Source organism: Rheinheimera muenzenbergensis (genome assembly GCF_036984005.1).
In the GTDB taxonomy this organism is placed as follows: Bacteria; Pseudomonadota; Gammaproteobacteria; order Enterobacterales; family Alteromonadaceae; genus Alishewanella; species Alishewanella muenzenbergensis.
The window spans coordinates 1-57,671 of the sequence record NZ_JALAAR010000021.1 but is presented as its reverse complement, the minus strand read 5'-3'; the positions used below and the strand labels follow the sequence as shown (position 1 = coordinate 57,671).

The 57,671-nt window shown below is 52.7% G+C and carries 38 protein-coding genes and 1 pseudogene (1 of these 39 running past the window's edge); 21 read left to right on the top strand and 18 right to left on the bottom strand.

From position 1 onward, the window contains the following. The 5 genes from MN202_RS18445 to MN202_RS18425 all read left to right on the top strand — a co-directional run. Nucleotides 1-996, top strand: partial view of a sensor histidine kinase gene (locus tag MN202_RS18445; protein WP_335737617.1) — the 3' portion only. It extends 81 nt beyond the left edge of the window; 996 of the gene's 1,077 nt are visible here — the last part of the coding sequence; its start codon lies off the left edge, out of view; its stop codon occupies nucleotides 994-996. After that, on the top strand, nucleotides 993-1,589 hold the full coding sequence (locus tag MN202_RS18440; RefSeq protein WP_335737616.1) for a response regulator transcription factor: 597 nt from the start codon (nucleotides 993-995) through the stop codon (nucleotides 1,587-1,589). Before MN202_RS18445 ends, MN202_RS18440 begins: the two co-directional genes overlap by 4 nt. A 238-nt stretch (nucleotides 1,590-1,827) precedes the next feature. Further along, nucleotides 1,828-2,490 (top strand): hexitol phosphatase HxpB, encoded by a 663-nt coding sequence (gene hxpB / locus MN202_RS18435; protein ID WP_335737615.1) that lies wholly within the window; start codon nucleotides 1,828-1,830, stop codon nucleotides 2,488-2,490. A gap of 20 nt (nucleotides 2,491-2,510) precedes the next feature. Next, entirely contained in the window at nucleotides 2,511-3,968 is a 1,458-nt protein-coding gene (gene dgt, locus MN202_RS18430) for a dGTPase (protein ID WP_335737614.1), read from the top strand. Nucleotides 3,969-4,029: 61 nt separating this feature from the next. After that, the gene (locus MN202_RS18425) at nucleotides 4,030-4,539 is read left to right on the top strand and encodes a DUF3617 domain-containing protein (protein ID WP_335737613.1); all 510 of its coding nucleotides are present in this window, start codon (nucleotides 4,030-4,032) and stop codon (nucleotides 4,537-4,539) included. Between the two features lie 40 nt (nucleotides 4,540-4,579). Here MN202_RS18425 and MN202_RS18420 read toward each other — a convergent pair whose 3' ends face one another. Then, nucleotides 4,580-6,388 carry an alpha/beta fold hydrolase gene (locus MN202_RS18420; RefSeq protein WP_335737612.1) on the bottom strand — a complete coding sequence of 603 codons (1,809 nt, stop codon included), beginning with the start codon at nucleotides 6,386-6,388 and terminating at the stop codon, nucleotides 4,580-4,582. A 106-nt stretch (nucleotides 6,389-6,494) separates the two neighbouring features. On the opposite strand from MN202_RS18420, the gene MN202_RS18415 reads away from it, so the two are divergent. Together MN202_RS18415 and MN202_RS18410 are read left to right on the top strand one after the other, a co-directional pair. Next, entirely contained in the window at nucleotides 6,495-8,552 is a 2,058-nt protein-coding gene (locus MN202_RS18415; RefSeq protein WP_335737611.1) for a winged helix-turn-helix domain-containing protein, read from the top strand. Nucleotides 8,553-8,651: 99 nt separating this feature from the next. Beyond that, nucleotides 8,652-8,993: a DUF418 domain-containing protein gene (locus MN202_RS18410; RefSeq protein WP_335737610.1), complete on the top strand. Its 342-nt coding sequence runs from the start codon at nucleotides 8,652-8,654 to the stop codon at nucleotides 8,991-8,993. Here MN202_RS18410 and MN202_RS18405 read toward each other — a convergent pair. The 5 genes and pseudogenes from MN202_RS18405 to MN202_RS18385 form a co-directional block, all read right to left on the bottom strand. Further along, complete coding sequence (locus MN202_RS18405) at nucleotides 8,930-9,634, bottom strand: TetR/AcrR family transcriptional regulator (RefSeq protein WP_335737609.1); 705 nt, start codon at nucleotides 9,632-9,634, stop codon at nucleotides 8,930-8,932. The genes MN202_RS18410 and MN202_RS18405 overlap by 64 nt on opposite strands. 2 nt (nucleotides 9,635-9,636) lie before the next feature. Beyond that, a complete protein-coding gene (locus MN202_RS18400) occupies nucleotides 9,637-11,097 on the bottom strand; it encodes a coniferyl aldehyde dehydrogenase (protein WP_335737608.1) in 1,461 nt (486 codons plus the stop codon). Between the two features lie 104 nt (nucleotides 11,098-11,201). Continuing rightward, nucleotides 11,202-12,151 (bottom strand): annotated as a pseudogene (locus tag MN202_RS18395) (LacI family DNA-binding transcriptional regulator). Between the two features lie 96 nt (nucleotides 12,152-12,247). Then, a complete protein-coding gene (locus MN202_RS18390) occupies nucleotides 12,248-13,603 on the bottom strand; it encodes a glycoside-pentoside-hexuronide (GPH):cation symporter (protein ID WP_335737607.1) in 1,356 nt (451 codons plus the stop codon). Between the two features lie 24 nt (nucleotides 13,604-13,627). Continuing rightward, entirely contained in the window at nucleotides 13,628-15,019 is a 1,392-nt protein-coding gene (locus tag MN202_RS18385) for a GH1 family beta-glucosidase (protein ID WP_335737606.1), read from the bottom strand. Between the two features lie 95 nt (nucleotides 15,020-15,114). Between MN202_RS18385 and MN202_RS18380 the strand changes: the two genes are divergently transcribed. The 4 genes from MN202_RS18380 to MN202_RS18365 all read left to right on the top strand — a co-directional run bounded on the left by MN202_RS18380 (nucleotide 15,115) and on the right by MN202_RS18365 (nucleotide 20,500). Further along, nucleotides 15,115-16,437, top strand: coding sequence for a sugar MFS transporter (locus MN202_RS18380; protein WP_335737605.1), 1,323 nt, complete (start codon nucleotides 15,115-15,117; stop codon nucleotides 16,435-16,437). Beyond that, nucleotides 16,434-18,956 (top strand): glycoside hydrolase family 3 protein, encoded by a 2,523-nt coding sequence (locus MN202_RS18375; protein ID WP_335737604.1) that lies wholly within the window; start codon nucleotides 16,434-16,436, stop codon nucleotides 18,954-18,956. The genes MN202_RS18380 and MN202_RS18375 overlap by 4 nt, the downstream gene beginning before the upstream one ends. Before the next feature lie 144 nt (nucleotides 18,957-19,100). Beyond that, the gene (locus MN202_RS18370) at nucleotides 19,101-20,105 is read left to right on the top strand and encodes a DNA/RNA non-specific endonuclease (protein WP_335737603.1); all 1,005 of its coding nucleotides are present in this window, start codon (nucleotides 19,101-19,103) and stop codon (nucleotides 20,103-20,105) included. A 2-nt stretch (nucleotides 20,106-20,107) separates the two neighbouring features. Next, a complete protein-coding gene (locus MN202_RS18365) occupies nucleotides 20,108-20,500 on the top strand; it encodes a hypothetical protein (RefSeq protein WP_335737602.1) in 393 nt (130 codons plus the stop codon). A gap of 158 nt (nucleotides 20,501-20,658) precedes the next feature. Here the strand turns inward: MN202_RS18365 and MN202_RS18360 are convergent, their stop codons facing one another. The 9 genes from MN202_RS18360 to MN202_RS18320 form a co-directional block, all read right to left on the bottom strand. Further along, nucleotides 20,659-22,149, bottom strand: a complete 1,491-nt coding sequence (locus MN202_RS18360) for a tryptophan halogenase family protein (protein WP_335737601.1) — start codon at nucleotides 22,147-22,149, stop codon at nucleotides 20,659-20,661. Nucleotides 22,150-22,198: 49 nt separating this feature from the next. Then, nucleotides 22,199-23,197, bottom strand: a complete 999-nt coding sequence (locus MN202_RS18355; protein WP_335737600.1) for a cupin-like domain-containing protein — start codon at nucleotides 23,195-23,197, stop codon at nucleotides 22,199-22,201. Between the two features lies 1 nt (nucleotide 23,198). Further along, nucleotides 23,199-23,906, bottom strand: a complete 708-nt coding sequence (locus MN202_RS18350; RefSeq protein ID WP_335737599.1) for a SapC family protein — start codon at nucleotides 23,904-23,906, stop codon at nucleotides 23,199-23,201. Between the two features lie 10 nt (nucleotides 23,907-23,916). Continuing rightward, nucleotides 23,917-25,521 (bottom strand): tryptophan halogenase family protein, encoded by a 1,605-nt coding sequence (locus MN202_RS18345; protein WP_335737598.1) that lies wholly within the window; start codon nucleotides 25,519-25,521, stop codon nucleotides 23,917-23,919. Nucleotides 25,522-25,584: 63 nt separating this feature from the next. Next, a complete protein-coding gene (locus MN202_RS18340) occupies nucleotides 25,585-28,545 on the bottom strand; it encodes a TonB-dependent receptor (protein WP_335737597.1) in 2,961 nt (986 codons plus the stop codon). Nucleotides 28,546-28,847: 302 nt separating this feature from the next. Further along, on the bottom strand, nucleotides 28,848-30,986 hold the full coding sequence (gene malQ, locus MN202_RS18335) for a 4-alpha-glucanotransferase (protein ID WP_335737596.1): 2,139 nt from the start codon (nucleotides 30,984-30,986) through the stop codon (nucleotides 28,848-28,850). Beyond that, the gene (locus MN202_RS18330) at nucleotides 30,977-31,381 is read right to left on the bottom strand and encodes a helix-turn-helix transcriptional regulator (protein WP_335737595.1); all 405 of its coding nucleotides are present in this window, start codon (nucleotides 31,379-31,381) and stop codon (nucleotides 30,977-30,979) included. The genes malQ and MN202_RS18330 overlap by 10 nt, the downstream gene beginning before the upstream one ends. A 176-nt stretch (nucleotides 31,382-31,557) precedes the next feature. Then, nucleotides 31,558-35,739 carry an alpha-1,6-glucosidase domain-containing protein gene (locus tag MN202_RS18325; RefSeq protein WP_335737594.1) on the bottom strand — a complete coding sequence of 1,394 codons (4,182 nt, stop codon included), beginning with the start codon at nucleotides 35,737-35,739 and terminating at the stop codon, nucleotides 31,558-31,560. A 280-nt stretch (nucleotides 35,740-36,019) separates the two neighbouring features. Next, nucleotides 36,020-38,590: a hypothetical protein gene (locus tag MN202_RS18320; protein WP_335737593.1), complete on the bottom strand. Its 2,571-nt coding sequence runs from the start codon at nucleotides 38,588-38,590 to the stop codon at nucleotides 36,020-36,022. 447 nt (nucleotides 38,591-39,037) lie between these two features. On the opposite strand from MN202_RS18320, the gene MN202_RS18315 reads away from it, so the two are divergent. Together MN202_RS18315 and MN202_RS18310 are read left to right on the top strand one after the other, a co-directional pair. After that, nucleotides 39,038-42,055: a TonB-dependent receptor gene (locus MN202_RS18315; RefSeq protein ID WP_335737592.1), complete on the top strand. Its 3,018-nt coding sequence runs from the start codon at nucleotides 39,038-39,040 to the stop codon at nucleotides 42,053-42,055. Nucleotides 42,056-42,114: 59 nt separating this feature from the next. Continuing rightward, nucleotides 42,115-43,623 carry a tryptophan halogenase family protein gene (locus tag MN202_RS18310; RefSeq protein ID WP_335737591.1) on the top strand — a complete coding sequence of 503 codons (1,509 nt, stop codon included), beginning with the start codon at nucleotides 42,115-42,117 and terminating at the stop codon, nucleotides 43,621-43,623. Here the strand turns inward: MN202_RS18310 and MN202_RS18305 are convergent. Further along, nucleotides 43,620-45,338: an SGNH/GDSL hydrolase family protein gene (locus tag MN202_RS18305; protein ID WP_335737590.1), complete on the bottom strand. Its 1,719-nt coding sequence runs from the start codon at nucleotides 45,336-45,338 to the stop codon at nucleotides 43,620-43,622. The two genes, MN202_RS18310 and MN202_RS18305, sit on opposite strands and share 4 nt — an antisense overlap. Before the next feature lie 100 nt (nucleotides 45,339-45,438). Between MN202_RS18305 and MN202_RS18300 the strand changes: the two genes are divergently transcribed. From MN202_RS18300 to MN202_RS18290, 3 genes are read left to right on the top strand one after another with little or no spacing between them, the layout of a single operon-like run. Further along, a complete protein-coding gene (locus MN202_RS18300) occupies nucleotides 45,439-47,274 on the top strand; it encodes a carbamoyltransferase family protein (protein ID WP_335737589.1) in 1,836 nt (611 codons plus the stop codon). 9 nt (nucleotides 47,275-47,283) lie between these two features. Then, complete coding sequence (locus MN202_RS18295) at nucleotides 47,284-47,682, top strand: SxtJ family membrane protein (RefSeq protein WP_335737588.1); 399 nt, start codon at nucleotides 47,284-47,286, stop codon at nucleotides 47,680-47,682. Next, entirely contained in the window at nucleotides 47,682-47,834 is a 153-nt protein-coding gene (locus MN202_RS18290) for a DUF5989 family protein (protein WP_335737587.1), read from the top strand. The genes MN202_RS18295 and MN202_RS18290 overlap by 1 nt, the downstream gene beginning before the upstream one ends. Before the next feature lie 14 nt (nucleotides 47,835-47,848). Here MN202_RS18290 and MN202_RS18285 read toward each other — a convergent pair whose 3' ends face one another. Then, nucleotides 47,849-49,186 (bottom strand): hypothetical protein, encoded by a 1,338-nt coding sequence (locus tag MN202_RS18285; RefSeq protein WP_335737586.1) that lies wholly within the window; start codon nucleotides 49,184-49,186, stop codon nucleotides 47,849-47,851. A 217-nt stretch (nucleotides 49,187-49,403) separates the two neighbouring features. Here MN202_RS18285 and MN202_RS18280 point away from each other — a divergent pair, with 217 nt between their 5' ends. From MN202_RS18280 to MN202_RS18265, 4 genes are all read left to right on the top strand, one after another. Further along, complete coding sequence (locus tag MN202_RS18280; RefSeq protein WP_335737585.1) at nucleotides 49,404-50,675, top strand: DEAD/DEAH box helicase; 1,272 nt, start codon at nucleotides 49,404-49,406, stop codon at nucleotides 50,673-50,675. Nucleotides 50,676-50,833: 158 nt separating this feature from the next. Next, nucleotides 50,834-51,238, top strand: coding sequence for a type 2 periplasmic-binding domain-containing protein (locus MN202_RS18275; protein ID WP_335737584.1), 405 nt, complete (start codon nucleotides 50,834-50,836; stop codon nucleotides 51,236-51,238). Beyond that, nucleotides 51,231-52,418, top strand: a complete 1,188-nt coding sequence (locus MN202_RS18270; protein ID WP_335737583.1) for a hypothetical protein — start codon at nucleotides 51,231-51,233, stop codon at nucleotides 52,416-52,418. Before MN202_RS18275 ends, MN202_RS18270 begins: the two co-directional genes overlap by 8 nt. A 2-nt stretch (nucleotides 52,419-52,420) precedes the next feature. Further along, nucleotides 52,421-54,865 carry an EAL domain-containing protein gene (locus MN202_RS18265; RefSeq protein WP_335737582.1) on the top strand — a complete coding sequence of 815 codons (2,445 nt, stop codon included), beginning with the start codon at nucleotides 52,421-52,423 and terminating at the stop codon, nucleotides 54,863-54,865. 16 nt (nucleotides 54,866-54,881) lie between these two features. On the opposite strand, the gene MN202_RS18260 is transcribed toward MN202_RS18265, so the two are convergent. Next, complete coding sequence (locus MN202_RS18260; protein ID WP_335737581.1) at nucleotides 54,882-56,891, bottom strand: PhoX family protein; 2,010 nt, start codon at nucleotides 56,889-56,891, stop codon at nucleotides 54,882-54,884. A gap of 193 nt (nucleotides 56,892-57,084) precedes the next feature. On the opposite strand from MN202_RS18260, the gene MN202_RS18255 reads away from it, so the two are divergent. Further along, nucleotides 57,085-57,558 (top strand): GNAT family N-acetyltransferase, encoded by a 474-nt coding sequence (locus tag MN202_RS18255; protein WP_335737580.1) that lies wholly within the window; start codon nucleotides 57,085-57,087, stop codon nucleotides 57,556-57,558. Nucleotides 57,559-57,671 lie beyond the last annotated feature (113 nt).

The following is a 57,671-nucleotide window of genomic DNA, read 5'->3' as shown; positions in this document are numbered from 1 at the left end:
AACGTGCGCTTTGCGCTGTGGCAGTACCTCAGCATGGCAGCCGCTTTACTGTTATTTCTGGTGTGCTACTTTTGGGCCTATCGTTGCAGTCGTAGCGAGATGCACTGGCCGATAGCCGGTATCGTGCTGGTGGCGGCGCTGATCACCCCGGTTAATCCCGGTTCTATTGCTATGTTTGCCTATGCCGGCTTTTTTATTGGCTTTGCTTATACGCTAAAACGCTATCTGCTGCTGATGCTGCTACTGGTTGCCTTATTTGTCGTATTGAAGCTGACGCTGACTATTCACTGGAACCTGTTTTTAGAGATGGGCGTGCCGATAGTGCTGGGCGTCAGCTTATTAGGCCGTGCCGAGCAGGCTAAATTGCGCCACCGTCTGGCGGAAAAACAAAGTGAAGATGAAATAAAACAACTGGCTACCACGGTAGAGCGCGAGCGTATCGCCCGTGATTTACACGATATTTTGGGCCACACCTTATCCAGCATTATTTTAAAGGCCGATTTGGCAGAAAAACTGCTGGCGCGCCAGCATGGCGAAGCGGCGCAGCAACAACTTAGTGAATTAAGCCAGATTGCCCGCGATGCGTTAAGCCAGGTGCGGCAAAGTGTGTCGGGTTACAAGCATCAGGGTCTGGCGGCCGAAGTGCATAAGCTGCTTGGCCGGCTGCGTGATGCCGGCTTTCAGGCTGAACTTAAAGGCGAAGTGCCGGCACTGAATAGCCGTTGCGAGACAGCTATCATACTGGCACTGACCGAATTGACCACCAATGTGATGCGCCACAGTAAGGGCGACAGCTGTCAGTTAAGCTTTGTGCAGCAGGACAAACATCTGCTGATCTGTGTCGCTGATAATGGCAACAGCAGCGATATCACAGAGGGCAATGGTCTGGCTGGCTTGCGCGAGCGGCTGGCGGCAATAGGTGCTTCATTGGCGCTACAACATCATAATGGTGTGGCAGCCAGCATTCAATTATCGCTGCAGGAGAGCACGGAATGAATATTTTACTGGCTGAAGATCAGGCCATGGTGCGTACGGCATTGGCCAGCTTGTTACGGTTAGAGGCCAACTATCAGGTAACCGAAGCCGCTGACGGCAAGGCGGCACTGACGCTGTTAAAACAGCAGGCCTTCGATTTGCTGCTAAGCGATATTGAAATGCCATCTTGCACCGGTATCGAGCTGGCGCAGTATATCCAACAGTACAAACTGCCGACTAAAGTGGTCATTATCACCACCTTTGGCCGGGCCGGTTATGTAAAACGGGCGATGGATGCCGGCGTCGGCGGCTTTTTATTAAAAGATGCGCCGGTAGAGCAACTGGTGCAGGCGATACAGCAGGTGATGGCCGGTAAACGGGTGGTAGACAGCGAGCTGCTGTTAAATTCACTGGGTGATCAGGACCCGCTTAGCGACAAAGAACGCCAGGCGCTGCGGCTGGCTGCCGACGGCCAGAGTACCAGCGAGATTGCCGCTGCGCTGTATATAGCCGAAGGTACAGCACGTAACTATTTATCTGATGCCATCAGCAAACTTAACGCCGCCAACCGTATAGACGCTGCCCGCATCGCCCGGCAAAAAGGCTGGTTGTAGCTGATCAGCCCAGATTCCGGCTTCCATCGGTTTGCCCACGCCAACACGCCGTAAACCCATCCCTGGGGGCTCGTCTCAGCCCATCCGGGGCTTCAACGGTTGGCTTAGGGCAAACCGATTCCGCTTTCAAGATCGGTTGAAACTTAAAGTACATTTGCTAACTAGCCTGCCCAATTTGCTCAAAAGTCAGTTTTGCCATGTTATGCTGTTGTAAAAGCACAGCCAGCGGATAAACAGCGTGACATTTCAGGCAGTTATTTTTGATATGGACGGCGTACTGATAGACTCAGAGCCGTTATGGCATCAGGCCGAGCAGCATATTTTAGGCGGGCTGGGCGTCGACTTTAGCAAGCCGCCGCTATTGCAAAGCACCGGCTTAACCACTGCCAGCGTGATCGCGCACTGGTATCAGCACCAACCCTGGCCCGGGCCGTTACCGGCACAGGTGTATCAGCGTATTATCGACTTTGTCGCCAGCGGTATTACCAACTCTGGCAGCGCGAAAGCCGGTTTGCCTGCCTTACTGGATGTTATCGCCGCCGCCCCGCTGAAAATGGCGGTTGCCACTAATTCTCCGCAATTGCTGCTGGATACCACCTTAGCGCGGCTGAACATTGCACATTATTTTACTGCCTGCTGCCATGTCGATCTGGTAAAGCACGGTAAGCCGGCGCCGGATATTTACCTGCTGGCAGCGGAAAAACTCGGTGTCGCGCCGCAGCATTGTCTGGTATTTGAAGACTCATTCGCCGGTGTAACTGCCGCCAAAGCCGCCGGTATGACAGTGGTGGCCATACCGGCGGCGCACGAATGGCAACACAGCAAATTTGATATTGCTGATCATAAAATACGCTGCTTTACCGAGGTCGACTTCCGGCAGCTGGCGGCTTTAATCAACTGAGCACAAGCTGAGGCATAGCTATGGATTTTCGCAATAAAATCAAAGCAGACCGCGTACTACAAAGCCGCGTTGGCGATTTGCACAGTGCATTGGAAAGCGATCGTGGCCGCATTATTAATTCGGCAGCGGTGCGCCGGTTACAGCAAAAAACCCAGGTATTTCCGCTGGAGCGCAATGCGGCAGTGCGCAGCCGGTTAACCCATTCGCTGGAAGTGCAGCAAACCGGCCGTTTTATTGTACAAACGATATATCGTTTGTTATCACCGGCTGAGCAAGCAAAATATGGTTTAACCGAGTTGGAGCGGCCGTTCGAATCGCTGGTAGAAATGGCCTGCCTGTTGCACGATGTCGGCAACCCACCCTTTGGCCACAGTGGTGAAAGTGCCATTAATGCCTGGTTTAGCCAGACGCTGCCAGCGCTAAGTGCGCAACATCAGTTGCAGGATAATGTGTTATGGCAAACGCTGAGCACCGAACTGGCCCAGTTTGAAGGCAATGCCCAGGCGATACGGCTGGTGCACAGCCTGCAGCGGATGAACCTGACTTACTCGCAACTGGCCTGTATTTTAAAATATACCCGGCTGGCGACAGCGGTTAAGCCTGCTAAAGAGCAAGCGTTAAGTTATCTGCAAAAAAAGCCCGGCTATTATTTTGCCGAGCAGCAACTGGTGCAACAGTTGTGGCAACAGCTGGATACCGCACCGGGCTGTCGTCACCCGCTGACCTATATTATGGAAGCCGCCGACGATATTTCGTATTGCCTGGCCGATCTTGAAGATGCGGTAGAAAAAGGCTTACTCAGCCTGCCGCAGCTGGCTAATGAGCTAAATGCGGCCTTTACTGCCATTGAACCTCAGGGCCGGTTGATCAGCACCCAAGGCGGTGCTAGCGAAAGTTTTGCCGCACTGATAAAAGCCGCCATCGATAGCGCGGCAGACGAACCGATTAACAAAACGTCGGCATTTTTTATTAAACTGCGGGTTAATATGATCCACCCGCTGGTTCGCCATGCGGCGGCGCAGTTTATCGACCAGCTGGACGCGGTTTACCATGGCCATTTAAACCGTGCGCTGCTGGAAGATGACAGCCAGTACCATGCCATTACCGCCACCTTTAAACAGGTAGCGCGCCGTTTGGTATTTAACCAGGCCGAAGTAGAAACGCTGGAATTACAAGGCTTTCGTATTATTGCCGGTTTGCTCGGCAGCTATCTGCCGCTATTACAGCTGTCTGCTGCCGACTTTAGCGACGTGCTACAAAACCAGGCCTATCATCTGCCGCAGCAGCAACGGTTGGCACACCGGCTACCCAATAAGCACCTGGCCGCCTATCAACTGGCCCTGGCTGATATAGCCGGGCACGACAGCGCTTTAGAGCTGTATTACCGCTGCCGGTTATTGCAGGATTACATCAGCGGTATGACCGATCATTTTGCCTTAGACGAGTACCAGACACTGGTTAATTGTGTCAGGTGCTGACTGGCAAATAGCCGACCCGCCAGCTATGGTTAGCAGCACAGCGTCTGATCAGGATTATGCAATGAAAACAGGGCTAATGGTTTTTATGCTCAGCGTTAGTACCGGCAGTCTGGCCGGGCCCCAGCTGCAGATGGAACCGGGAAAATGGCAACACAGTTTTACACTGCAAAGTAGCAATGGTGAACTGGAGCGTGCCATGGCGCAAATGCAACAGCAACTGGCCAGTATGCCGGCACAGCAACGGCAAATGATGGAAGCCATGATGAAAAGCCAGGGTATGGCGGTTAATTTGCAAAACGGCAGTGTCGAAGTTTGCCTGACGGCGGCCGATATCGCGGCAGGTAAATTGCCGCAACAAGACGGTTGTCAGCAGCAAGTAACGCAAAAAGACGGTGGTTATCACATTAGTTTTCAGTGTGATACCAAGCCGCAAAGCAAAGGTAGTGGCGAGTTTCGCCTGTTAAGCCCGAAAGCGTACCAGGGCACACTGCAGGTAGAAACTGAGATAGAGGGTAAGCCACAGCAACTGCTCATGCAGCAGCAGGGCAAATGGCTTGGGGCTTGCCAGTAAGCCGGTTGCAGCCGGCTGTTTTACCGGCTGCGTTGTTGGTTCAGGGCAATTGTGCCTGGTTAAACAACCAGTCCAGCGCCTGCTTTACACTGTGCGGCTGCTGTAACGGCACCAGATGATCGCTATTGGGCAAAGCAATGTACTGGCCGTTTGACAGCGACGCCTGCTCGGCGCTCCAGGCACTGCCTTCCTGCTGCCACTGTTGCAAGGCTGCAACCAGTTCAGGTTCGTTGGCAGCCTGCTCGATTTGCTGTTGTTCAAAATCACTGTCAATAACACTCACTGGTATGCCGCTGACCATCGGCAAGCTGGCATAGCTGTCCAAATCGGCAGTATAGGCGGCAATTTCTCTGGCTCTGGTCTGCTGCTGCGGAATAAGTAAGCGTAATTGCATTATTTGCTCAAAGTAACTCCAGTCCAGTTGTACATTGTTTTGGCCAACCAACTGCTGTACTTCCTGGTATTCGATATTCAGCTTATCCTGCGTTCTGGCGGTCCAGTTACCGGCACCGAGGTGTGGTATTAAGGCCGGCAAATTCGCCAGATACCAGTCGGCCGGGTAGCCCTGATACAGGCTTAGTGAATGGGCTAATGGGATATCCGGGTCGATATACAGCATGGCGTTAATAGTAAACTGTTGCTGATATTGCTGATAAAACCAGCGCGCGCTAATACTGCTGCTGGCAAAGGCCACCAGCGTAACCTGCGTTTCCTGCAATTGCTGTAACACCAGCGCCAGATCATCGGCAAAGCGCCGGTACGACAGGTCATCGCTGGTGCTGCTGTAGGCATTGCCAAGCCGGTCAATACTGTATACCCGGTATTGCTGCGCCAGTAGTGGCTGCAAAGCCGCAAACCAGGCGCTGTCGCTGTGGTAGTTATAGTTAGGCCCGGCTAACAGTACTACGGCTGGCCCGGGATTATTCAACCCCATGGCGCGGACGTGAAACTGTCCCCGTTCGGTGCTGACCAGCTGCGAGTGCTCGGGCAGTTCAGGCTGCCCGGTGCTGGCAAAAAATTTCAGGATCTCGCGGCTACTGTCAAAACCGGCGTATTGCCAGTTATGGCCGCCGTCTTTCATGCTGAACAGCTGAAATTTCTGTTTGCCATTGTGATAACTGCTCAGGCTGACGTTGGCGCTGAGCGTTTTTTGCAGCGCATAGGGTAAACCGCTGTTTTTCTCCGCCAGCAGGGCAATGGCGTCCGGCGAGCTGATCAAACCAAAGTTACTGTGCACCAGGCCGTTGTATGGCAACACCGGATCGGCGGTACCATGCACCATCATGATTGACACCGGCTGCTGCGGCGCGCAACTGGACGCTAGTTGAATTGACATCGGAGCGGCCACCACCGCTACTGCTTTAAAGGTATCGCTGAGGTTGCAGGCCAGGTTTTGCACAAACAAGCCGCCCTGCGAAAAGCCGGCGGCGTAAATTTCGCCTTCGGTAATGCTATGCCGCTGGCGGATATCGTTAATGACATTTTGCGTAAAGCCCAGGTCGTCCGCGCCAAGCCGGTGGGCAATATTGCAATCGCAGCCTTCATTCCATTCTACCTGCTCTGATTTGGGATAGGCGACGATATAGTCGCTGCTTAGCTTGTCAAACTGACTAAGCGAGCGCATTTCCTGCGACGTGCCACCCGACGGATGAAATGCCAGCAGTAATTTGTAACTGTTGCTGCTGTGGTAATTTTGCGGCAGCGACAGCAAATAACTGCGTCCGCCGAGCTGAATTTGTTGCGTGCTGTCGTCAACTTTGGGCGGTTCATTCTTGCTGTCAGACGACTGACAGCCGGCCAGAGTCAGCAGCAGTATGATTGCGGCTATTGTGTTTATAGGCTGTTTCATATTAGTTTCCTGTTAACCGATTGCAGGCTAAGCCTAAGCCGTTGTTGTGCTTTTGCCGTGGCCCTGACCATGATGATTTTGTGATGAAAAGCTTACCGGACACTATATGACAACACTTTTAGCCGCTGCAGGCCTGTGGCAGCTGGGGCCGCTACACTATGACGCCAAACAGCGCCAGCTTAGCAGTAACGCTCAGCAGCTGTATCTGGAGCCACGCCAGCATCAACTGTTGCTGTGCTTGTTGCAGGCAGCGGGCCAGGTAGTAAGCCGCGAAACGCTGATTGCCCAGGTGTGGCAGGGTCGTATTGTCAGTGACAGCGCCATTAACCGCGCCGTGTCGATGCTGCGTAAAGCTTTTGCCAACCTGGATCAAAGCCGCGACTATATCGAAACCCTGCCCAAGCTGGGCTATCGCTTATTAGTGGACGCTACCGCTGTGACGACTGTAGCCGCAGCGGTAGCCAAGCCACCGCCGTTAGCGCAACTACAACCTGGCCGCAAATGGCAGGCAGTGTTGTACGGGGCAATGCTGGCGCTGCTGGTTGCCGTGCTGCTGTGGTTTATTAGTCTGACGCCACAGCAACGCCTTAGCGCCGGCACCTTGGTGCCACACAGCAGCTTTAACGGTGTAGAAAGCCAGCTTAGTATTGACGGGGCCGCTGGCAATTTGTTGTACCAGCGCCAGACCGGGCAAGGCCGGTCGCAGATTTGGCTAAATAACCTGAGCGAAGGCAGCCACCATGCGCTGACACCGGCCAGTCAGCATAGTGCTTATGCGGCCATCAGTCCGGACGGCAGTCAGTTTGCTTTTGTGCAATTGGACGCTGAAGGCTGCCGCTTAATGCTGCAGTCAACCAGGCTGCCAGAGACAGATCCAGAACAGAGTGCAAGCCGGCTGCTGCACCAGTGTCCGGCCGACAATATACCGCTGCTAAGCTGGCAGCCGGATGGCACAAGCTTGTATTTTCGTCAGCGGGCAGATAAAACCCAGCCGTATCAGATCTATCAGCTGAATATCGCCAGTACGGCACTGCGCCAGCTAACCTTGCTGCCACGCGATTACTCCGGCCTGGGCGATATTGCTGTAGCGGCGTCAGCTGGCCAGCTGGCAGTGTTACGGTACTTAACCGCTGACACGACTGAGCTGTTATTGCTAAGCCCTGACAACGGCGCTATCAGCACAGCGCAGTCACTGCCGCTGCGGGCGACAGCGCTAACCTGGTACAGCGAACAGCTGCTGCTAATCAGTGCCGGCCACATGCTGTACCAGTATCATTTGCCAACGGCTAAGTTGCTGCCGTTGTATCAGGCTGCCGATCCGGTCAACTCGCTGGTTGCCGCCGCTGGCGGGCTGTATTTCAGCAGCACTGAGGTCAATACCGACATCTGGCATAGCAACACTGGCGACGAGGCGGTATTGCGTATCAACAGTTCAAGAGCCGATCTTATGCCGCGGTTGGCGCATCACTCCCGCCAGCTGGCATTTCTGACTAACCGTTCCGGCCGGCATCAATTGTGGTTGCAACAGGACGACGGTGCAGAGCGTTTGCTGGCCGAATTACCCGGCGCGCCCGGCTTTGTGCGGTTAGAATGGTCGGCAGATGACAGCCAACTGTTGTTTAGTAAAGACGACGCCGCCTATAGCGTTGAGGTTGCCACCGGTAAATTAAACCAGCTGTTACCGCCCGGGCATAAGGTGGGCGTCGTAAATTGGGGCCAGCATGCCAACCAGCTGCTGTACAGCAGTTGGCGCGACGGTGACTGGCAACTGTGGCTGCATGACTTAAAGCATAATACTGAACAACAACTGACTACGCAGGGCGGCTATAGCGGGCGGCTGTGGCAGGGCAGCTTGTATTTTAGCAAGTATCATCAGGATGGCCTGTGGCGCAAAGATCTGACAGGTGCAGACGAGACGCTGCTGCTGGCGCAGTTTGATAAAATAAACTGGTTAAACTGGCATATCGATCACAACAAGTTGTATTACTATCAGCCAGATCAGGGCATTTATAGCCTGGATCTGGCCAGTTTAACCACCAGTCTGCATCAGGCCGAACCAGCACGGTTTATCCGCCATTTTAGTGTGCGTCAGCCTAATACCGTACTGGTGCGCCATGCAGAGTTACAGGGTGATATATACCACCTAAGCCTAAAATCAGAATGACGATCGGCTGCCTTGTTGTTGCAAAACAGCAAGGCAGGACACTTTTGCCGGGCATTTTTGCGCCACACTGCGCTCTTTAATGACCGGAGATTAGCCGTTATGGCTGCAACTGAGCGCAACAACACAGTGGATACTATCCGTAGCCTGGCGTTAGTGGCGATCTGTATAGTGAATGTGCCTTTTATCCTTTTGCCGCCAGAGCTGGCATTAATGCCGGGCTTAACCCTGGCCGATCAACTGGGGGTTTTTCTTAGCGAAAGCCTGTTACAGTTGAAATTTTATCTGCTGTTTGCCTTTATTTTTGGCTGGGGGCTGGCCACGCAGGCGACTGCCGCCAAAGAGAGCGGCGTAGCGTTTATTATTGAGCAACTGCTGAACTACGACGCTGACTCGATCACATTATTGTTGCAGCTGCCGGTGCAGCCAGTTGGGGTTAACTGACTGCTGGCACCCAGCCAGAGCTGTGTTATAGCGCTGAGCAACTCCGTATTAAAATCGCGTTGCAACTGGGTCAGGCCTTGCTGTTGCAGCAACAGCTGCACACTGGCCGGTAAATGGCTGCTTTGGTACAACCCCAGCGTCAGGGCATAAGTATGCAGCAGTAACTGGCTGGCGCGGTCGGCGGTAAGGCCGTTAAAGTGCACTGCCAGTTGTGCGCCTAACGTTTGCAGCGCCCGCGCCAGTTGCTGTTTAAAGGCCAGTAACTGCTGCTGCGGCAGGTTTTGTTCCAGCACCGCATTGAGCAGTGCCATTAGTGGTAGCAGGCTGTCTGATTGCTGCAACAGTGTCAGATAGCCCTTGGCAAAAGGCGCCGCTGCTTCGGACAGAGGCTGTGGCAGCCCGGCAATTACCTGTTCCAGCTGGCTAAACAAACTGGCAAAGTCTTCGCTTAACAGCGCGAGAAATATCTGCTCTTTGGTCTGAAAATAGCGGTACACCGTGCCTTTGGCTAAACCGGTGTCGGCTGCAATATCGGCCACTGCCGGCAATGTCTGACGCTGGATAAACAAACGCCGCGCAGCGGTGAGAAAATCAGCCCGCCGCTGTTGTTTTGCTGCCGCACTGATAGCGTTTTGTTTCATGCTTAGCCTTTTAGCTTAATCAGCCAGTCAGTCATTTTTTCCGCCAGCTTGCCATAAGGCGGCAGCAGCATGCTGACGCTGTTATAGGCGCCCTGATAAAACACCGGCCTAAGCTTACTAAAGGTTAAAAAGCCTTCGTAGCCATGGTAGTGGCCCATTCCGCTGTCGCCGACACCGCCAAAGGGCAGGTCGTGCTGGCCAACATGTAAAATGGCATGGTTAACGGTGACGCCGCCAGACATGATCTGGCTGATATAATGCTGCTGCAGCGCTTTGTCGTGGCTAAACGGATAAAACGCCAACGGTCGCGGTTTACTGTTTATGTAGCTGATAACATCAGCGCTTTGCTGATAGCTTTTTACCGGCAGCAGGGGACCAAATATTTCCCGCTGCATTACCAGCATATCGTCGCTGACATTAAATAGCAGTGTTAGAGGAAACTTGCGTAAAGCCGGATCTGCGATTTGGCCCGGCATCAGGTTTACTGCCGTAGCGCCTTTGGCGATTGCATCGTCCAGTGTGGCCTGTAAGCGCTGATAGGCGCGCTGGTCAATAATGGCGGTGTAATCATTGCTGTTAATATCCGGATAACGCTGTGCTACCAGTTTTAGCGCCAGTTCGGTGAATTGCTGCTCACTGCCCTGTGGTAAAAACAGGTAGTCGACGTTGGTGCAAATCTGGCCGGCATTAAAGGCTTTGGCCCACAAAATACGGTCGGCCGCTTTATCAAGCGGAAAGTCCGGTGCCACCACCGCCGGTGATTTACCTCCTAATTCCAGGGTAACCGGGGTTAAGTTTTGCGCAGCGCTGGCCATTACTGCCCGACCGGTTTGCGCAGAGCCGGTAAAGAACAGGTGATCAAAGGGTTGTGCCGAAAAGGCCGGGCCCGAGCCGGCGTCATCAGCAAATACCTGCAGTTTGGCCGGCGGGAAATACTGCGGCACTAATTTGATCAACAACTGCGCCAGCTGCTCAGAGTTTTCGGACATTTTTACCATGGCGTTGTTACCGGCGGCAAAGATAGCCACCAGCGGAGACAGCGACAGCATGATTGGGAAGTTCCACGGCACGATAACGCCCACCACACCTAATGGCTGCGGCAGCACTTTGCAGCCTGAGGTAGGAAATAACAGCCGGTCAATATGGCGTCGCTGCGGTTTCAGCCATTTTTTCAGCTGTTTTTTGGTGCGGGCGATATCTTCCAGCACCATAAGTATTTCAGAAAAACGGGTTTCGAACCGACAACGGCTGCCGTAATCGGCATTGACTGCTGCCACCAATGCCGCTTCGTTATCGCGGACCAAAGCTTTAAGGGCGTCCAGATCGGCCAGCCGCTGTGCCAGTGTTGGCACCGGGTTGGCATGGTAAGCCTGGCGCTGTATTGCCAGGCCCTGTGCAAAACGGGCAAAAGATGGATGCTGTGCGGCGGGGGTAGCCGGATTTGCAGCAGGTTGCTCAGACATAACACACCTCAAAAGTGACTATTGGTCATTCTTGTATTGAGATTAATGACCAGTGGTCATTTTGTCAACAAGCAGGAGCTAAGACTGTAGTTCAGGCGGCGTTGTTAAGCAGTCTGGTTGGCAGCGTCAAACTGGCAGGCGGATTCACGACAGATCAGCGCCGGTTCAAACACGTTTTTCAGCCGTATGGTTTGCTGCTGGTAAATATTTTTCAGCACCCAGCGTGCCGCCATCCGGCCCATTTCACCGATTGGGTAATCTATGGTGGTCAGTTTCGGATGAATGTAGCGCGCCAATATCAGGTTATCAAAGCCGACGATCGACAATTGCTGCGGCAAGTTCAGCCCGCGCTGCCGCGCTGTTTCAATAGCACCTGCGGCCATTTCGTCGTTGGCACACACCAGTGCGGTAAAGGCAAGGCCGCTATCGAGCAACTGCTGCATACAACGGCTGCCGCTGCTGTCCTGAAAGTCGCCTTCGGCAAACAGTGCCGGGTTAACTTTAACGCCGTATTCTGCCATAGCGCGTAAATGACCGGCGTAGCGATCTTTGGCATCGCTTTTCCACATCGGGCCGGCAATATAGGCCGGTGGCCTTGCTGCAATAGTTGCCGGGTCGCCAGATAGCCACCAAGCTCATTGTTCAGGCAAATGCAGTTTGCCGCCAGTTGCGGGATATAGCGGTTGATCAGCACTATGGGCAGCTTACCTTCGGCCAGTTTGATCAGGTAGTCATCCGATACGGCTTCTACATGCAGGATCAGCGCGTCACAGCTGCGGCTGATCAAAAACTCAATACCGTCGATTTCGCTGGCTTCTTCACTGTGGCCGGCGGCAATAATAACGTGTTTACCGGCGGCGCGGCATTCGTTCTCAATACCGCTGAGCATTTCACCGTAAAAGGGACCATGCAGTTCAGACACGAGTATGCCAACGCTGTTTGAGCGGTTCGACGCCAGGGACTGCGCTATGCTATTGGGCCGATAACCCAGTTGCTCCATAGCGGCTAACACCTTGGTGCGGGTGGTGTCACTGACCCGCGGGCTGTTATTCATCACCCGGGATACGGTAGCCAGTGACACACCGGCCAGTTCAGAAACCTGATAAATTGTTGCCATGGCTATCCTTTAGCGCTGTGTTCACTGTGGCGGTTATGCCGTTACTTTAGCATGAGCCGGCGTGGCTGAACCAGACTGCAATGCCTGATGGATTTGCAGTACCCGGGCGTTATCCAGCCGGTAGCGGCTCATGACCAGTGCGACCAGCACTGAACACAGCGCCGGCCACAGCGTAAAGCTGAGTAATAAGCCCTGCAGCGTGTCGGCAGTTTGTACCTGGCCGGCCTGATAGCCGTACCAGGCCAGCAGCCAGCCGGCCAGTGCACCGCCAACGGCCAGCCCTAACTTAATAAAAAATACCACCGACGAATACACCAGGCCCGGAATACGCAGGCCGGTTTTAAAGTGGCCATAGTCGACGGTGTCGGCCATCTTCGCCCATAACAGCGGCGTAGCCATTTGCAGGAAGAAACTCCAGAGAAAATGCAGCACAAAAGCCAGCAACAGCTGCTCGGCGCTGATAAAAAAGCCCAAAGCACAAATCAACGCTGATATTAGCTGCAGGCCGATATAGGCTTTTACTTTATCCACTTTTGTCGATAACCACTGCGCCAGTGCCACGCCAGCAATATTGCCGATCATGCCCAGAGTTACGAAGTAGGTCACCAGATCGTCACGCAGCAGATAGTATTTTACGTAGTAAATGGCCAGCGTATTGCGCAGTACCATGCCGGTTAACAGCAATAAGGCCGCTACGCATAAGATGCGCCATTGCTCGTTGCGCCACAGCGACAGTGTGGCTGTGCGCAGTGTCAGACGCTGGCCAACCGGGGCGCTAACCCGCTCGCGGGTGCCGGCAAAGCAAAGCAAAAACAGCCCCAGCCCGAGCAGACTCATGGCTGCGATAGTCCACTGATAGCCGCGGGCCTGATCGCCCTGGCCAAAATATTCTACCAATGGCAGGGTGCAGGCGGTAACCAGTAAGCCGCCAAGCATACCAAATACAAAACGGTAGCTTTGTACCGACACCCGCTCTGTTGGGTCGTTGGTTAACACGCCACCCAAGGCAGAGTACGGAATATTAATGGCGGTATAAGCCAGCATCAGTAAGGTGTAAGTGGCAAAGGCGTACCATTCTTTGCCGCTGGCGGAGAAATCCGGCGTGGTAAACGCCAGTACACTGCAAAAAGCAAAAGGTACTGCCAGCCACAGCAAATAAGGCCGGTATTTGCCATGACGGCTGTCGGTATTGTCGGCCAGAGCACCCATCAGCGGATCAGTGACCGCATCAATTACCCGCACCAGCAAAAACATAGTGCCGACCACGGCCGGTGAAATGCCAAAAATATCGGTGTAAAAAAACGTCAGAAACAGCATTACCGTCTGAAACACGATATTGCTGGCGGTGTCGCCAAGGCCATAGGCTATTTTTTCTTTTCTGCTCAGCATAACTGCTCCGCTTTTGGTGCCGGCTTAGCGCCGGTTGGCAAACAGATCGCGCAGTGCTAACGCGCTGAGTTTCAGCGTGCGTTGCTGCGTTTGATAATCGACATAGACTATACCAAAACGCTTGGCGTAACCTTCGGCCCATTCAAAATTATCCATCAGGCTCCAGGCAAAGTAACCATCTATCCGCACGCCGGCATTGATGGCATCTTCGGTCGCCTGCAAATGCTGTTGAAAATACGCCAGCCGTCGCGTGTCCTGTACAGCGCCATCTTGCAGCTGATCTGGCATTGCTGCGCCGTTTTCGGTGATATACAGCGGTGGCAGCGGGTAGCGCCGGTGCATTTGCAGCAGAATTTCGGTTAGGCCTTGCGGATAAATCTCCCAGCCCATGTCGGTAAGAGGCGGAGTATTAGGTGGCACGTCACTAAACCAGCCCTTGCTGTTAGCGCGGTACACAGTGCGGGTGTAGTAATTAATGCCCAGATAATCCAGTGGCTGGGCAATAATTGCCATGTCGCCGTCGGCGATGCTGGGTTGCTCGTCGGCAGGAAGCTGTTGTAGCAGGTCCGGGTAGCGGCCTTCAAACAGTGGCTGAATATACCAGTGGTTATGATACTGATCGGCCATCCGGGCGGCGCGCTGATCGGCGTCGCTGTTGGTTGCCGGGTAACAAGGGCTGAAATTCAGCACTATACCGTTTAGCGCCTGCGGTGCATTTTTTTGCAGCACCTGCATGGCTAAACCATGCGCCAGCAACAAATGATGGGCCACCTGGCGGCCCCATTGCCGGTTTTGTACACCAGGGGCATGAATACCGGCTTCGTAGCTTAAATAGGCACTGCAAAACGGCTCGTTTAAGGTGGCGTACGAATACACCCGATCGCCAAAAGCGCGGCTGACAATATCGGCATAGTCGGCAAACTTATAGGCAGTATCGCGATTTAGCCAGCCGCCGTTATCCTGCAAATACTGGGGTAAATCCCAGTGATACAGGGTAACAAAGGTTTTGATGTTTTTTGCCTTTAACGCATCAAGCAGGTTAAGGTAAAAATCCAGCCCGGCCTGATTAACGCTACCGTCACGGCGGATAATCCGGCCCCAGGCCAGCGACAGGCGATAGGCATCCACCCCCAGCGAGGCGATAAGCTCGACATCTTCGCGCCAGCGGTTCAGATGATCGCAGGCCACCAGGCCGTCAGAGCCATCTTTAATCCGCCCCGGCTCGGCACAAAAAGTATCCCAGATACAGGGCTCGCGGCTGTCGGCGGCGCCTTCAATCTGAAAGGCGGCCGTGGCTACACCAAATACAAAGTTTGGCTGCAACAGGGCTGAGTTATTCGCTAAGGTAATCTTCATCGTTTTTTTAGGGTTCCACTGTGCCAGTTTGCGGCTGACAGACAACAAAGTCGTTGCCATCAGCCGGATATATGCTATAAATGAAAGCGCTTACATCATACTAGACGGCGAAAAAGCGCGCGTCAATTAAAACCTAAAACATCCGGGGGGATACCATGGCCGTTACACCTACGCTGTCCGACACCACGCCGCAAGCGGGCTCAGGTAGTTCAGACAATTACCGCTTTGCTTTAACCAGCCTGACCTTTTTGTTTTTTATCTGGGGTTTTATTACTTGTCTGAACGACATCCTGATCCCGCATCTGAAAAACGTGTTCGATTTGACGTATTTTCAGGCCTCGCTGGTGCAGTTTTGCTTTTTTGGTGCCTATTTTATTGTCTCGGTGCCGGCTGGCGCTATGGTGCGCCGCCTCGGCTATCAGCAAGGTATCGTTGTCGGCATATTGGTGGCAGCGGCAGGTTGTGTGCTGTTTTATCCGGCGGCGGCGTTGCAAACGTATCCGCTGTTTCTTGCCGCGCTGTTTGTACTGGCCTCAGGTATTACCATTTTGCAGGTCGCGGCTAACCCCTATGTTACCGTTTTAGGCCGGCCGGACACTGCTTCCAGCCGTCTTACTATGACCCAGGCGTTTAACTCACTGGGTACGACGTTAGCGCCGCAATTTGGTGCCTTACTGATTTTTGGTGCCGCTACTGCCGCTGTTGGCAGTGCTGAATACAAGCTGCAGGAAGCGCAGTCGGTGCAACTGCCTTACCTGTTGCTGGCGGGCGTGCTGCTGTTGATGGCGGTCATTTTTGCCTGGTTAAAACTACCCAAGATGCACCAACAGGCAGCTGAGACTGCAGCACAACCGGCAACTCTGTCTATCTGGCAATACCGCCACCTGGTGTTGGGCGCTGTGGGTATTTTTGTTTATGTTGGCGCTGAAGTGTCGATAGGCAGCTATCTGGTTAACTTTATGCAGCAACCTGAGGTTGCGGGTATGACAGAAGTAGAAGCCGGACGCTACCTGAGTTATTACTGGGGCGGTGCTATGCTGGGCCGTTTTATTGGTGCCTTAGTGATGCAGAAAATCGCCGCCGGTAAGGTGTTAGCCTTTAATGCAGTACTGACAGTGGCGCTATTGGTTTTGGCCATTGCCAGCAGTGGCAGCCTGGCGATGTGGGCCCTGCTGCTGGTCGGTTTGTGTAACTCTATTATGTTTCCGACTATTTTCAGTCTGGCGCTAAACGGCCTTGGCCGCTACACCAGTAATGGCAGTGGCATTTTGTGCGCGGCCATTGTCGGCGGGGCGCTGGTGCCGGTGCTGCAGGGCATTCTGGCCGATACGCTGGGTTTGCAAATCAGCTTTATTGTGCCGCTTCTGTGTTATCTGTATATCGCTTTTTATGGTGCCATTGGCAGCAAGCCAACCGTTAACACTAAGCCGACCGTTAACACTAAGCCGACCGTTAACACTAAGCCGGAGGCACTATGACGTTGCAAACCAGGACGTTGCCACTGCTCTGTGCTGCCTTGGTGCTTAGCGGTTGTAACGATAACAGCCCTCAGCCGAAGGACACCGGGCCAGCAGACAAAGCCGCACAACACTGGCCGGTGTTGCAGTTACCGGTGTCACAGCAACCAGAGCTGGAGCAACGCATTAGCGACATGATGGCAAAGATGACGCTGGGGCAAAAAATTGCCCAGATGATGCAACCGGAAATTCGCGATATCAGCGTTGAAGATATGCGCCAGTACGGCTTTGGTTCGTTTTTAAACGGTGGCGGCGCTTTCCCCAATGATAATAAGCATGCCACGCCGCAAGACTGGATTGCGCTGGCCGAAGCCATGTATCAGGCGTCGGTTGACGCCAGCCTGGATGGCAGCAGTATTCCGGCCATCTGGGGTACTGATGCGGTACACGGCCATAACAATGTGATTGGTGCGACGTTATTTCCGCACAATATTGGCCTGGGTGCGGCACATAACCCGGCGCTGATTGAGCAAATTGCCCGGGTAACGGCGCGTGAAGTGATGGTAACCGGTATTGACTGGGTGTTTGCTCCCACGGTAGCCGTGGCACGCGACGACCGCTGGGGCCGTACTTATGAGAGTTACTCAGAAAACCCAGCCGTGGTGCATGATTACGCTGCTGCCATTGTTAAAGGCTTACAGGGCGCGCCGGATGCAGATTTTCTTGGCAGTGAGCGGGTCATTAGCACTGTTAAGCACTTTATCGGCGATGGCGGTACTGTTGCAGGCGATGATCAGGGCGACAATATTGCTACTGAGCAGCAACTGTTTGACATTCATGCTCAGGGCTATGTTGGTGGCTTGCAGGCTGGTGCGCAAACGGTGATGGCCTCTTTTAACAGCTGGCATGGCAGCAAAATACATGGCGATAAGTATCTGCTGACTGAGGTATTAAAAGACCGCATGGGTTTTGACGGCTTTGTGGTGGGTGACTGGAACGGTCATGGCCAGATCCCAGGCTGTACTAACGATAATTGCGCGCAGGCGGCGCTGGCCGGGTTGGACATGTACATGGTGCCGACACCGGCCTGGAAACCACTGTATCACAATCTGATTGCTCAGGCCGAAAGCGGTGAACTACCGCTTAGCCGCATTGATGATGCGGTACGGCGTATTTTACGGGTGAAGTTACGCGCTGGTTTGTTTGATAAACCCAGCCCGGCTAAACGGCCCTTGTCTGGCAAAACCGAACTGATAGGCTCGGCAGAGCACAGAGCGGTAGCCCATGATGCGGTGCAGCAATCGCTGGTGCTGCTGAAAAATAATGACAAACTGCTGCCGCTTGTACCGACACAGCGCATCCTGATCACCGGCGAAGGTGCGGATAATATCGGTATGCAATCCGGCGGCTGGAGTATCAGCTGGCAGGGCACGGGTAACAGCAACAGCGATTTCCCCGGCGGCAGCTCAATTTACGCCGGTATTAAGCAAGCGGTAGATGCCGCAGGCGGCCAGTTGGAATTAAGTACCGACGGCAGCTATCAACATAAACCGGATGTCGCGGTTGTAGTGTTCGGTGAGCAGCCCTATGCCGAGGGTAATGGCGATCTGGATAACCTGGAATTCCAGCGCGGCAATAAAACCGCTTTAGCGCTGCTGCATAAACTTAAAGCCGATGGCATTAAGGTGGTGTCACTGTTTATCAGTGGCCGGCCGTTATGGGTTAACCCGGAGCTTAATGCCTCTGATGCCTTTGTCGCGGTGTGGCTGCCAGGCAGTGAAGGCGTTGGTGTTGCCGATGTCATCATGGCCAAAGCAGATGGCAGTGTGAATGTCGATTTTCGCGGTAAATTATCTTTTAGCTGGCCAGCGACACCACAACAGCAGGCGAATGTGGGCGATAACGATTATCAGCCGCTGCTGCCCTATGGCTTTGGCCTGCGCTATGGTGAGCAAAGCACACTGAGCAACAAACTGAATGAGCAGGTTGCGCTGGATAATAGTCTGGCAGACTTAGTGTTGTTTGAGCGCGCCGTTAAACCGCCGTATCAGCTGGTGCTGCACAGTGATGGCCAAAGCCAGAACATGGACAGCAGCGTAGCGCAGCTGGGTAATATTGCCGTGCGCACCTTTGATAACAACGTACAGGAGGACGCCCGCCGTTTATCCTTTAGTGGTGAGGCTAAAGTTAGCTTAAGCAGCGCCTTTCCGGCTGATTTACGTACCTATCAGGAAACGCATAGCAGCCTGCAAATTACGTTGCAACACAGCGGCGAAATACCAGAGCTGGTGCTGCTGGGGATCGATTGTGCTGCAGAATGCGCGGCACAAGTGAACATTGCGCCGCAACTGCGTCAACTAGCTGCTGGCAAATGGCATGCTTTGAGCGTTGACTTGGGTTGTTTTGCCGGAGTGGATTTTGGCCGGGTATTTACGCCTATGTCGCTGGCAACAAAGACGCCGATGCAGTTAAGTTTTAGTGATGTGCGCCTGATCCCGCGCACTGCAGAGCAGGCGACAATCCGTTGTTCAGCTGGTTAACATAAGACAATAAACGGGCTGGCTGTTGTCAGCCCGGCAATGTCAATTGGCCGCATATGATAATTGACATTTACTTCACAAATATGGAAGATGCGCCATCAAATTCACATTAAATTATCATGATTTATTGGGACAAGGTGCAGGATGCATAACCAGCAATATGATGGCATAGTTCTGGAAGACAAATGGGGTAAAACCTATCTGTGCAGCAATTGCCTGTTTGCTTATACAGAATTAGGTGATAGTCATATCCGGGCGGTAAAAGACGTCATTTATGGCAGCTACTTTCTACACGACTTAGAACCACACTGGAACCTGCGCAACATTTGGCTTGATATTTACCGTTACGCCCGGCCGTGGGAATATGACCTCTCCATCTATTCTGATTTTCAGCTGCGTGACACCTTAATTCAAATGTTTGCCAACCAGGAACTGTGGGTATGGCAACTCACCGATGGCTGGGGCAAACCACCAGAAGGTAATAGCATAGGCGAAGGTGGCTTAGCACCAGCAGCCAGCAAAGCAGCCCCTGCACCCGCCCGCAAAAAAGCGCTTAAACCCGGTGGCGGTGTTACAACCGCAGATAGCGGCAACGCCACAACAGCAGCGCACAGCAATACCGATACGCCAGCGAATACCGTTGCTGCAACGCAAAGCGTAACCGAGCGTTTTGGCGATAATGAAGCCGTGTGGGTAATAGATGAGCAGGGGCGACCGGTATCCGTTACAGCGACGTTGAGCAGCAGTTACAGCGAAGCCCGTACGTCACAGGAAAAACAACATCAACGCACCGTAGGTGGCGATGCCCGTTTAAGCTCTGATGATGGTGGCCATATTATCGGCCACCGCTTTATGAGCGATCAGGGTTTAAAGAACCTGTTCCCGCAAGATGCTAACTTAAACCGCGGCGCTTATAAGTCGATGGAGAATGAGTGGGAAGACTGGACTAAAGAGGGTTATGAAGTAAAGCTTAGCGTCCGATTAGACCCGCCAGGTTCAGATAGGCCGGATAATATTGTTGCGAATTACAATGTTTACGATCCGAAGACAGGAAAAAGAGTTTTCAGACGACGACATAGCTTCGACAATAAGCGTGGCGAAGCATTTGAGCGTATCGCTCGTAGCGATATGCAAGACTATAGAGGTTAGAGATGAATGTTAATCCAAAGTATATTCGAGAAATAGGCGAGTTAGTTATGCGTTGTGACGACGTCATTGAAGAGCCAGCTTGGAAAGCGTTAGCTTTTGTATTTGATATCACTGAAGGTCATATGGCGAATTCAGGTTTTCTCTATGTTGATGATGAAATAATCCCGGCGGCAGCTGGCATCGAGGATGACCTTATGGCATTAGACAACAAAATTCTTGAATTCCGCGAAGCTATATTCGAAGCCTGTGGCCATAAGTTTGTGCAGCTACTGATTCAAATGAACTCGGCCGGTAAAATTCATATCGACTTTGAATTTGATAACCCCAAACGCTGGAATATGGGCCCGTCCAACTACCGCGCTATGCGCGAGCAACTGCGCCCCGCTTTTGACTGATAATACCTGTCCTAATGAAACATCTTAGCCCCGGTGCGGCCAAAGCCGCACTGGCGGCTTACGCTGAATTATTCGGCTTGCTGGCTGAAGAGATAAGCAGCACTGCCCTACCGCTAAACGCTTTAGCCTGGCCAAGTCTGATAAGTTGCTTACGGCTATTACTTAGTCGTCGCCGGGCAGTAACTTTGCAAGAAGGCCTGATGACTGGGTAATTGCGCTACCAGTCGCTGATTCTGTTGCTTAATTTGGCTAAGGAAATGGCTTAGCTCCTGCTCGCTCATCAGCTCGACTATAGGGTGATGTTGCTCTGGCATAATGCCCTGACCCAGCATCACCTGGGTCCAGGAGTTCTCACCAAATAACTCGTTCGGCACCTTAAATACCCGGCCGGTTTGCTTAAACAAGCGAATACGATGCGCCAGTGACTCAGGTATTGGCATACTTTGGCAATGGCGCCAAAATGCGCTGTCACGTCTGGCGGTAACCTGATAGTGCAGAATAATAAAATCACGGATATTCAGCACTTCGTGTTCAGTTTGCTGATTAAACTCGTCTATGTCAGCCTGGCTAATGCCTTTGAGTGGAAACATTTGCAGCAGGCGTACAATACTGCGCTGGATCAGGTGAATACTGGTCGACTCCAGTGGTTCAATAAAACCACTGGCTAAACCCAGTGCGATACAGTTTTTGTTCCAGTGTTTACGGCGCATGCCGGTGCGGAATTTAATTAAGCGCGGCTCGGTCAGTAAGTCGCCACTGATATTGGCCAGCAGCAGCGCTTTAGCCTGTTCATCTGAACAATACTTACTGCAATATACCAAGCCATTACCCACCCGGTGTTGCAGGGGTATTTGCCATTGCCAGCCGGCACCGTGGGCGATGGAACGGGTGTAGGGTACCGGCTCGCGTGTGGCGCGGCTTTGTACCGCAATTGCCGAATCGCAAGGTAACCAGTGGCTCCAGTCATCAAAACCGGTGTGCAGCGTTTGCTCAATTAACAGGGCGCGAAAGCCGGTGCAATCAATAAATATGTCGCCGGCGATACGCTCACCATTGGCCATTTGCAACGCTGTGATATCGCCGCTTAGCTCACAGGTTTCGACACTGGCTATTTTGCCCTCAATTCGCGTTGCGCCATGTTGTTCTGCCATAGCGCGCAAGAACTTGGCATACAAACCAGCATCAAAGTGAAAGGCGTAATTTAACGGCTGGTTCGGTAAATGGGCAAACTTGCCTGCCTTTGTTGCCAATAGCTCCGGGCAATAATCACCGTAGTCAGTGGCCAGTCCCAGTTGCTGGCCTTTCAGCCAAAAATGCTGAAAACCGGCCGCCCAGCAATCCTGGCCGGTGGTGCCAAAGGAGTGAATGTAGTCATGGCCCTGCTCGCGCCAGTTTTCAAATTGAATACCTAATTTAAAGGTGGCCTGGGTAGCTGCCATAAATTCAGCTTCGTTAATGCCCAGTAGCTTATGCAGGGTGAGTAACGGCGGAATGGTTGCTTCGCCGACGCCGACGGTGGCGATTTCATCACTCTCGATTAAACAAAGCTGTAAATGTTTACCCATTAATTTGCTGATAGCTGCGGCTGCCATCCAGCCGGCGGTACCACCACCGGCAATTACCACACGCTTGATTGCTTGCGACTGCATACAGGCCTCGTTGTTATCGATTGCGATATCAATTGCGTTTTCAATTGAGTCATCGGTTAAGTTTATTCAGCAGTTCGGCGCGGACTTGCCGGGCCTCAGTCTCAGTCAGGGGGCCTTGCAAACCACGCAGATGCTGCGGAATGTGTCCGGCATTACCGTCGCCAAACACGTAATGCTCAAAATGGGCTCGCCAGGCGGCTTTTTGCTCAGGCGGCAAGGCATTAATGCTCAGCATGGCTAACTTTAACGCCTGCTCTGGGCTGGGCGCGTAAGCCGGGCTATCGCGCCACCAAAAATTCATCAGCACATTAAGCGGGCTAAGCGCCTCAACATGATGCCACCACATGCTGGGAATAATCAGCGCGTCACCCGGTGCCAGTTCTACCACTTGCGCATGCCGCATTGCTTGCGCGAATTTAGGAAATTGGACTAAATCAGGCTTGGCAAAGTCTACCAGGCTGATCGCCCGGCCAGCAGGTGAGGCATCCAGTGGGCCTATGTACAAATTGGCCAACTGATCTGGCGGAAATAAGGTAAAGCGCCGGCGCCCGGCAATCACCACTGCCAAATTTTGCGGCAGGTCGGCGTGAGCCGCCACCCGGCTTTGGTTGCCAATCCACAAGCTAACCAAGGCATCTTTGGCCTGCTGCGCTAAGGCGGGTACCTGTTGCTGTTGTAACCAGTGCGGAAACCAGCGCGGTACAAAGCTGGCGCCGATATACCAGTGTGCTGCACCGGCAGGCGCCGCTAACAATTGTTCAAGTCTGGCTTGCAGTGGCTTAAAGTTAAAACTGCTGAAATCAGCATTGTAAAATACCCGGCCAGCACTTTGGGCATCACTGACAAAGGCTGTAAGCGGCTCGCCGCTGTAGTGGCTAAGCAGGTAGTCGGTAATGGCCGGCTCACCCTGTTTAGCCGCGCAAACTGCCGGCCAGTGCGGCGCAAAGCCCGGTAAATGCAGCGGCTGCGTGCTGTTGAGCTGTGCATAACTGATGCTATCGGCAGTCATGCCAGCCAGGGTTGCGACCGGTTGTGCGGCAGGCCACATCTTAGCTGACAGCCAACAATTGATTTTTAAAACCTATCAGACGCGCAAACTGCGATTGCGAGGCCAGCATCATGTAAATGGCTTCTAAATAGCCCGCCTGTTGCAATTGCGCCAGCTGCCCGGCACTGAGCTGGGCTAAGCGTGGCTCGTTAATGGTATAAAAGCCATGCAGGCTGTGCTGTTGCCCGTTGTTTAACGTGACATCCAGCACAAAAGATTCAATCAGCTCCAGTGTCAGCAGTTGCTGGCTGAACTGTTTAGCATCGGTAATGCCATGGTGCAGCGTTTCCAGTTGCCCGGCGACTTGCTGTAAATAGGGACTGTGACCACCGAATGGCAAAAACAAGGCTTCACCCGTGCTGCTGCTGACTTTTGGGTGCGCCATATCAATGTGGATCACGCGCTCACCGTTTTGCAGACCAATGGTAAACGGCTCACGACTAATATCCAGCGGGACATAGCCGGCCTGCCAGCCCTGCTGCTGTACAAACAGGTTTTCACCTGTTTGAAAGCCCAGTAATAGTACTGGCATAAACTGGCCGCTGTTGCCGTCTTTGTAAAACAAGATGGGGTAATAGGCTTGGGCCGCGCGAAACTCAGCCGGAAAACTCAAACAAAACATTTGGTTATCACCCAGCTGTGGGCTACGTTCGGTGCGGATCTTTACGCCAAGATGGTCGGCGTTGTTGAGTAATTCGATAGTAGCCATCTGCTCCCCTTTAAATTTTTTGTAAGCCGTGAGCTTTGATCTGGTTTAATAATTCGCGATTACTGACCAGGCCCGCTCTGAGCTGCTGAGTTTTCTGTTGTACTTCGGTAAACGCCTGTTGTGCGCGTAAACCTGAACCTGCTTTTAGCGGTGGGCGGCTGGCAGGTAAGTGCCGCATGCCATATAAAATATACTGGTAACTGGCGGCCGGAAACAATTCTTCTGCCTGCGGTAAATCATAGCGGCTTGGCACAAATTGGTGCCACATCATTAGTTTTTCCTGCAGTGACGACGGTATCGAGCTTTCAGCACGCTGGGCCAGCCAGTAATCGCTGTCATGCCGGTTCGACAATACGTAATGCAATTTTAAAAATTCAACAATTTGCTGCCAGCGATAACGGAATGTTTGATTAAAGCGCTCTGCGACTATGGCCAGCTGTGCCGGGTTACGCGGTAATTGCTCGCTGATAAACTTCGCCGACAATTCAACCATCACCAGGGCGGAGGCTTCTAAGGGCTCAATAAAGCCGGCTGCCATACCCACCGCCACGCAATTGTGGCGCCAAAACTGTTGCCGGTAGCCCGGTGTAAAGCGGATTAGTCTGGCTTGGTAGCGGGCATTAAACTGCTGCTCGGTTAACTGCAGATATTGCGCCAGAGTCGCCCGCGCCTGCTGTTCATTGGTATGGCCGCTGTGGTGTACAAAACCGATACCACGCCGGCTGGGTAAACCGATATCCCAGACCCAGCCTTGTGTCTGGGCAGTGGCCAGCGTTGCCGATGCTATTGGCGTGTGCTGATTGTCATAAGCCACCTGCACCGCTAAAGCGCTGTCGTTAAGTAAACAGTGCTGCACACTGAGCAGTGGTGTTTGATAATGCTGGCCGATGAGCAAGCCCGGCAAGCCCGAGCAATCGACAAATAAATCGCCGCTGAGGTTACCATGTTGTGCCGTCTGCAGCGCCGCTATACGGCCATCTGCATGACTCTGTACTGCGACGACATCATCGACAATGTGCTGCACACCAAGCCGTTTGGCATGCTGGCTTAGTAAATCAACAAACTTAGCGGCATCCAGATGATAACCGTAGTTTTGTAAGAAGGCGTATTCGGGGGTCGATATGCGTTTAGGCGCTAAGCCTGCGGCAATGACTGCCGGTTGGCTGGATACCGCTGCGGCAAACTCAACGTGCTCCTGATAGCCAAACCAATGCTCGGCGATGTCCAGTTCATTCGCCGCCACCGGTGCAGTAAACGGATGGTAATAGCAATCCTGCGCTGAAGCAGTGCGCCATTGCCGGAACACACTGCCTTGCTTAAAGCTGGCATCGCAGCTTAGTATGAATTCGGTTTCAGAAATGCCAATCCGCGCTAAGGTGGCGCGCATTGATGGCCAGGTTCCTTCGCCAACGCCGATGGCAGGCAGTGACGCAGATTCAATCAGGCTGATAGTAACCAAAGGGTCTGCTTGATGATCAGCCGCCAATAACGCCGCCGTAAGCCAGCCTGCACTACCACCACCCAGCACCACAATATTTACCGCGCCGGCGGCAGAGGAGGGGCGGTTTGCAGTACTTGACAGGGTATCCGTTGCGGGCGAATCGGTTGCTTGCATTATGACCACTTCTTGTAAAAAGTAGCCATCTTGCGATGGCTACTTGTTCAGGGCAACAACATCTTAGAACGTGTAACGCGCACCGATGTTAAAACGACGACCTGTTTCAGTATAGTTCACCAGTTGCAGTGAATTACGCTCGTGTGAGCGCATCGACTCGTTGGTCAGGTTAATGGCTTCAATAAAGAAGGTGAGCTTTTCAGTGACATCGTAGCTGGCACTGGCATCCCATTGTCCGTAAGCTTCTACGTAAACCGGGTTTTGTAAGCCCTGGCCATTCACCGTTGCTGACAGGAACTTATCACGCCAGTTATAGGCGATACGCGCCTGGATACCATCTTTATCGTAGAAACCGACCAGGTTGTAAGTGTCGCTCATGCCAAGTAAAGCAAATTGCTCACCCAAACTGAAGTTGTCGTAGTTAAAGTCGCCGTCGACCAGGGTGGCGTTGGCAATGACACCAAAGCCGGTCTCACCGATTAAGTGCTGCAGCGCAAACTCCCAACCGTCTAACTTGGCGTCGTCCTGGTTAACCGGAATAGTGATATCAAAGGTTGCTGGTGTATCGCCAGCTACACCGAGGATAAAGCCGTTAGCATCAATGGTTTCCGGGTAGTTTGCTTTGATGTAATCACGTATAGCCGTGGTGTTGTTACCCACAGCAGCAAGCGCCTCGGCATAACGCTGGCCTTGTGCCGGGTGGGCTAAGTTGAATGTTTGCTCTTCAACGGTAGTCCGGCCGATAAAGTTCTTCGCTTTTTTCCGGAAGTAACCTGCGGCCATATAGCTGCCTTCGCCGTAGTACCACTCTACTGACAAGTCGAGGTTGGTTGATTCAAACGGGTCTAAGTCAGGGTTGCCGCGGGAACCGGTGCCGCCGTCAATCCGCACCAGTGAGTTAAGCGTTTGTCCGCCCTGAATGTCAGCATAGCTGGGCCGGGCAATGGTTTTACTTACCGAAGCACGCAGCACAACGTCATCCACCACTTCAATATTGAAGTCGATGTTTGGCAACACATTGGTGTAACCGCCGGTTAGTTCAGTGAAGTCACTTTCACCGGTGCTAATCAGGTTAAATTCGTTGTCACCGGCCCAGGCGATACCGTTGTATACCGGTACCAAAGCGCTGGAGTTAACATCTGTTTTCTCATAACGGACACCGGCGGTTAAGCCATACGGACGGTCAGCAATGTCGCCGGCAAAGTTGAACTGCAGATAAGCAGAGGTTTGCTCTTCGGTCGTGCGCCGATCAGTGGTCATGTTAGATGAGGCACAGAACGAGGTACCGCAATCACCTACTGCACCTAAGGCACCGTATTTATCGTTAGCAATTTGACGAATGGTATTGAAATCCCAGCGGAAAAACTCTTTTAGCATGTCACTGCTGGTGGAGGCATCAAAATTATCCGCCAATTGGTCAAGCTGAAATACCGACGGATCTATATCGCCGGCAGCGCCTAAACCGCCCCAGTTATCCTGTTGCACGTTAGAAAAGGCCGAGCGGTTTTTGGTTTCTGAACTTGCCACACCGAAATCGATGCTGGTTAACAAGCCCTTATCAAACACATAGTTACCGCGAATTTGTACTTGCTCAATGTCGCTGCGCATTTGACTATTACGGAATGAACTACCCGTTATACGCACATCTTCACCTTTAATACCGGTAAAGCCATCCGGATAAGCCACGGCTAAAGTCGGCAAATCGCTGTCAAACCGCGCTGTCGTTACCGAACGTACAAAGGTGGCAGTACCGATAGTATTGTTGCTGCCAAACGGGCTGTCGGGGCGAGAAACCGCTGAAGAATCGTGGTAATCCAGCTCCAGTTTCAGGTTGTCGTTAACTTGCCATTTAACGTTTAAGCCCAGTGATTTATTCTCGTTCATGGTAGAGAACTGGCCAGCGCCCATGGCTAAATCGCCTGGTGCGGCAAAGGCTTCTGAGTAGACAATTGGCGCTGCTACCGGGCCGTCGCTCCATACACCCGTTGACGGGCCAAAGTTAAACCAGGCCGACACGTCGTTATAACGGTCTGTTACTTCGTTTTTCGAATAGGTGTAGTCCAGCGTGGTGGTTATAGCCTCAACCGGGCGGTATTGCAGTACTAACTGGCCATTAGTGCGGGTACGTTCTACTTCATGAAAAGCAAAACCTAAACTTTGCGGTACTGAGTAAACCGAGTCTGCAGCAGGGTAATTTTGATGGGCGTTGTCACCATCAGGGATCAAACCACCCCAGTCAGCATTGCCGCCATCCCAGTCGTAGCCATTGATATGACCCGGGAAGGTACGCCAGCCGCCGGTATTGGCTTGTTTGTTACCGCTATCACGCTGTTGATAGGAGCCGCTGATGGCCACACCAAATTTGTCGTCGTTAAAGGTGTTGCTATATAAACCAGATAACTCAGGCGTGATATCTGCGCCTTCGTCAGTTGACTGATCCATTACACCTTTAACGCCAAAGGTCGCTTTCATGCCAGGCGCATTTAATGGCTTAGTGGTCAGAATGTTTATGGTTGACCCCATACCACCGGTGGCAATGCTGGCGCGGCCGGTTTTATACACTTCAACGCCGGCAACACCCTCTGATGCCAGGTTAGCAAAGTCAAAGGAGCGTGATGAGGATGCAGTCGTGGCTTCTAATGACGAGGCGGGCATTTGCCGGCCGTTAAGCATAACCAGGTTAAATTCCGGACCAAAGCCCCGCACTGTCACCCGACTACCTTCACCGTTTGAGCGATCAATGGCTACGCCGGTAATGCGTTGTAATGATTCTGCCAGGTTAGTATCGGGAAATTTACCAATATCTTCGGCAGAAATCGCATCCACCACACCAGTTGAACTACGTTTCACATCCATCGACTTAACTAAACTGCCGCGGATACCTGACACCTGAATAATTTCTATCTCTTCATTGCTGCTGTCTGTTATCGCATCTTGAGCATAGGCAGGCGCCAGCATGCCGGCACCTGTGATCAGTGACAAACTGAACGCTAAGCGCGATAGTTTGAAACGTGTTTGCTTCATACCGTTCTCCCGTGTTTACTTAACTTGTTATTGTTGTATGGTAGCGCTTACATTTTTTACGTAAGCGCTTTCTAAAAAATTGTAAGCGCTTACAAAAGGTAGAGTAATAGCAATAGGGCGTCAATAGTAATTAGCGAAAAACTTGCACAAATATACAGCACTATGCCTGACTGTGGTGCAATGTTGCGACACTTTGGTGCCGGTTATTGCAGTAAAACACCATTGAGGCTAAGACGGACCCAGCCTGACAGGGTGTCTGCCAGGCCGGGCTAAGCTTAGGTGGCCGCGATGGCCGCCAGCTGTTATTGCCGCGCCGCTTTTATCTCAGCCAACATCTGCAGTACGTCAGGGCGTTGCAGAATGGTATCGATATTGTCAGACAGTTTTCTGCGCCAGTTTGGGTACTCGGTACTGGTACCGGGTATATTTACCGGCGTGGCCATTTGCAGTAAGTCTTCCAGCTGAAATGCCAGTAGCTTTGCCGGTTGTTGCGCGACAAACAGGTGGCTGTGGCGGATCATGGCCGTATAGTCGGTGTCTGCAAATTGCAGACGTTGGCGCATCAGTTGTTTTTCGTCTGCGCGCAGCTGGTACAAACTGCTTGCTACCTGTGCATTTGGAAATAAATCCAGCTGATGGCGCAGTTCCAGATCCTGTTGCTGCCAATAACCTACCATAGTGGGCATATCATGGGTGGTGACCGTTGCCAGTGCCAGCTCGGGGTAGGTTTGGGCGGCATGATCATAACTGCCGGGCTTTTGTTCCAGCATAAATACCCGGTATGAAAGTACCTGATATTGCGCCATTAAATGGCTGATTTCTACCGGCACTGTGCCTAAGTCTTCACCTATTACTACACAGCTGTTGCGCTGACTTTCCAGTGCCAGGATGGCAAACAGTTCCGCCGCCGGCAGGCGTAAATAAGCACCTGCGGTGGCATCAGTGCCAAGAGGGCAGCACCATAAGCGTAATAAAGCCATCACATGGTCCAGCCGCAGTGCACCGGCATAGCGCATATTGGCCTGGATCAGTTCAATAAAGGGCTGGTAGGCTTTTTGGCGCAGCGTATCGGGGTTAAATGCCAACAAGCCCCAGTTCTGGCCTTTGGGCGCCATAATGTCGGCCGGGGCACCGACACTTAAATCCATTAAATAATCTTCCGGAGCTGCCCAGCTTTCAGCACTGCTGCGGCTGGTGCCAACGGCGACATCGCAGTACAGGCCAATGGCCATGCCGTGTTGCTGACACAGCTGTTTAACCTGCCGCAGTTGCAGCTGTGCCTGCCACTGCAGATACAGTTGCAGATCAACAGCATCTTTATTGGCCAGCGCAAATTCTGCTACGGCTTTGCCGCGTGGGTCGCGCAGTTCCGGCGGGAAGTTTTGCCAGGCTGCCATGTCCCAATTTTGCCGGAACAGTTCACCTTGCAGCACCTGATGAATAGCCAGCAGTTGCAGGCTTTCACCGCCTTGCTGGACAAACTGACGGAACTCAGCTGCACGCTCACTGTTGGTTGCCAGATGCAGTTGTTTAAAATGGCGGAATAATGTGCCGGCGATGGCTTTTTTCACCGCGGCTACGCCAATGTAGTCGACATCTGCCGTCTGACGCAGGCTGGTCAGCTGTTGCTGAAAGGCTGGCGCTGCGACTTGCTGTTGCGCTTCGCTGCACTCGGCAAAATCGGCGCAGTATTCCAGTGCGACATATTGGGTGTTCAGCCACAGCCGGCTGTTCGGGCTGTAAGGGCTGCAATCCTGCGGCAACTCAGGGTATAGCGCATGGAGCGGGTTCAAACCGATAAAGTCGGCGCCTTGAGCTGCCAGCGGTACTATCATCTGCTGCAGGTCGGCAAAGTCACCCAGACCCCAGTTGCGTTCAGACTTAACGGCATACAACTGAATGGCCGGGCCAAACGTTTTGTGTAACACCGCTTTGTCATGTAGCTGAAAACAGCGTTGCGGCGTAATGATTAGCTGCTGGCGGTATTCAGCTGTAGCATTGCGCAGCGTAAGCTGGTGATAACCCAGCGGCAGGCTGACATCCAGTATCGCCTCTGCTGCCAATACTTCGCCCTTGCTGGTAGGCTGTCTGGCAATAATATCGCTGGCGCTGATGTGAATGGTGCCGTCATAGTGCTGCTGCTCTTCCGTGACAATCTGCCATTGCCAGTCACTCTGCGCCTGATGCTGCACTTGCTGAATACGCACTTTTAACTGCTGGCCTTCGGTGCACACTGTTACCGGTGCAACGACTTCCAGCCACGGACGCTCTGTCAGGCTGGTGATCTGGCGCTGTAGCGCCGCGTCTGTCGATAAGTCAAACCCCATGGCCTGCAAAATAGCCTGTTGTTTATCCAGGCTGATATGTTCGGTATGGCCCTGCGCGTGTACATAGCTGTCCTGCAGACCCGCCAATGCAGCGAGTTGCTTAATTAGTTCCATAGTTCACCTGTTACCCTGCCTGACGCCTGAATAAAGCGCTGGGTTCGCCCTTGTTGTTTATGCTGACGGAAACTGCCCGGAGCGCAGCCCTGCCAGCTTTTAAATGCTTTTTGAAAACTACTTTGTTCGGCAAAGCCAAGTTTGCTGGCAATTTGTTGCAGGCTTAGCTCAGTCTGTGCCAGATAATGCAACGCGGCCTGATGGCGACAGCTGGCAAGCAATTGGCGAAACCGGGTATGCTGTTGTTGCAATAGTCGCTGCAGCGTACGGTTACTCAGGTGCAGCTCAGCCGCCACCTGTGCCAGTGATGGTTGCTGTGGTAATTGCCTGAGGATCTGCAGCTGTACCTTCTGCAAAATATCTGTGCTGGCCGGTACTGTGTTATCGCTGTTCACTGTTGTTCCTGTTGCGAAGAAATTAACCCGCTGAATTGCCTGCATGTCGTGCGGTTTAAGCATAAATCAACGCTGTCTGGTTATTAAACCTGCTGCATACGTATGCAGTTGAAATAGTTTGCCTGCTGCTGAAAATAACAGCAGCCCGGCGCGGTTGCGCCAGGCTGTCTGGTTGTTTATGGCTGGGCACATTGCTCAATTTTCAATGTGCCAACGTTGTTACCGCTGGCCGGGTTAGCGCTGTTTAGCTGTAAACTAAAGCTATAGCGGCCGTTGCTCAGTGCGGTGCGGTTGTTGCTGGTGCCGGCATCTTTGTATGCCACCTCGTAGCTTGTGCCTACTGCCAGCGCAGCGGTATCAATATTGCCACTGCCATCCTGCACCCAAAGCTGTGTCGTCCAGCTGCCATCGTCTGATGCCAGCTTAAACTCAAACTCGCCGTCAAAGTCAGCAACGGCCTGATACAGATTGTTGCCCTTGTAACGCAGGCGGTAAGTTTCTTGTGGGTTCCAGCCCGAATGGCTGCCACGCACATACAGCTGGCCCGAACCGGCGATGGCAAAAGGCGCAGCGTCACCGGAGTCCGCTACGGCGCAGTCGACCAGTGCATTGCTCAGCGTCAAACTGATAGTCGGTTCGTTGCCGGTGACATCCAGTACCAGCGCATAGGTGCCAGCGGTATCCAGCATCACATCAAACAGATTGCCGGCGGCATTGAGTGGCAGCGAGCCTGCGGCAACGTTCAGCTCAGCGACACCCAGCGCTAAAGCGGCGTTGTCACTGATATCAAACTGATAGCTGCCGGCTGCCAGTGTCAGGGTCAGGCTGTAGCGGCCCTGATCGTCATACACCATGGCGGCGTCTGCGCTGCCAAAACCGCGGCTGTACAGTACGGCATCACCATAGGGCGAGCTGACCCGATCCGGATCGGCGGCCAGACCGGTGCCCTGCGCGCCCAGTTGTGGTTTAACAAATACCGCAGCAGTGTAAGCCGGTACAGTGAACGTATTAGCATTTACACTGGCTAAGCGGGTGCGGCTGTCGGCTGATTGTTGCTGCAGTGCATGCAGGCTAAAGCCATTGGCGGCACTGATAGTGTGCTGCTGGCTGTTAGCGCTGCCGTTGATAATCACCAGCATGGCATCGACAGCCGGATCCAGATCGGGCAAACCGATTCCATCGTCCAGGCTCATCACAATCAGGCCGGGAGTTTGCGCCGGACCGGTGTTATGAAAGCCAAGCCGGGCAATAACGTCGGCGCTGCTGCGTAATTTCAGCAAGGGGCTGTCGCGGCGGATCTGCAGAAACTCGGCAAACACATCGCGTGAGGTGGCAATTTCACTGGCATCTACTGCGATATTGGCGTTAGCTGCCAGGGCGGCAATCCGCGTCTGATCCGGGTTATCCTGTGCCAGCGGTAAACCGACATTCCAGTTGTTGCTGCTGCCATCGTAAAACACCCGGTTAAACCAGTCGCCTGAGTCATAGCTGTTGCGGTCTAATGACTTAGAGCGCAGGTTATCAATACCGAACTGGAAGAACGGAATACCCTGGCTCAGCAGCGGTATTGCTGCCGTAAGATTGTGAATACGCCGACGCTCTGCCGCAGCCAGGCTGGCGGGCAGTGCATACTGCAGTTTGTCCCACAGGGTTTCGTTGTCGTGTTTATCAACATAATTGATGATATCAGCTGGGTCGCCGCCATAGGCAGATTGAGAAAAACGGTAGCCTTCACGGCGCTGACCGTCCTTGTCTTCCAGCACGTAGTCTTTGAGCGTACCGGCCAGGCCTAAGCGGATATGATCGGCATTTTGCAGGTTGACCGTCGTTTGCGACAGCGCGGCATCGCGCAGCGTATCGCGTGGCCTGTCATTAAAGGTACCAATTTCAGTGGCGGCCAGGTTGGCCTGTGTCGCCTGTTCAAATAAGCGGTTGTTGGCGACTTCACCGAAATTCCAGCCTTCGCCATAGAAATAAGTGTCTGGGTCAACGGCGGCTACCGCGGCGCGGGCATCCAGCAGTAGCTGTTTTGGCAAATGGCCCATGATATCAAAGCGGAAGCCGTCAATACCGTAATGCTGCGCCCAGTACACCAAGGATTCGCGGATAAATTTGGCCATCATTTTCTGCTCTGGCGCGGTGTTTTCGCAGCAGGTTGAGCGCTCCATCTCACCGCTGACTTCGTTATAACGGTGGTAGTAGCCGGGCACCAGTTTATCGAATACCGAGTTGTCATACAGGCCGGATGAGGCAGTGTGGTTGTAAACAACATCGAGCACCACGCGATAGCCCAGTTGCTGCAGTGCTGCCACCATCTGGCGGAACTCGACAATACGTGCCGTGCCGTCGGCGTCAGAGGCATAGCTGCCTTCCACCACATTAAAGTGGTGCGGATCATAACCCCAGTTAAAGCCATCGATGCCACGCAATGCTGACGTTAACGACGCTGCCGCGCTGCTGGCCGGGTCAAAACTGTCAAAGGCCTGCAGCAGCGTCAGGCTGTCGCCCAGCTGGCCGCAGACAGAGGCAGCAGGTACTTGCTGACACAATTGGCCCACGGTGCTGTTAAGGCTTAAGGTGTTGCTTTCGTTAATGCTGGCCAGATCATTGGCCGGTAGCAGATGGAAATAATTCACACCGGCATCGGCCAGGCGCTGCAAATACTGGTAAGCGGCACTGCCGGTTTCAGTCAGCGCCAGATACTTGCCACGGTTAGCGCTGCTGGTGGTGCTATCCAGTATGCTTAAATCACGTAAATGCGCTTCCAGAATTACCGCATCTTCCGGCGCGGCAATCGTCGGTACACTGCGGTTTTGCCAGTTAGCCGGTTGCAGGCTGGCGGCGGTCATATCAACAAACTGCGAGTAGCGGCCATTGGCCGAGGTGTTTACTGAATAGGGATCTGTGGCCTGCATTTGCTCGACGGCGCGGGTCTGCGGGTGATAGGCCGTTACTGCAAAGCGGTAGTATTTACCCTCTGCCGTTAATGGCGCTGTAGCCTGCCAGATGCCGTTATTGTCTTCCTGCATCGGGTAGCTGGCAAAGCTGCTCTTGTCGGCATTGAATACCTGCAGCGTTAACTGCTGTGCCGTCGGCGCCCAGACAGCAACATCGATAGCATCATTCTGGTAGCTGATACCCAAAGTCTGCTCATCGGCATCATCGTTGCCAGCTGTGTACAGACTGTCCAGTGCTTTAGCGCTTTGCACGTAACTGGCGTGTAGCGGCGTATCGTCGGCATCAAAGGCCGCCAGCACTAACTGGCTTTTTACCAACTGCTTCAGTTGTGCCGCTGTTGCACTAAGCCGGTACGCATGCCAGCCGCTGGCTAAATGTGGCACCCGCGCTTGCTGGCTGGCATCCAAAGACGTTGGCGTTAATCGCAGGCTAAGATCGGCAGTAAAGCTTTCATCCAGTTGGGCGTCGGTTGATGCCAGCAGGCGTACATCGCTGTCGTCGCGATTCCACAGCAGGATTTGTGCATCCAGCCAGTGCGCAGCGCTGTCGCTTACGCCAAACGCCGGTTCAAACACCACGTCAGACGGACTAGTGAAAATGCCCACACCGGCTACCACAAAGGCCCAACGTGCTGTGCTGAATGTGAGTACCTGATCGTTGCCGTCAGGTTCTTTTGCGTCGCCTTTGTGCACTATGTAGTTTGCACAGCTGGCGCTGCTTTTAGTATCAAATAACCAGTAGGCGCCGTACACCGGGTCTATGCCATCCGGGCTCAGGCCGGTTGCCCAGTCGGTGCCAGCATCATCGGCCAGGTCGGCGTAGGCATTGCAGCTGCTGTTGTTCCAGGCATGCAGGATCCAGCCGTCGTAGTTATCGTCCTGACGGAAATAATAAATAACACCCTGGCTGGCGGTTGGCACAATAGACGGGCCGGAACCGCCAACAGCGTCGGCGATATTGACCTGAAGGCTAAAATTGCTGCCGGCGTTTTTACTGTCGGTTGCTCTGAGTGTTACGCTGTAACTGCTGCCGGCTGCTGCCAGTAAGTTGGCACTGCTGGCAACGCTGAGCGCACCGCTTTGGCTGTTAATACTAAAAATGGCTTTGCTGTCGGTCAGTTGCCAGCTAATGCTGTCGCCCTGCGCATCAGTAGCGGTGGCGGTATAGACGACAGCCGCATTGCTTTGTTCGGCGGCAAGGTTAAGGCTGGCCGCTGAGGTAATTTGTGGTGCCGTGTTGCCGGCGACACAACGTTGCTGTTGATTGTCATAAACCTGGCCTGCCGGGCAGTCAGGTGTGGTCGGTGCGGAGTCTGAACCGCCACCGCAGCCGCTGAGTGCAGCGCCAAGCAACAGCAGCGCAGCACGCCAGGCGGGCTGCGTTAAAGAGAGTGCGAACATGTTTCTACCCTGTCATGTTGTTTATTATTTATCGCTGGCTGTAGCCAGTTCTGTTGCTGACTATAGAACCAGAACGGCCACTGTTGTTGATGAATACGTATGTAGCCGGTGAGTTTTTGTACAGCGGGCCGGTATCAGCAAAGCCTGCTGCGTAGTTGCTGTCGCTGTACCCGGGCAGCCAGCAGACAAAATAGCAGGCCCTGCGGTGCCTACTGTTGAAATAAAAAAGCCAGGCTATTTGCATAGCCTGGCTTTTGACAGGATATTGCTGTTATTCGGCTTAGTTAGGGCCAGTTACCACCAGCTTTTTGTTAACCAGGTCGAAGCTGAAGTTGTATTCGCCTGCAGTCGCAGGGAAGATCGCCAGGTTGCCGTTGGTTGCGCCCAGAGACACTTCCTGACCCACTTCTACTGTCAGGCCATCATCGGTCGGTGCACCCAGGTTAACGGTTGACCAATCCGCAGTAGCCACTTTAAAGAACACGTTGTCGGCTGCCAGGTTAATGCCGGTGACATAGGTATGGCCGGCTTCATTAGTGTTATCTGCATCAGTAGCATTAAAGGCCAGTTGATGCTCTTCGCCCCAGCCATTCATACCACCACGGATATAAATTGGCAGCTCTGTCACTTTCAATACCGGTTTGGCTGTGTTGAAATCCAGTTTAAACAGATAAGAACTGGATTTGCTGACTTTGATACCGATATTGCCACCGACGTCAGTTAACGCTATTGCATCGGCATCGGCTGACATATCAAAGGCGCTGTAACCCATGTCCACGGTTGACCAGTCTTCGCTGGCAAACTTGAACTGGTAGGCTGTGTCTGATGCTTCCAGACCGTAAATCACTGAGTAGCTGCGGCTGGCATCGTCAAATACAATTTCATCTGATGCTGGCGCGGTCCAACCATTTAATGAACCACGGATAAATACGGCGGTGTTACCCAGCGGTTTACCTGGTTTCACTTCCAGCGTTGGCATATCAGGCGCCGACAGATCCAGAATAAAGTCATATTCGTTTTGCTGCGTCACTGTCAGGCTTAACGCCGAGCCACCGCTAACTAACGGGTATGGCTGATTCAGCGTCACAGTAGCGTCGGCACCGGCACCTACGGCAAAACCGGCATCCATATCGGCGATGCTGATGCTATAAGTGTCTGGGGCTAAGCTCATACGCATGCTGAACTGACCGGCACCGCTGTATTCCAGCTCTACCGGTTCACCGTCAATGCTCATTACCGGGAATACCGCCAACGGCACTTCATTAATTTTCAGCGTCACTGCAGCCGGATTAGTGGCATTTAACACATATTGGTAGATAGTGTTTTCTTTTAAGGCAACAAACATATCCTGACCAACGCCGTTACCTGCTGTCAGCAGCGCTTCTGAGCCAACACCAGGGGTGTCACCGCCTTTAATGGCGCCAAAGGTTGTAGCGTCTGACCAATTAGCATCAGCTACTTTAAAGCCGTAGTTTACCGTACCGTCTTCTGCCGGCGTGGCGCTTTCCGGGTGGCTGCCATAGCTGACGTTAAGCCGGAACTTACTGTTGGCATAACTTAGCTGGTTAGCGGTACCCCAGTCGTTAAAGCCGCCGCGTAAATACAGCGTGGTGGCTGCCGGATCAAATTGCAGGATACATTTAGAGGCTATTTCTTCCTGGCCTTCGCCCACGGCTATCGTGCCTGCAGGACATTGCGCTGCCAGTGCCTGACCAACGCACACCTCACCTGTACCGTCCAGCTCCAGACCCCAGCCACAGGCTTTAGTGCCACCGGCTGCGGCACCCAGTAACGGATGCTGGTTAGCGTAAAGCTTACCGTCGTAGTTGTTTACTTTAATGCCATCCTGCAGGTAAGACATTTTATCCAGGTTTGCCAGGTGGCCGGCATTGGCCAGCGGAATACGTAAGTCGGCTTCTGATACGCGTTTAGCGCCGCTGACTTTGTTGTAAACAATCATATTGCCGCACTGATCCGGTGCTTCCAGCAGGTCCAGCGTCCAGTACATACCATAAATAGGATCAATACCTTCAGAAGGTTTGCCCTGGCCCCAGTTGGTGGTGCTTTCGTCCTGGTATGAAGTACAGTCCGGATCATTCCAGGCGTGGATGGTCAGGTCTTTATATACCTCGGTGTTGTCACCGTTATCAATATGCTGCGCGCTACGGTAGAAAATAGCGGCTTTACCCGCCGGTGCCATATAGCTTACCGCAGGTTGCTCATCAACCAGTGGGTTATCCAGCGGCGTGATACAGGCAAAGGTGCCTGATTCATCTGGGATCTGGTAGTTCGGGCAGGCTGCCGGTGGCGTGTAACAGATTTCCTGGCTATTGTTGGCCGCAGTTAAGCTAAGCTCGTTGCCGCGGCTGGCCTTGCTCAGGCGTTCTGACGGGCCGAGATAGTCGGTCAGAGGGACTGACGCAAACCAGCTGTCAAACCAGCTGTCAAACTCATCAGCAAAAATGTCCTGCTGCCCCTGCGATATTTTAAACGCACGGGCTTCTTCTTTCGCCGTAGCCTGACGGGCTTGTTCAGACAGGGTTAAACCCAATACCTCAAATAAATTGATACCAGCATAATCGTAGGTGTAGGCATTAAAAGCAGCTTCATCAAAGGCTGCGCCATCGCGGGCCATAGCCGCGGCTTTTAACGCTGCCTGTTCAGCCGCTGATAGCGGGTGATAATCGGCGTCGACCGTTTGTACGATTTGTGGTGACGGACACCATAAGCCGGTTTTGGTTGTATCGTCGTAGACGTAAGTTTTCTCTATGCTGTCGTCGCCGCCGCAGCCATACAGCACTGCAGTCGTCGCCAAAGCCACCAGAGAAAGCGGCTTGTATTGTAAACTCATAGCAAATAACTCCTTAAAACTTTCTTTTTGTGGTTATTTTTAGGTGCTATTTTTAATAAATGTCCAGTCTGGCCTTGTCTTCCAAACTGCTTTTGCTAGTCCTTTGTAACCCTGTTGCGTGTGTGTGTGTTTGGTGCCTGTATGGGTTTACAAAAAACGGTCCAACGCTGTTGATTGAAACATCAACGTACTAAATCTAATCAACAGTCCGGACCTTGTATAGTAATTCAGAAAGTTATTATGCATGAATACGTATGCATCTGGTTGTCATACCCTGTGTCAGTGCATTAAGTTTACAGCGTGTATGTGTTGCCTTGTAAAAATAGGACTATTGTCAGTAGTGCTTAACTGATATGGGCCGGTGTTAATAATAATAAATGTCGCGTTGTCCGGTGATCTGTAAAGGAAACTCTTCAAAAAATAACAATTATCGTTTGAGGAACACACATGAAAACGTTCAAACCTAGCGCGCTGACAGCAGCGTTACTGGTCGGGGGGATGCAGTTATCAGGTTTTTCATCTCTGGTAATGGCGCAAGAAGCCCAGCAGGCTCCCGCGCAAACAGCTGAAACATCTGAAATTGAAGTTATTGAAGTAAAAGGCTTTCGTCGCAGCCTTATCGAATCGCTAAACGTGAAACGATACTCAGATACCGTGGTTGAGGCGGTATCAGCTGATGATATGGGCGCCTTACCGGATATCTCCATTGCCGACTCTATTACCCGCCTGCCGGGTGTAACCTCAGTGCGTCAGGGTGGCCAATCCAGCGAATTGAATATTCGTGGTTTGTCCGGTAACTTCGTGTTCGCCACGTTAAACGGTCGTGAGCTGGTGTCAAACCAGGGTGGTCGTTCAGTTCAGTTTGACCAATATCCGTCTGAGTTAATTAACTCAGCTCAGGTTTATAAATCACAAAAAGCCAGCCTGATTGAAGGCGGTGTTGCCGGTACTATCGAACTGAGAACCGTTAACCCGCTAAACAATGAAAAAGATCATGAATTCAATGTCCAGGGCCGTTTAAGCTATAACGACTCTGCCGATGCCCACGCCGAAGCTGATCCGGTGGGTAACCGCTTTAGCTTGTCGTATCAGGGTAAATTTTTAGATAACACTTTGGGTTTAGGCCTGGGTTATGCCCGGCTGGAACAACCAAAAATTTCGACGCAGTTTGTTAACTATCAGCCACGTTGTGGTTTACTGCCGTATGACGGCCCGGCTGTGACATCTGACACCGATTGCTCTGGCAACGAGGTAGCGGGCGGCGCCAAGAAGTACTTTGCCCCTACCGGTTTTGAAATCATGGCCCGCGGTGGTCAGGATTTACGTAATGGTTATATGGGTACTCTGACCTTTATGCCAAACGACCAGTTTAAGATGACAGGTGATGTATTTTATTCTAAGTTCGACTCAGAATCTTATGACCGTGGTTACCGCTTTGATGGCTGGGGTTCGTTAATTGACGGCCCTAACTTTGAATTTGCCGACCCGGTACTGGCCGGTGCCGATCAAAACGTAATTATTGGCGGCCATTACTATGGCGATCGCAACGGTACTAATATTCCGGCGCCATTGCCTAACGCGAAAATTCCTTATGGTTTTCAGGTGCAGTCGGACGATGCCACTGTTGACAGTGACGTACTATCTATTGGTACAAACCTAAGCTGGCAGAATGAAAACTGGACCATTGCAGTAGATGCATCACACTCGCGTGGTGAGTCGATTTCAAAAGACGGTGTAATGACGCTGGCACTGTTTGATGATGCCACGGCAGACTTTCCGATTGCGACCGACAATACCTCAGTGTATTACGAGTTAAATGGTCTGAAACTGCCGACCATAGAGTTGGATGCAGCAACCCGTGCTGGTTTATCTGATCCAAACCGGATGATGGTCACCTCGCTGGAAAAATATCCTAACCGTGAGAAAAACGAAGCCAGTTCACTGAAGCTGGATGTAAAGTACGCACTGGAAAACGATCATCTGAACTCGGTTGAGTTTGGTGCCCGCTGGACGAAACGTGAGCATGATTTTGATCGTCAGATGTACCGTTACGGTCTGGATACTGACTTTTTAGCCCGTCGCGATGGTAAGTGGGTATCCAGCTGGGATTTAACCGACCCGGACAATCCGGTTATTGAACAAGCTTTCCCGCCGTACCGCTTAAATGCCGGCGAGTATGAAGTCATGGATCTGGGAGGCAAGTTCGCCCATTATGGCCAGTTCCTGGCAATCAACAACAGCTACATCGAGCAAGCCTGGTTAACCAGCCAGGGTGTAGATACCCGCCCGGGTAAGAGCTGGGATAACGCCTGGACCTTCTTTGAATCGAACGTAGTAACTGAAACCACTACGGCGGTATATGCCCAGTTAAATCTTGATACGGCTATTGCCGACATGCCGCTGACCGGTAACATCGGGGTGCGGGTGGTGCGGTCGAAGCAGGAAAGTACCGGTTTACTGGCGTCCCCAGAGCCAGGTACCGGCGACTGTATTACTGACGATTACGGTGTAGAAAACTGTAACTACGATCGCGTTGTGCAGGGTGTTGAATACACTGATGTATTGCCGTCAATGAACCTGAACCTGCAACTGACTGACAGCGATCAGTTACGTTTTGCCGCGGCCAAGGTAATGTCACGGCCGGATATGACTGATATGCGCGTTAGCGGTAGCTGGTCGTTTGTCGAAAATGCGCAAACCAACCAGACCGAAGCTAACCTGAATGCGTCTACCAGCCCGGCATTGAAGCCGTTTTATGCTAATCAGTTTGATTTGTCATACGAGCATTACTTCACCGAGACCGAAGGTGCCTTTGTAGCGGCGTTATTCTACAAAGACATTGAATCTATCGTGCAGCAGTTCACGCAGGAAAAGTTCGACTTTGCCAGCGCCAACATTGATGTACCTGCCGTTGATCCGATTAAACAAATACCGGTGGTGCCGGGTTCGTACAGTGCTAAGTTCAACAATGGCGAAGGCGGCTATATCCGCGGCGTCGAGCTGGCCTATACCCAAACCTTTGGTTTCCTGCCAGAGCCGTTTAATGGCTTAGGTTTTACCGGCAACGTGTCTTATACCGAAAGTGAGCTGAAAAACTCCTTTATCGCAGTACAGGGCGGCACTGAAACATCAACGCCGTTACCTGGCCTGTCGAAAGTAGTGTGGTCACTGGCAGTGTTTTATGACTATGAAGATCTGTTCTCTACCCGTGTTAACGTGCGTTACCGTGACGATTACGTAGGCGATCAGGTAGCGGTAGGTCAAAACCAACAGGCCTACTTTAAAGAAGAGCTGATTGTTGATTATCAGGCGTCGTATCAGATCACTGACACCATTCAGGGGGTATTCTCGGTTAACAACCTGACCGATGAACCAAATATCTCTTATTTTGGTGAACAGTATCTGACCGGCACCTTGCAATACTTCGGCCGTCAGTTCTATCTTGGTGTAAACGCCAAGTTCTGATAGCACAGCAACCGGAAAAAGCTGTCGCCTGGCGACAGCTTTTTTTTTTGAGGTAACCGATGAATTCTGCTGCACTACAACACATTATTATTGCCGGCGGCGGCTCGGCCGGCTGGATGACAGCTGCCATGCTGGCCTCGCAGTTACAGGGCAATGTACGCATTACCCTGGTCGAGTCTGACGATATCGGCACTATTGGCGTTGGTGAAGCAACGATACCGCCGATTAAACGCTTTAATGCCATGCTTGGCATTGCCGAAAACGATTTTTTAGCGCGCTGTAACGGCAGTATCAAGCTGGGGATCCAGTTTGAAAACTGGGGCGCAGTGGGCGAGCGTTATTTCCATCAGTTTGGTCGTTTTGCTGCCGATTTTGACTATATTCCATTTCCGTATTTTTATCTGAAAGCCCGTCTGGACGGCATGAATACGCCGATTGAGCAGTTTTCTGCCGCCTGGCAACTGGCCAGCCGCAATAAATTTGTGCCACCGAATAACGATCCGCGCTCGTTGTTCTCTGGCTATGACTATGCCTACCATTTTGATGCCGGCCGCTATGCCCGCTTTTTACGCGACTATGCCACAGCGCGTAGCGTAGTAAGAACCGAAGGCAAAATAGCCAGCGTGCAACAACATGCACATAACGGTTTTATCTCGCAGCTGGTGTTAGATGATGGCCGGGTTATTAGTGGTGATTTCTTTATCGACTGCACCGGGCTGCGCAGTGTGTTACTGGGCCAGACGCTGGGTGTTGGTTTTACCGATTGGGGCGACTATCTGCTGAATGACAGCGCAGTAGCAATGCAAACCTCGGCTGATCCGACGTTACGGCCCTATACCCGCTCTATTGCCCATCATGCCGGCTGGCAGTGGCGCATTCCGCTGCAAACGCGCACCGGCAATGGCAATGTTTTTAGCAGCCGTTTTATGTCAGATGATGAAGCCACAAGCTTGTTGCAGCGCAGTGTCGAGGGTAAAGCGCTGACCGAGCCGCGGCTAATCCGCTTTAACACTGGCCATCGCAAGCAATTTTGGCAAAAAAATTGTGTTGCCATCGGTTTATCGGCCGGTTTTCTCGAGCCGCTGGAGTCAACCAGTTTACACCTTATTCAGCGCGCTATTATGCGTTTGGTCAGTTTGTTTCCATCAGCGGTGTGTGCCCAGGAAGATATTGATGAGTACAACGCCACGACCCAGCTGGAATACGAGCAAATTCGCGATTTTATTGTATTGCACTACCATGCCACAGCGCGCGATGACAGCCCCTACTGGCAGTACTGCAAGCAGATGGCGATACCCGACAGCCTGCAGCAAAAATTGGCGCTGTTTAAACGCCATGGCCATTTGCGCATAGAAGATAAAGAGCTGTTTAAACAAGATAGCTGGCTGGCGGTGTTGCTGGGGCAAAATATCCTGCCGGCTGCTGCGGCGCCGATAACGCACGTTAAAACCGAACTGGATATCGGCCGCACCCTGCAGGCAATGCAGCGCCATCTGGCCGATACTGCCGCTACGCTAACCGGCCACGAGCAGTACTTAATGCAGCACTGCCGCTTTATAGCGGATTAAGGCTTAGCCGCGTCCAGTTGTTGTAGCAGTGAACGGGCCTGCGCTGGTGGTGCAGCGCTTAGCAAGCTGCGCTTTAAATAAGCACGCGCTTCGCCATAACGTTTGGCCTGTAACAGGATCTGTGCCGCCTGTAAGTTAGCCATGCCATCGTGCGGCAGGGCGTCTGCAATAATTTTCAGGCTTTTTAACAGCATATCGCCATCCTGCTGTTGCTGGTAATAACGGGCGCTGTGTTGCAGCATGCTGAGCCAGTCGAGATCGCCATCAATATAACGGCGGCCCAGCTGTTGCTGGGCATTTTGCGCAGCAGGAAAATTAACCGGCTTAGGGGCGCGCTGAAATGGATAGTCGGCGGTAAGCTGGGCTATACGCAGCTGGCCGGCAAATTCTTCAGCCGGCAGTATTGGCCGCTCCAGCCAGGCAAATTCTGCTGGCACCGGTTTAGGCCAGCGGCCAAACTGGCGCTGTTGATACAAGGCCTGATAAAAGCTGTCAGCCAGCACAAAGTAACCTTCAATACTGGGATGCAAATGTTCCAGCATCATTTTTTTACCAATAATACCGTGCTCTGACTGGGCTGCCAGCGCTTGCTCAGCGTCGACCAGCACAGCGTCATATTCTGCAGCCAGGCGGCGGATAATGTCGTTAATGGCCGACGGCGCGCGAAAGCGCAGCAGGTCCAGATCCCGTGCCAGCGTTAAATGCTGTTTGGCGCTATCTGCCTGTTGCAGCTGCAAATAAAGCTGGCCCAGCTGATAATGCCAGCTGGCACTTTCTGTTGTGGCTGCGGCCAGGGTATTTAACTGCTGCAATGCGGCGCTATTTGCCGCGTTTTGCTGCAAAATGCCAGCTATTTTCTGCAATTGTGCAAGCTGGTCTGGCGGTGGCGGCAACGAGTTAAACGGCGGCTGAGCAGCCAGATTGCTGGCAATAGTGGCCAGATACACTGGCACACCGGCGCGTTGGTATTTTTGCAACAGCAGGCGCATATTTTGCTCGAACTGCTGCAAGCCAGCCTGATAGCGCTCTGAGTGCAGGGCAATATCTTTATGCCGTGCAACGGTTGCCATGACTGTGCGGCGTTTTTCATCCGGCGTGTCAGCCGGGCGTAACAGCGCCTGATAACCATGCTCGAGCGAGCGATACAGTTCAAGCTGGCGCAGTTTTAGCCACAACAAGGTAGCAGTGGGAGATTGTGACGTCAGATAACTGGAGCCGACACCTAAAATGCCAAGGTATTCATTGTGGCCGGCGTAAATTAATACCGCATCGGGCGCAACCGCCAGAATGTCATCAGATAAATCCAGCAGGGTATAGCTGTTAACGGCCGACAGCGCGGTGTTAACCACTTCAATATGTTTATCTGCCAGGGTACGCTTAAGCCGCTGCTCCAGCATGCCAGCCAGCGATGCACCAACACCAAAAGGGTAACCGGCGGCAGTGGAGCCACCCTGCACCACCAGGCGGATACTGTTGGCCGGTTTATCTTGCAGGATAAAGCCGGGTTCCATTTTTACCGGTGGTCGCGCGGCGTTAGCAGCAAAATAACGCCGGGTAATGTCAGGTTCGGTCACCAGGTAGGCCGGCGCCGCCGGATGTGGAATAAACAGCGCTACCCGCTCAGTGGCAAAACCTAACCGCAGCAACCACTCTGCGGCCAACAACAGCAGTAGCGGCAACATAATGGCGATAGCGCGAAACAGCCAGATCTGCATACGTATTCCTTGCTACAACATCCGTCAAGCGGCATTAAAAGCTATCCAATACTAGGGAATTTCGTTAACTTAAGCCATCACTAAGTTAGTCGTCAACAGCATGAAATATATTCTCGGGCTTTCCTGTTATTACCACGATAGTGCTGCGGCTTTGCTGGCCGATGGCGTTATTGTTGCCGCCGCCCAACAAGAAAGGTTCAGCCGGATAAAACATGACGCCGCTTTTCCGGTTGATGCAATTCGCTATTGTCTGGCCGAGGCCGGTATCAGCCTGGCCGATGTCAGTGCGGTGGTGTTTTACGACAAACCGCTGCTGAAGTTTGAGCGCTTACTGGAAACCTTTATGGCGCACGCGCCGCGCGGCTTTGCCAGCTTTGTCCGGGCGATGCCGGTGTGGTTAAAAGAAAAGTTGTTTTTAAAAACGGTGCTGCGCCGTGAGCTGCGCGCGCTGCAGGCAGAAAGCGATGCGGCCTTACCACAATTGCTGTTTAGCCAGCATCATCAGGCGCATGCTGCGTCGGCATATTACCCGTCGCCGTTTGATAAAGCCGTAGTATTGTGTCTGGACGGTGTTGGTGAGTGGGTGACCAGTTCGGTTTGGCTGGGTGAAGCTAACCAGCTTACCTCATTGAAGGAGATCCGTTTTCCGCATTCGTTAGGTTTATTGTATTCGGCTTTTACGCAGTACTGTGGTTTTAAAGTCAATTCCGGCGAGTACAAGTTAATGGGGCTGGCACCCTATGGCGAGCCGCGCTATGTCGACATGATTTATCGCGAATTGATAGACGTTAAAGCCGATGGCAGCTTCAGCCTGAATATGCGTTATTTTGATTATCCGGTCGGCAACCGCATGATCAACCGCCGTTTTGAAGCCTTGTTTGGTGGCCCGGCACTGGCGTTTAATGCCACACCTGAGCAAAAGCATCTGGATCTGGCCCGCTCGGTGCAGCAAGTGGTAGAAGAAGTGGTGCTGAAAATTGTGCGCCATGCTACAGCGTTAACCGGCTGCCGTAATCTGTGTCTGGCCGGTGGTGTGGCGCTAAATTGTGTAGCCAATGGCCGTATTCTGGCGGACAACGCCTGCGATGCGTTATGGGTGCAACCTGCATCTGGCGATGCCGGTGGCGCTTTGGGCGCGGCCATGCTGGCCTGGCACCGCTTTTATCAGCAGCCGCGCTTGCCCGTGAGCGCGGGCGATGCAATGCAAGGTGCGCTGTTGGGACCGGCTTTTAGCAACCAGCAGATAGAGCAGCAGCTGCAGCAGCTGGGTTTACCTTATCAGCGACTGAGTGCAGAACGGCGTAATCCTGCTGTAGCGCAATTATTGGCCGATGGTGCTGTAGTGGGGTGTTTTCAGGGCCGGATGGAATTTGGCCCGCGGGCGCTGGGTAACCGTTCTATTTTGGCTGATGCCCGCAGCGCCGATATGCAACGGCTGTTAAATCTGAAGATCAAGCAGCGCGAGTCTTTCCGGCCATTCGCGCCGGCAGTATTGGCAGAGCAGGCGGCAGACTATTTTGAACTGCAACATAGCAGCCCTTATATGCTGCTGGTGGCACAATTAAAATCGCAACACTGCGTTACAGCAGAAACCAAACTTAGCGGCCTGGCGCAGCAACAACAGCTCCGCTCTACGTTACCGGCCATTACCCATGTTGATTACAGCGCAAGGCTGCAGACGGTTGATGCCCAACACCAGCCGGCGTTTTATGCCGTGCTGCAGGCATTTTACCAGCTAACCGGCTGCCCGGTGCTGATCAACACCTCGTTTAATGTCCGTGGCGAGCCGCCGGTATGCACGCCGGCAGACGCTATAGCAGGCTTTCTGGCCACTGATATGGACTATTTGCTGTTGCAGGACTGCCTGCTGACAAAAGCTGAACAACCATCTGCTGCTATTGCAAAAGCAAGGCAGCGCCAGTTTACGCCAGATTGAGGGACAGCAATGCATATAGCTGCAGATGACACACCGGCACTGCGCCGTTTTGGCTGGCAAATGGCTGTGGCCTGGCCATTGTTGTTTGGTCTTGCCCTGCCCTGGTTGTTTGGCTCTGGCTGGCCGTTATGGCCGTGGTGTGTTGCGCTAACTTTTGCAGTTTTGGCCTTGCTGGTACCACGGCTATTGTATTGGCCCGCACGCGGCTGGCAGGCATTTAGCCAGGTAATGGGTTGGATAAACACCCGTATCATACTGGCGTTGTTGTTTTATCTGCTCATTACGCCGCTTGGTGTAGTGCTGCGGCTGCTGGGCAAGCTGGACTATAAGCGCCAGCCAGCCACTGGCAGCAGTTACTGGCAGCAAAGCGATAACATCGCCGGGAGTAATATGAAGGATCCTTTTTAATGCGCGAATTTTTTACCGATTTATGGGCGTTTTTGCGGCTGCGGAAAAAAATCTGGTTGTTGCCGGTATTTGTGTTGTTGGCATTATTGGGCGCTCTGGTCGTCGCCAGCCAGCAATCGGCGCTGGCCGGTTTTATCTACACGCTGTTTTAGTGTGCGGCAGCCGGTTAGTTGCTTAGCTGCCGGGCCTGATTCCACAAATTCTGGTGCTGGCTGTGGCTGAAAAAGCTGTGCGGCTGCCAGCAGCGTGGCAGGTAATGGCGAATTTGTCCCGGTTGCCAGCCTGCACTAAGCTGCGCCAGTATTTCCTGTAAGCGCTGTGGCGCTATGACCGACAACCGTTGCCGGGCAGGCTTAAAATATAAATTGTTGTTGATGCTTACCTGGCAATTATGGCCACCGCGGCGGTACTGTAAATTGCGACTGACTACCCGGCACAGCGGTTCGGCGGCATTAGGCGGGTATAGCTGGTTAACAATCGCCAGCTCGTATTTTTCACCCGGTAAACCAGAAAATTGCGCCGGAATAAACGTAATGCCAAAGCCCTGCGGAAAAACGCCGGTAATACGCAAGAAATGTTGCACCCACACACCTGCCAGCTGGCCACGGCTGACAGCATCCTTTAACACCAGGCTGGCTTTGGGCAGGGCGTCGTACTGGTAACGCTGTCTGCCGGGCAGCACTATCGAACTGTATACCTGTGGTATAGCGATAACATGGCACAGCGGTTGCCGGTCGGCTTGTGCGCTAAGTAATTGGCGGATTAATGCCAGCTGCTGTTGCTGCATCGCTGCCAATTGTTGTTTTTCTGCTTTACTGTTACCGCGATACGGCAACACCTGCAAGCTGTCCTTCACCAGCTGCTGCATACCGGCCTGCGTCAGCTGCAGGTAATCATCACGCTCATCCCGGCTCATGCTGCGGCTGGCGTCACGTTCGCCGGCATAGCCGGTTAGTAAAGCAGTAGCTTCAGGTTGCAATTGGCCAATATCAAGCAACATTACCGCGACAACCAGTGGTAATTGTAATTGCAGCCGGTAAGGGCAATCGTCATCGGCATAACGGCGCTGCTGATAAAGCTGTTGTAATTTGTCGTCAGTTAGCAGCTGGTGTTGTAAGCCATGGTCAAGTAAACGCAGACTAAGGGCGGCGCGGTACAGTAACTTATAACCAAACTGCAATTCACACCAGCGGCGCTGTGATTCCGGAGCGGTAAGCTGGAGGCTGCCAAGCACTTTAGCAGAGCGGATCTGACAGTCGGCGGCGTTGTTGCCTTCGGTCAGACGGAGGATTTTTTCGGCTAAAAACCACAGTTGCGGCATTGTCTCCGGGCGTTTGCCGTCGCTGTTATGCTGTACTTTGCCGGCAGCAAACTGTGCATAGCGATAGTAATCACCCACCAGGCTTACCAGGCTACTGTCATCTGCTACCGACGTCAGGGCTTGTAGCATGCGTTTTAATTCACGCATAAAGCTGTTGTCAGCGGCTAAAGTTGGCTTTAACACACGCGGTCTCCGGCAATTCTAATGTGCTCAAGATACCTGAAGCCGCACAACGAATAAAGGCTGTGCTGAGCGGTGCGTTGTTGTGCTGTTATTAATTGGCTGTTTTCATCTTTATTGGTGCCCACGGCCATTTTGCTGTAAGCTCTGCGCCCCTCTGTTTTGGAGGCCACTGCAGCTGCGGCAGTTTAGTTTCGCAGCATTAACTGCGGGATATCGCATGCAATTTACTGATTTAAATCTATTACCTGAATTACTTAAAGCCATTGACGACAAAGGCTACACCACACCGTCACCGATACAGCAACAGGCTATCCCTGCGGTATTGGCCGGGCGTGATCTGATGGCGGCGGCGCAAACCGGCACCGGCAAAACCGCCGGCTTTACGCTGCCATTGCTGCAGGTGCTGGCGCAGGGCTTAAGCCAGGGCCGTAAGGTACAGTCTAACCATGTGCGGGCGCTTATTTTAACCCCCACGCGTGAACTGGCGGCCCAGGTTGCTGAGAGTGTTGCCGTATATGGTAAGTACTTACCTTTGCGCAGCGCTGTAGTGTTTGGTGGCGTAAAAATTAACCCGCAAATGATGGCCATGCGCCGCGGTGTCGATATTCTGATCGCCACACCGGGGCGGTTAATGGACCTGTATCAGCAAAATGCGGTGAAATTCGGCCAGCTGGAAGTATTAGTGCTGGACGAAGCGGACCGCATGCTGGATATGGGGTTTATTCACGACATTAAAAAAATCCTCGCGCTGTTGCCGAAAAAACGGCAGAACCTGCTGTTCTCGGCCACCTTTTCAGAAGAAATCCGCACCTTAGCGCGTGGCCTGGTGGCCAACCCGCTGGAAGTGTCCGTCGCACCGGCCAACACCACCGCCGAGCGGGTAGAGCAGCTGATTTATCCGGTTGATAAAAACCGCAAAGCCGCGCTGGTAACCAAACTGATTAGCGACAACAACTGGCAACAGGTACTAATATTTACCAAAACCAAACACATGGCGAATAAACTCAGCCTGCATCTGGATACCGCCGGTATTAAGGCCGCGCCAATACATGGTAATAAAAGCCAGAATGCCCGCACCAAAGCGCTGGCCGATTTTAAAGCGGGTACCATCCGTGCCTTAGTCGCTACCGATATTGCCGCCCGTGGTCTGGACATTGATCAGCTGCCGCAGGTGGTAAATTTTGAATTGCCTAACGTCGCCGAAGACTATGTTCACCGCATTGGCCGTACCGGCCGGGCAGGTGCTGCTGGCCATGCTATATCACTGGTATGTGCTGATGAAGGCAAAGAGCTGGCTGGTATTGAACGGCTGATAAAACAAGTGTTACCACGCCAGCTGATGGCGGGCTTTGAGCCAGCTAACCCGCTGGCCGACTCTAAACTGAATAACAAACCGTATAAACCGAAAAAAGCCAAAGCCCCCCGCACCGGCCACCGTGATGGTCAGCGCGCACCGGCAGCACGGCCGGCAGCTAAACCCAGTCGTTAACCGCTAGTAATAGCTGTAAAAAAGCAGGCTCTAAACTGCTGTGCTAGAATGATATTTCCTGATAACGCCTGCTACGGAAGCGGGCGTTAAAGTGGAGATAGCACAACAGTGGCAAAAACACCTTTTTTAGTTATTACCCTCTGCCGGGCAGACGCTTAATGAAGTGCCTGCTTTTGGCAGTGTTAGTCAGTGTGTTTCCGTTAGCCGCGGCTACTGTGCTGGTGCATGGTACTGTGCCGCTGGACAGTTTAACCCAGACACAACTGCGTAATATATTCACCTTGCGGCAAACCTTGTGGCCTGACGGTACACCGGTCAGGGTTATTGTTATGCCCGACAGTTCGGCAGCGCATCAGCGCTTTTGCCGCGAACAGTTACGGTTATTTCCGTATCAGCTAAATAATATCTGGGATAAACACAGTTTCTCCGGCACGGGCCGCAGGCCGCAGCAAGTAGATACCAGCAGTGAGATGCTGGAATTATTGCGCACTGTTCCCGGCGCTATCGGCTATGCAGAGCAAAGCAGCACCGACTCTGCTATTAAGGAGGTGCGTATTGACTAAGCTTACTGCAGTAATCCTGTTGTGCCTGCCCGGTAGTCTTAGCAGTATCGCCGTTAGGGCGGCAGACGCCAACTTTAACTGGAATGGCTTTATTGCCCAGGGCCTGATCCGTGCTGAAGACAGCAGCTTTGTAAACGCCGATGGAGATTGGTCGGCGCAGTTAACTGAGTTGGGGTTAAATGCCCGCTACCAATTGGCGCCGGCCTGGCATCTGTCCGGACAAACCGTCTATCTGGATGGTGGGAACCGCTATCCGCCCGGCTTGCGGCTGGACTATTTGTTTGTTGATTGGGCGGCTTATAACAGCGAGGCCTGGCAGGCGAATATTTATCTCGGTCGTTTTAAAAACCAGCACTGGTTGTATTCCAGTACCCGCGATGTACCTTTTACCAGGCCATCTATAGTGCTGCCGCAGTCAGTCTATTTTGACAGCTTTCGCGATATTGCGGTGGCGACGGACGGCTTGTCGCTGCAACTGCGCCATTCTGCCGATTATGGCGATCTGACCTTTAACTGGAGCTATGGCACTGTGCCGATCTCGGTAGAGCAAAGCCGGCAATTGCTGGGGCAGCAAACCCAGGGCGACACCCGTATGAACCATGATCACAAGCTCAGTTTGTACTGGCAGTCACTGCATAGCAAATTTAGCTACGGCGTTATTATTCAGGAAGCGACCTTTGATTATCGCCGCGGTGGCACTGAGTTATTAAGTGATGCCCGTTTTACATCGCAGCGGCTAATGCTGGCGGCGCGTTATCAGAGCGAGCATTGGGAGTTAAGTACAGAGCTGCAGCAAGAGGTGGTGACGACTGAGGGGTTCTTTTTACCACAATTTTCCCGCAAGCAGTTTGGCCAGGGCGGCTATGTGATGCTGCAATACTACTACTCAAACAACCTGCGATTATTTACCACCCTCGACTATGCTGTGACAGACAAAGACGATCGGCAGGGCAAAAAGTTGCAACAGATGACTGGCGGTGCCGTACCGGCGTATTTTGGCTACCAGCATACGTTTATGCTGGGTGGCAGCATAGATTTAAACCAGCATTGGCGGCTGGATGCCGAAGTGCACTGGGTTAAAGGTACTGGCCGGCTGGCACCGGTTATTCAGCCCGATGTGAGCCGCAATAACAGTGAGTACTGGCAAGTGCTGGCACTGCAGTTGATGTACAGGTTTTAACTATGCCACGCTACCTTAGCCTGTCGTGGAAAATTTTGCTGTTGATGCTCAGCATGTTGCTGATATTGCTGCTGTGGTTTACCGGTTTGTCGCTGCTGCATATGAATGACCAGTTCACCCGACAGCAAGCACAGCGAAAAGCGCAGGGCCAGCAATACTTTGATGTTTATAACCAGTCTTCCACCCAGCAATTATTAACCTGGCTACAAACGCAGGCAGAGTTACAGCAGCTGCATCTGGCCGACGATTTTAATCAGTTCGCCGCCAGCTTACCGCAACAGTTTGAACCACTTCAGCAGAATTTTGCCGTGCAACAACTGTACTTGTGGAACCAGCAGCAACAGTTACTGTATAGCAGTGCTGAGGCTACAGAGATTAAACCGGCGGTGGTTGTTGCGGCTACGCTGCAGCATCAACAGCCACAAACAGACACCCGCTGTGGGCAAATCTGCGAAAAACAATTAACCCTGCCATTGTTAAACCGTCACGGTGAAATTGCGGTACTGCAAGCTAATGCCGATATGGCCGGGGTATTGTTTAGCCTGCATCAGGCGCTGGGCGTTGATGTTGCTTTGGTGCAGGTTAATGCAGACGATGCCGCGCAGCAACAACTCAGGTTATTGCTGGCATCAAACCGGGAGCTGTTGCGGCAACTGTATCAGGTGTTACCGGCGCAGTTTGATCTGGCTACAGCCCGCGAAGAAGGCTTGATTTTGCAGCTGCAGCAGCAAAGTTACTTTATCCATTTTATTACGCTGGCGCCGGCACAATCAGATGCCTATGTGTTACTGATGCTGGAGGATGTCAGCGCGTCGGTAGCCGAAAACAGCCGCTATCAGCAGCGTGTGCTGACCATGGCAGCAGCGTGCTTTCTGTTATTGCTGCTGCTTATCATGCTGATTACCCGGCGTATCAGCCGGCGCATATTGCAACTGGCGGCAGCTTTGCCGCTGCTGGCGCAGCGCCGTTATGCTGCTTTTCGACAGCAAAGTCAGCTGCCAGCGGCCTGGTTTGCCGACGAACTGACCACCTTTAATGATTCGGTACTGAGCCTGAATAATCAGCTGGAGACGCTGGATTTGCAACTGGCTGAAAATACCGCCAGTTTGCAACGCATGGCGATGGTTGATCAGCTTACCGCGCTGGCCAACCGCAATATGCTGCAACAGCGTTTAGCTGCGGCCTTAGCTAACCTGACGCAACAGCCGGGTGTTGTCGCTTTGCTGTTTCTTGATTTAGACAAATTTAAAACCATTAACAATAGCCGCAGCCATGTGGTGGGTGATCAACTGCTGATAGAAACCGCCCGCCGGCTGGAAACACTGGCAACGCCGCTAGATTTAGTGTGCCGCTTTGGCGGTGACGAATTTGCTATTTTATTATCTGGTTTAACCGCGGCCGACCAAGCCGAAACGATGGCGATGCGGGTGTTAGCCCTGTTTGAGCAGCCTTTTGTGCTGGCTCAGGTTTCGTTGCGTTTAAGTGCCAGTATCGGTATTAGCTATACCCAGGACGCGCAGCAGGATGGTGATGAATTAATCCGCTGTGCTGATTTGGCGATGTATCAGGCCAAGGCGTCGGGGCGCAATTGCTATGTGGTGTTTAACCAGCAAATGTCAGCGGATTTGGCGGCACGTATCCAACTGGAAACTGAACTGCGTCAGGCGCTGTTGCTGCAGCAATTTAGTCTGAGCTTGCAGCCGCAGGTTAACCTGAATAGCGGCAAGTTGTGTGGGTTTGAAGCCTTGATCCGCTGGCAGCATCCGCAGCGCGGTATCGTAGCTCCGGATGAGTTTATTCCGGTACTGGAACAAACCCAGCTGATAGTGGACGTGGGCTACTGGGTATTTGATCGCAGCTGCCGTTATTGTGCTGAGCTGATAGCCGCAGGGCTTAACGACGTGACTATAGCGGTGAATATTTCTGCTGATCAGTTTTTGCACACTAAATTGCCAGATCGCTTTGGCCAGATCCTGCAACGTTATGGTTTGAGCGGCCACCATTTTGAACTGGAAATTACGGAAAGCACACTGATTAACAATTTCAGTGAAACGCTGGGTATGATGTACCGCTTAAAAGCGCAGGGATTTCGGCTGGCGATAGATGATTTCGGCACCGGCTACTCGTCACTCAATTATCTGAAGCAAATGCCGGTCGACGTGATAAAAATTGATAAGAGCTTTGTAGTGAATATGCTGGATAACCCGCAGGATTATCAGATAGTCGCCTCGACTATTGCCATGGTACAGAAACTCGGCTTGCAGGTCGTGGCAGAAGGGGTGGAATCTTTAGCGGTGGTGAAGTTGTTGCAGCAACACCAGTGTGACTTTGCGCAGGGTTACTATTTTTCTATGCCGTTAGCCGAAACCCAGCTACTGGCTTTTGTGCAGCAGGTTTTGCAGCAACACTGGCCGGCGGCTTTGCTGCCGCCGGCCACACAAACCTAAAGTATTAACTAAGGTATTAACTGCCGATAATACCGCCGTCATCTTTGGTAATAACCACAGTCGCCGAGCGGGCCCGGCTGCTGCCGCCATCTGGCCAGTGGCTGGTAAAGTTATCCGGCGTTGAGCGGTCGCCCGGGTGCTGAATATTAACAAACAGGGTTTTCATATCCGGCGTGGCGCTGATACCGGTGACTTCGCAGTCGGTAGGGCCAACTAAGAAACGTTTGATCTGCCGGGTTACCGGGTCTGCAACCAACATCTGGTTATTGCCAAAGGGGCCTTCACCTTGCTGTGAGCCGCTCATATCGGTTTGGATCCACAATAAACCGTTGCTATCAAACCATAAGCCATCCGGGCTGGCCAGATGATTATCGGCGCTTAATGTCAGGTCGGTACCCGGTGTGGCAGTGCCGACATCACCGGCCAGTAAAAAGATATCCCAGTCAAAAGCGGTGGCTTCCTGTGTGTCGCGCTCGTTCCAGCGGATTATATGACCGGTAGCATTGGCGGCACGTGGGTTAGCGCCGTCGGTTTGGGCTTCAGTGCGGCGGGTGTTATTGGTCAGGGTAAAATACACCTCACCGGTTTGCGGATGCACAGCGCCCCATTCCGGCCTGTCCATTTTGGTGGCACCGGCTACATCAGCTGCTAAGCGGGTGTTTAACAGCACGTCGGCCTGATCGCTAAAGTTAACACCGGCCGCCGCGACCTTGGCAGCGAAGCCGGCGTTATTCAGATCCAACGGCAACCAGTCACCGCTACCATCAGCATTAAAACGCGCAACGTACAGTATGCCATCGTTTAATAAATGGCCACCGGCGGTATTTTTGTAATAAGGCGCAGTGGAAACAAATTTGTAGATGTACTCGAAAGTGGAGTCATCTCCCGAGTAAACCACCACAGGTTTGCCTTCTTCCAGCTTGCCAAAGATCACACCCTCGTGACCAAAGCGGCCCAGTGCGGTGCGTTTTTGCGGTACGCTGTCGGGGTTAAAGGGGTCAATCTCAACTATCCAGCCGAAGGTATTCGGCTCGTTGCGGTAATCACCGGCAGCGGTGGCTGCAAGGCTGCTGGCATTAAAGCGCTGGTACACATCAGCGGCCGGTGTAGCCGTTTCCCAAAAGTAACGGCCATTAGCTGATGGCACTCCATAGCGGCTGTGCTCACGGGGTTTGTCGGCGTCGGCATTCATAAAATAGCCAGCCCAGTTTTCTTCGCAGGTTAAATAAGTGCCCCAGGGAGTATAGCCATTACCACAGTTGTTTAAGGTGCCGCGGGTACGGCTGCCGTCCGGGCTGTATTTGGTTACGACTTTAGCGCTGCCGCGCACCGGGCCGGCCAGTTCCATTGGCGTTGCGCCGGTAATGCGACGGTTAAACGGGCTGTTATCTACCAGCGCCCAGCTGCCGTCAGCTTGTTGCTGAATATGTGCTACCGACACACCATGCGCAGCCACTTCTTTGCGCACTTCATCGGCCAGCCTTGGCACTGTCGTGATGCCATTAGTATGAATAAGGTTGTTGTCGATATATTCGTGGTTAAATACCAACAGGCCTTCAGTCGAATTGTTACCGTCACTGCGCGCGTCTATCGGGAAAAAGTGCATACCGTCATGGTGCATGCCGACCTGTTGTTCCTGATCACTGCCGCTATTGCTGGCGTCGGCTAAAAACGGTGGATAGCTGCCATTAAGCGGGGTGCCCCAGGGTAAAAATGCCTGAGCGCTGTAACCCTGCGGCACGACGATGGCGTCGGCGCGGCCAGTGGCAACTGCAGTAAAGCCCAACAAAGGTGCGCTAGTTACAGGCGGCACCACCGGCGTTGGCTCGCCATCATCGCTGCTACTGCAACCCACTACAGAGCCGCCGATAAAGGCTGCCACGGCAGCTCCGACGCTGCCTTTTAAGAAGCTACGCCGTGCCATACGGCTGTCGACTATGGCGGCAAAAGTGGGGTTAACGGAAAAATTCGTTTGGGGATCTACCCCTGAATTATCGATACTGACGTTGGTTTTCTTGTCTGTCATTATTATAGGCTCCGGCGTTGGGCAAAAAACTGGCCCTATTACAACGATGCCAGATGGCAGTAACATTGCCGTTACATAACAATTGCATGGCAGTTTTATGATAAAAAAAAGACGGGCGGCGGAAGGTTAACGGATAAATGCTGTTTTGCTGCTGGGCGCGGCGGAGTCTGCTCTGATATAGTAAGGCAAAAATATGCATGGAGCCGATAATATGCAATGGCAGGTAAATGTCTTTGATGAACTGGATAGCTACACCCTGTATAGCTTGTTGCAGCTGCGGGTTGATGTGTTTGTTGTAGAGCAAAACTGCCCCTATCCGGAGCTGGATGACAAGGATCTGCATCCACAAACCCGGCATGTGATCTTAAAAAAGGGCGAAAAAGTGATTGCCTACTCACGGGTGCTGGCGCCGGGCGTTAGTTTTGACGGCTTTCCGGGTGTTGGCCGGGTGTGTGTATCACAAACCGCGCGGCGTTTAGGTTTAGGCCAGGTGCTGGTAGAAAAGACGCTGAGTGTGGCGGCAGAATTGTGGCCCGATACCGATATTCATATTTCAGCCCAGTGTTATTTGCAGCAGTTTTACCAGGATTTAGGCTTTAAGCCGGCCAGTGAGCCCTATCTGGAAGACGATATACCGCATTTAAAAATGATTAAACCTGTGCAGTAAAATCAGCGTAGTAACATTAAAAAAGCCGCGATAAACGTAATGCCGGTCAGTTAAGCTGACCGGCATTTTTCTTTTTAACGGGATACTTAAGTTTGCTCGATTTAACACTTCTT

What these genes read in the sequence shown, in the direction of transcription:
- MN202_RS18440 (WP_335737616.1), top strand. Translation starts at nt 993, where the DNA reads ATGAATATTTTACTGGCTGAAGATCAGGCCATGGTGCGTACGGCATTG.
- dgt (WP_335737614.1), top strand. Translation starts at nt 2,511, where the DNA reads ATGGATTTTCGCAATAAAATCAAAGCAGACCGCGTACTACAAAGCCGC.
- MN202_RS18425 (WP_335737613.1), top strand. Translation starts at nt 4,030, where the DNA reads ATGAAAACAGGGCTAATGGTTTTTATGCTCAGCGTTAGTACCGGCAGT.
- MN202_RS18420 (WP_335737612.1), bottom strand. Translation starts at nt 6,388, where the DNA reads ATGAAACAGCCTATAAACACAATAGCCGCAATCATACTGCTGCTGACT.
- MN202_RS18415 (WP_335737611.1), top strand. Translation starts at nt 6,495, where the DNA reads ATGACAACACTTTTAGCCGCTGCAGGCCTGTGGCAGCTGGGGCCGCTA.
- MN202_RS18410 (WP_335737610.1), top strand. Translation starts at nt 8,652, where the DNA reads ATGGCTGCAACTGAGCGCAACAACACAGTGGATACTATCCGTAGCCTG.
- MN202_RS18405 (WP_335737609.1), bottom strand. Translation starts at nt 9,634, where the DNA reads ATGAAACAAAACGCTATCAGTGCGGCAGCAAAACAACAGCGGCGGGCT.
- MN202_RS18400 (WP_335737608.1), bottom strand. Translation starts at nt 11,097, where the DNA reads ATGTCTGAGCAACCTGCTGCAAATCCGGCTACCCCCGCCGCACAGCAT.
- MN202_RS18390 (WP_335737607.1), bottom strand. Translation starts at nt 13,603, where the DNA reads ATGCTGAGCAGAAAAGAAAAAATAGCCTATGGCCTTGGCGACACCGCC.
- MN202_RS18385 (WP_335737606.1), bottom strand. Translation starts at nt 15,019, where the DNA reads ATGGCAACGACTTTGTTGTCTGTCAGCCGCAAACTGGCACAGTGGAAC.
- MN202_RS18380 (WP_335737605.1), top strand. Translation starts at nt 15,115, where the DNA reads ATGGCCGTTACACCTACGCTGTCCGACACCACGCCGCAAGCGGGCTCA.
- MN202_RS18375 (WP_335737604.1), top strand. Translation starts at nt 16,434, where the DNA reads ATGACGTTGCAAACCAGGACGTTGCCACTGCTCTGTGCTGCCTTGGTG.
- MN202_RS18370 (WP_335737603.1), top strand. Translation starts at nt 19,101, where the DNA reads ATGCATAACCAGCAATATGATGGCATAGTTCTGGAAGACAAATGGGGT.
- MN202_RS18365 (WP_335737602.1), top strand. Translation starts at nt 20,108, where the DNA reads ATGAATGTTAATCCAAAGTATATTCGAGAAATAGGCGAGTTAGTTATG.
- MN202_RS18360 (WP_335737601.1), bottom strand. Translation starts at nt 22,149, where the DNA reads ATGCAGTCGCAAGCAATCAAGCGTGTGGTAATTGCCGGTGGTGGTACC.
- MN202_RS18355 (WP_335737600.1), bottom strand. Translation starts at nt 23,197, where the DNA reads ATGTGGCCTGCCGCACAACCGGTCGCAACCCTGGCTGGCATGACTGCC.
- MN202_RS18350 (WP_335737599.1), bottom strand. Translation starts at nt 23,906, where the DNA reads ATGGCTACTATCGAATTACTCAACAACGCCGACCATCTTGGCGTAAAG.
- MN202_RS18345 (WP_335737598.1), bottom strand. Translation starts at nt 25,521, where the DNA reads ATGCAAGCAACCGATTCGCCCGCAACGGATACCCTGTCAAGTACTGCA.
- MN202_RS18340 (WP_335737597.1), bottom strand. Translation starts at nt 28,545, where the DNA reads ATGAAGCAAACACGTTTCAAACTATCGCGCTTAGCGTTCAGTTTGTCA.
- malQ (WP_335737596.1), bottom strand. Translation starts at nt 30,986, where the DNA reads ATGGAACTAATTAAGCAACTCGCTGCATTGGCGGGTCTGCAGGACAGC.
- MN202_RS18325 (WP_335737594.1), bottom strand. Translation starts at nt 35,739, where the DNA reads ATGTTCGCACTCTCTTTAACGCAGCCCGCCTGGCGTGCTGCGCTGCTG.
- MN202_RS18320 (WP_335737593.1), bottom strand. Translation starts at nt 38,590, where the DNA reads ATGAGTTTACAATACAAGCCGCTTTCTCTGGTGGCTTTGGCGACGACT.
- MN202_RS18315 (WP_335737592.1), top strand. Translation starts at nt 39,038, where the DNA reads ATGAAAACGTTCAAACCTAGCGCGCTGACAGCAGCGTTACTGGTCGGG.
- MN202_RS18310 (WP_335737591.1), top strand. Translation starts at nt 42,115, where the DNA reads ATGAATTCTGCTGCACTACAACACATTATTATTGCCGGCGGCGGCTCG.
- MN202_RS18305 (WP_335737590.1), bottom strand. Translation starts at nt 45,338, where the DNA reads ATGCAGATCTGGCTGTTTCGCGCTATCGCCATTATGTTGCCGCTACTG.
- MN202_RS18300 (WP_335737589.1), top strand. Translation starts at nt 45,439, where the DNA reads ATGAAATATATTCTCGGGCTTTCCTGTTATTACCACGATAGTGCTGCG.
- MN202_RS18295 (WP_335737588.1), top strand. Translation starts at nt 47,284, where the DNA reads ATGCATATAGCTGCAGATGACACACCGGCACTGCGCCGTTTTGGCTGG.
- MN202_RS18290 (WP_335737587.1), top strand. Translation starts at nt 47,682, where the DNA reads ATGCGCGAATTTTTTACCGATTTATGGGCGTTTTTGCGGCTGCGGAAA.
- MN202_RS18280 (WP_335737585.1), top strand. Translation starts at nt 49,404, where the DNA reads ATGCAATTTACTGATTTAAATCTATTACCTGAATTACTTAAAGCCATT.
- MN202_RS18275 (WP_335737584.1), top strand. Translation starts at nt 50,834, where the DNA reads ATGAAGTGCCTGCTTTTGGCAGTGTTAGTCAGTGTGTTTCCGTTAGCC.
- MN202_RS18265 (WP_335737582.1), top strand. Translation starts at nt 52,421, where the DNA reads ATGCCACGCTACCTTAGCCTGTCGTGGAAAATTTTGCTGTTGATGCTC.
- MN202_RS18260 (WP_335737581.1), bottom strand. Translation starts at nt 56,891, where the DNA reads ATGACAGACAAGAAAACCAACGTCAGTATCGATAATTCAGGGGTAGAT.
- MN202_RS18255 (WP_335737580.1), top strand. Translation starts at nt 57,085, where the DNA reads ATGCATGGAGCCGATAATATGCAATGGCAGGTAAATGTCTTTGATGAA.